This window comes from Labrenzia sp. CP4, assembly GCF_001579905.1.
Taxonomy (GTDB): Bacteria; Pseudomonadota; Alphaproteobacteria; order Rhizobiales; family Stappiaceae; genus Roseibium; species Roseibium algicola.
In genome coordinates this window covers 4,436,897-4,494,567 of record NZ_CP011927.1, presented here as the reverse complement: position 1 = coordinate 4,494,567, position 57,671 = coordinate 4,436,897, and the positions used below count along the sequence as shown (strand labels likewise).

The following is a 57,671-nucleotide window of genomic DNA, read 5'->3' as shown; positions in this document are numbered from 1 at the left end:
AATTGCCTCCACTCTCAGAAATACCTCTGTTCCGAGCATTGGACAAACCCTGATGTTTCTCGAGATGGTAGCTCCACTTGCTCCGCTGAGCAGAAGGGAGCGTCAATAAAAAATCTTTCACTGTTTGCTGCGTCGAGTCGTTGGAATTATTATCAATAATAAGTATTTCGTAGTGAAATTTTGGGTTGTTTTTTATTTTTGAAATGCTGTTCAAGCAAAATCTAAGAATATCGCTTCTGTTGTACGTGCATATGATAATGGAGAACATCGTCGTCATATGGTCTTTGTCGCTTTGGGTTTTTGAACCTGATTTATCAGATGTTTTCATTAGGATGAGTTTCGTCCAAACAGCAACTTGTCCAACGTGGGGGCCCTAGCAAGTTCCAGGATAACCGGACGCAAAACAGCGTGAATTAAGCGCTTAAGCGGTGTCCTGTTTAGATTTCTCTTTACGTCAAAGTCCAAATTAAGAAAAAAGTTAACTAAGATCCGTTTTCTTTCAACTTTACACATGAGTTTCGTTGCGCCATTGAAACCCGCTCGTTTCCGGTCAGTCGATGAAGAAATTCTATTGAGTCCTGTCCGATTATAGACAAGCCAAATTCTTGGCTCATAAATTAATACACTGTCTTTTTGCAACGCCTCCCAATACATATGCCAATCTTGGCAAGATGCCAGCGAAGGAAAACTCATTTTTTCCACGGCGCGTCTCGAAAATGTGACGGCACCTAATGGGCCGACGCAATTTTCGTAGGACAAATAATTCTTTAACGAAAGCGGTAGTGACAACAGTGACTGAAGAGCTTTGGGTTCTTCGAGTTTGCCAATTACATCGTTTGCCGTTCGAGCCACGCGTGGAGTGAACAGGTAGTCGAATTGTGTTGTTGCGATGCTGTTGAGAATGCCTTCTAACCAATTGTCGGAAATGTCGTCGTCGGAATCGTGAAAGTGAACGTAGTTTCCCGTAGAGTGCTGAAATCCAATTTTTCTAGATGCCGGGGCACCTAAACAGGTCGCGTTCCGCAATAGAATTACCTCTTCGAAGGTTTCATTGAAGAAACGTTCGGTACTACCGTCATCGATTACGACCAACTCTACCTTGTTGATCGCGTCCAGTTCCGACATCATTTTTCGAAAGCGACCTACGAGAGAACGTAGTTGCTCGATCCTATTGTGGGTAGGGATGACGATGCTCAATGTCGGTTGCATATATTGAACTTTGAAATTTTGTATTGGCTTTCGAAAGTGCCACAGACCAATATCAAACTGTCACTCGAAGTAAAGGCGTACCGTTCTGCGTTTTCGATTTAAGCTGACCTGCACACCACAGGCAGTATTGCCGCCTAAAAAATTATGACTTTCCGATTTTTCCAATTGGCTGTGATATGCGGTTAGCGTGCATCTAGTAACCAAAGGGTGGATCTTAACTAATTCCCATCCACTGGACATATTTGCGCGTAATTTAAGTGACTCTCTGCAACTGATGCCCGGGTAGGTTTTGTTGAATTCGCTGTTACAAGACTACGCCATGGACGAAGTGCGAAGGCTTGCGTTCAAAGAAGTCCATCCAATTTCGGATACCGACCCTTGCCGTCCATCGAGTTGCGTACGTCCCTCTGCCTCAGTCAGCCTTGCCATGCAAACGAGGTGGCCGGACGCGAACTTTGGGGACGGGCGACCGTTGGTGGTGGCTGCTAGGATATGCGAGCGTCGGTGCCTGAACTTCGTCTCAGTTCATATTGCTAATACCGCCGAAGACTGCCGAATAAAAATTGGTCCCTAATCTATGGCAAGCTTGCCGCTCGTATTGCGGATCTTTTGAATGTTAGAGCTGAATGGCACACGGCGTCCGAAGAGCGGTTGGAATGTAATATTCAGAGTTGAATGGCTTGTTGAGGCGCGACAGCGGAGCATTTAATTAAATAGATCTTTGAATTGTAAGGATCGATTTCTAGCAGATATTACTTAATTCGTAATTTTTGCAATGATAAGATCCGCAAGATGGATAATTTCGCAGTTATATGACGTTTTTGGGTTGTTTATCAGCTAAATGCCATTAGTTCCCTTAAGTAAGAATTCACGAAAAACGAAATAGGCTTTGGCAATGTTGGCTGGCTCAATGCTTGGGGGCCGGATTGCGGGTGCGATGTTGTCTATCGCCATAGAGAGCCGAACTTATGACCATACGTCTCTGGTTGATCGTTCTTTCGTTGATTTCAAACGTTCTTGCCCTTGCCTTGCCACTCGCGCTTATTCAGGTTTACGACCGAATTCTCGCAAATCAGGCGGTTGGAACTGCCTTTGTGATTTTTTCCGCCGTTGCACTGGCCATCTTGCTGGATGGTTTGGTGAAATATGCGCGCGCTTCAATCCTGGGGCGGCTTGCGGCGCAGGCGGAATATGAGCTGTCGTTCAAGACGGCCGAGAAGCTGCTCTCCATTGACGCAAACAGGCTCGGGCAGTTCAGCCCCGGGCGCATTCGCGAGCTGTTTACCGCCATCAACAGGTCCAACGATATCCTGATCGGGCAATCGACGCTTGCCGTCTTCGATGCGCCCTTCGCGATCACCTTTCTCGTCCTGGTTTGGTTCCTGGGCGGGCCCACCGTGTTCGGGCCGTTGGCAGTGGTCGTTGTCTTTGGCGCTTTGGCACTGTTTTCCGCCTACAGGCAGGCAAAGGCAGGCAAGGCCTTGTTCGAGGCCTCGGCCGATGAAACTTCACTTATCATGAATTGCCGCGAACACATTGACCGGCTCATTGCACGCGGGAAGCTGGGTGAGTTTGCCGGCAAGTTGCGCCTGCACGAGAAACGAAAGGCGGCAGCCCAGGAGACTTCGGAAAGCAGCCTTGCAGCCTCGCTCAACCTTAGTCAGACCGGCGGTCTGGCGACGACAGTTCTGGTGCTGGGTGTCGGTGCAATGGTCGTGCTTGCCGGTGACATGACGACCGGAGGGCTGGCAGCCTGTCTCATCCTCGGGCAAAGGGGTCTTGCCGGTCTTCTTGGTCTTGTGAATGCCTTTGCTCGGCACCGGGTTTCCGCATCCGCGTTCAAGACCATCCAGGACCTTCTTGCGTTGCCTTCTGCTCACTCTCTTCGGGGCAAAGCAGTGGAAAGTGAAGGGAATTGTGGTCTGCGATTTGAAGTCGAGGGGTGCCGGGTTGTCTGCGAACCCGGACAGTGCCTTGTCGTTCGCCCTTCGAATGGGCAGCATGCTGCGGCAGTCTTTGCCCAACTGGTACATGCGCTGTCGGAAAATGACGCAGAGGGCACCGGCCCGGTAAAGAAGGCCGAGATTTTCGCGGCAGACGGGAAGTCTGTCTCTGCACTTAAGTGCCGCGTGTCCGTTTGCGATGAAGGTCTCACCGTCTTCAACGGAACGCTGCTGGAAAACATGACGGCCTTTGACAGCGAGGCGACCGGGCGTGCCGTGTGGTTGTCCGAGCAGCTCGGTCTTGCCGACGCGATCGGGCGACTGCGCGACGGGCTGGAAACGCGTTTGTCTCCCGGTCTTGGTGTACCGCTGTCAGATGGGCACCTGAAGCGTCTCATGCTGGTTCGAGCTCTGGCAGGTGAACCTCAAGTCCTGTTGCTGAAATCTCCCACTCTTTTTCTCGACGCGCGCGGCATTGATCAGCTGACCGGACTTTTGAGGGCCTTCGAAGGCAAGGTCACGACCATTGTGTTCGATAACGCCGGAGGGTTGGCCGAGCAGTTCGAAAACTGCGTGGATCTTCCCGCCCCACAAGTGCCGATGACGGAAGCCGCCGCATGAATGTTCAGTCCAAAGTGTCGGGGAGTTCCACAATGACTGCCGGATGGTCGAGCGATGATCCGGTTCACCGTACGGATCTTGAAAACGTCCTGCTGGCCGTTCTGACCGAGCTGGGCTGGCGCCGTTCCAGCGAAGTTCTGGGCGCGGCGATGTCACATGAAACCGGGCTGCAGTCGCTCGATGACGCGGCGATGGTGCTTGATCTTATCGATATCGGCGCGAGCGTTGAAGCGAAGCTGCCCGCCGCATGGCTGAGCGGACTGGACGGTGCCCTGGTCGTAAAGGACAGGGAAGGAGTACATGCGCTCGTCCGGGAGGACACACGCGAAATCTCGACATCTTCCGCGGGCCTCGACCGCGATCAGGTTCGCCGCCGCATAAGGAACGCCGGCAAGCTGCTTTTTGTTCACAACCCGGAACACTCCGTCGCGACGATCCATGCCATTTCGGTGCGCGCGCGGATGCGCAGGGTCGCCATGACAGCGCTGCTTCTGTCGCTCGTGCTCAATGTGCTTGCGCTGTTCATCCCATTCTTTTCGATGGCAATTTTCGACCGGGTTCTGGGGGCACAAGCCTCGGAGAGCCTGGTCCCGCTGCTTTCTGGCGCAAGTGTCGTACTTCTTGCCATTGTGATTTTGCGGAGTATGCGGGCGAGAATACTTGCGGCTGAATATGCGCGTCTGGTCGCGGTAATCCGCCTGATGTCGTTGTCGCGCATTTTGCGCCTGCCTCACGCAATCCGGCACAAGTTGGGTTTCGATCGGCTGCAAGGCAGGTTGCAAACGACTTCGATGGGAGCAGAGGCCTTTGCATCTCAGAATACGCCCGCGATCTTTGATGCCCCGTTTGTGCCGCTGTCGATTTTCGCGATTGCTTTTGTCGGCGGCTGGATGGCCATTGTGCCGGCAATTTATCTGACGCTGTTTTTCGCCTTGAGCTGGATACTGAGCGAAACCAGGCAGAGCCTGGACCCGCAGCTTGAAAATGCAAATCAGAAGCGCGTTGAGGCCCTGACAGAACTGAGTGCGAAGGCCGCGGTAATCCGGAACATCGATCATGGAAGGTCCTGGTTCACCAAGTTTGTATCCCTTGCCCGGCAGGCGGCTTTCGTGAAGCACAGACAGGCGCGACGCTCTGCTGCCCTGCAGTCTCTTGCTTATGTTCTTGGAACGGGCGCAGCCCTGACAACGCTTTGCGTCGGTATAGCCCTTGCCATGAACGGCACCATCACGGCAGGCGCGCTCATCGGAACAATGTTGCTGACCTGGCGCGTCACAGGGCCTTCCCAGGCCTTTTTCCTGGCCATTCCACGGTTAAAGGCGATCCGTCAGGCAATTCTGGGGCTCGAGCAGTCATTTTCCTGGGGAACGCCGCAGGCACAGCCTGCGTCGCTTGAAAGGCTGGAGCAAGGCCCGCCGGAAGTCAGCGGGAAGGGCCTTTACCTGAAGTTCGACCAGAGTTCGGAGCCGGCCCTGACAGGCGTTTCGTTCAATTGTGCTCCTGGAACTCTCACGATTGTCATGGGGCCGAACGGCGCTGGAAAGTCGACACTTCTCAAAGTGATCTCCGGGCTTGTTCCTGCCCAGTCAGGGCGCTTGTCAATCAATGGTCGCTCGGTAAGCCAGTATGATCCAGACGACCTGGCGCGATCCACCTGCCTTCTTCGGATTGGCGATTATCAAGACGAAACAGACGAACAGGCCTTTGTGCAGCTGAGGGAAGAATGGCACTCGACTGCAGACGATGATGCAGCGGCAAATTGCCGGTTCATATTGCTGGACGACAGCACCGGCGCAGCAACTGCGGAAAGCCGGAAGCAACTTCAAGAATTCCTGAAAGCAGCCAGGGGCAAGGCAACGATCTTCCTTGCGACGCACGACACAGCCCTGGCCGAACTCGCGGACAACGCACTTATTCTGGACGATGGCGGCATGGCCTATTTCGGTCCTGTGAAGCCCGCCAGTCAACCAATCGATCCGCCGGAGGATGTCAGCCGATGAAAGCGACCCATCTCGATAGTCAGTTTGAACTGAATGACGGCAAGGCGGTCAGGCTGACCAACATGGCTGCAGCCGTGATCGGCATCTGCCTGGTGCTGTTCATTGCGTGGGCCGTTGCGACGCCTGTTGATGAAGTTGCCAAGGCGCGGGGCGTAATCGAACCGGTCAGCGAAGTGCAGCGCCTGCAGAGCGAGCACGGTGGAGCGTTGGCAACGCTGGTTGTGCGCAAGGGCGGGACGGTCGCAAAGGGCGACGTCATCGCGATATTCGATAATAGCGAGTTGAAGTCGGAGCTCCGTGAAGCGCAGACAAAATCACTCGCGCTGACGCTAGAGCGTGAGCGGCTGCTGGCGATCGTGGAAACAAGAACCCCTGAGTTCCAGAAAGCTGCCGGTCCCTTCACGGCACCGCCGGATCTTATTGCGGTCAAGAACGGGACGGCCACGGCCCCTTCAACAAACCAGCGAACTGTTGAGGAACTCATCAACCGGGAAATGGCCGCCTTTGAGGCGAGGGTTGCCTTCCTGTCCAATGAAAGAGACGTCATCAACCGCCAGATAGCCGAAAAGGCGGCAGATGTCTGGGCAATCGATTCCGAACAACCGGCGATCGAGCGGCAACTCACCGTTGCCCGGGAGGAAACAGAAAGCCTGCGAGACCTGGTAGAGCGAGGGCTTGCCGCACGTCCTCAGCTGGTTGCTGCCGTGCAGGAAGAGGCGAGATATGAGTATGAGCTTTCGACCCTTTCCGGGCGGCGCGCCGTTGCTGAAGCGCAGATTTCGGAGCTGCAGGAAAACCTCGAACGCGTCGGGTTGAACGAGGCCTCCGAAGCGCGCCAGCGGATTGCTGAAATCCACACGGAACGCAGTGCGCTGGACGAACAAATGCAGCGGATCCAGAGGCGCTTGTGGTCGACAGAACTGCGCAGCCCGGTGGACGGATTTGTGCAATCGGTTCCCGAGACCATTGTCGGCCGGGTGATCGAACCTGGCGGGCTTGTGGCTGAAATCGTTCCACGGGACGTGGACTTGCGCTTCACGGCACAGTTGCCCCCTCGGGATGTCGGTTTTGTTTCCATAGGTCAGCCTGCCAAACTCAAGGTCGATTCCTTCGATTTCAGTCGCTACGGCTCTCTGACCGGGAAGGTGGTCGAGGTTTCGCCCACAACGATCGTTGATGAGCGTGGAACCGCCTACTACGAAGTTCTGGTCTCCGTCCCCGTTACCCATTTTGGTGATGATCCGGGTCGCTATTCGCTTCTGCCGGGCATGACCGGTGAGGCGGATATCCTGACAGGCAAGAAGACAGTCTTCGAATACATCTGGAAGCCGATCTATACGAACCTGGATCTGGCGCTGAGTGAGCGGTAGGAGCACCGTGATGGCCGATCAACCGGACAAAAAAGCCACTTCACAGGATCAGGGTAGCACGCCGGAGGAGATCAAGGACTCCAGGAAGATCCAGCCAGAAGAAGTTTTTGGATGGACGCCAACATCGGAAGGAGAGGACACGCCCCCCGCCGAAACGCAGTCGCTGGAGAATGAGGAGGAAGGTCGTCCAACGTTAAGCGATGACACGATGAACAGTCCGTCGCCGCGTGATGCTCCGGCCGGTGCATCAGGTCAGGCTCACAGCGTTGCGCCTGCCACGCCAGCCGCCGAGCAACAGGCTGCACCAAGGGGTACCTACCAGGGTGAACATGCGGCGCCCGCGTCAGGTCATCAAACCGATCTCCATCAGTCGCCGGGCGTGGCCCAACCCGGCTTTTCGGTGGGGGCGCCAGACGCCCCTCAAACGCTGCCAGACTCTCATCCTTCGGTGGATGTTTCAGCTCTGCCGGACGCTCCTGTAAGGCCTCTTCCGCCAGTCGGAACACAACCTCCTGCGGGCACACAACCACCTGGCGGAACACAGCCGCCGGCAGGAACTCAACCTCCCGGCGGAACGCAGCAGCCCTCCGTGTTGCTCACGGGGGTGCATACGTTCACTGGCGGCGCACATCCGCCAGCGGCTACCCAGCAAACTCCTGCCCAGATCGTGGCTCAGACACCATCTCAAACTTCTGCACAGATCGGTGGCGTTGATACGACGACCGTTACAGAAGACAGGAACGTTGTTGCGGGGGAGCTCTCAGCAGGTGGCAAGTTACAGATCACCGACCCGGATCCCGGGCAGGATCATTTCATTGCGGTATCCGGTATCGCAGGGACAGGTAGCTACGGTCGCTTCGAGTTTCACCCAGATGGCCAATGGACCTACATTGCGGACAACAGTCAGGCAGTGGTCCAGGGGCTTAAGCCCGGTGACAGTCTGACAGACAGATTCACGGTTCACAGTGCGGATGGCACAACGCACGAATTGCGTGTGGTGATCGGTGGCACAAACGATCGGCCTGCCCTGAGCGCCGCGACGGCTGCTGTGACCGAGGATGGGCGTGTCGCCACAGGGCAGATGTCGGCCACGGACGTGGACAAAGGGGACACGAGGGCCTTTAGCATCGGCCAGCCGGTCGATGGCTTGACGATGAACAAAGATGGTTCATGGAGCTTTGATCCAGGCCATACAGCCTATCAGCATTTGGCGGCAGGCCAGACCGAGCAGATCACCGTTCCAGTTACTGTCACCGATAGTAGCGGTGCCACCGACACGCAAAATCTCGTCATAACGGTGACGGGCACCAATGACGGCGCGCGGATCGGTGGAACAGCGGTTGGCACGGTCACGGAAGATACGCAGCTCACCACGGGCGGCAAGCTGGACGTGACAGACCCGGATGCCGGGCAGGCTCAGTTCGTGCCGCAGCCGAATGCCGCGGGTGCCCATGGGACGTTCTCGGTGCAGCCGGACGGGACCTGGAGCTATCATCTCGACAATAGCCAACCCGCAGTGCAGGCGCTGACGTCGGGCGGTGGACAGCTCACCGATACGCTCACCGTATCGACGCTCGACGGAACAACCTCGACAATCACGGTGCACATAGGTGGTACGAATGATGCCCCGGTTCTGACAGCAGCGACAGCCTCAGCCACCGAGGATGGCAGCGCGGTGACCGGCCACATGTCGGCGACGGACGTGGACACAGGTGATACCAAGGCGTTTTCCATTGGCCAGCCGGTCGACGGCTTCACCATGAATGGAGATGGTTCCTGGAGTTTTGACCCCAGCCATGCTGCCTACCAGCACCTTGCTGCCGGCCAGACCGAGCAGGTCACCATCCCGGTGACTGTCACCGACAGTGCCGGGGCCACGGATACGAAAGACCTTGTCATCACAGTCACTGGGACCGGCGACGCAGCGATCATCAGTGGTGTCGACACGGGCAGTGTGACCGAGAATATGGGCGGGCGAGACATGTCGCCGGACTACGCCCAGCCGGGAATTGCAAAGCTCTGGCACCAGACGATCCAGGCAACGGGCACTCTCACGATCACCGATCCGGACAGCGGCGAGTCGTCTTTTGATACGCATGGTCTCGGCTGGACCTATCACGGCCAATACGGTGACCTCATGCTGAGGGACAATGGCGAGTGGTTCTACAACGCTGATGTCGGCAGCGTGCGCTCCGTTGGCGGTTATACAACGACGCGCGGGACGGCCATTGACCAGTTGGGTGAAGGTCAAAGCCTGACGGACACCGTCACCGTCTATTCCAAAGATGGTACGGCGCATGACATCGTGATCACCATCCATGGGAGCAACGACCGGCCCTATTGCTCCTCCGAAGTACAACTGCCGGGCGGCACGGAAGATGTCACCCAGACCTTCACCCTGAATCAGCTCCTGGCCAACACGGTGGATGTCGATGCCAATGATGCGGGCAAGCTGACAATCGCAGCTTTGCGGGTCGATCACGGTTCGATCCGGGACAACCAGGACGGAACCTACACCTATACGCCGGAGGCCAATTACAACGGACAGGTCCACTTTACCTATGATGTTCAGGATGCCCATGGCGGCGTCACACATACCGGGGCAATCACGACACTCGCGGCCGTGAATGACGCTGCGGTGATCACCGGCACGGATAGGGGCGCTGCCACCGAAGACACTCATATCGACGCTTCTGGTCACCTTACAGCGACAGGCAAGCTTGACGTGACCGATCCGGATGCAGGCGAGGCGCGGTTCGTCAGTCCGCCTATGACCGGCCCGCACGGCGGCTCACTGACTATCGATCCGGACGGCACCTGGCACTATTCCGTCGACAACGCGCAGGCAGCGGTCCAAAGCCTTGGTGCTGGCGCGCATCTCACCGAGACTTTCACAGTCGCGACAGCGGACGGGACGACGCACGACATTTCAGTCACCCTAACGGGCACCAACGACGCGCCTTTCCTGACGGCTGCGACGGCTTCGGCCACGGAGGACGGCAGTGCGGTGACGGGCCAGATGTCGGCGACGGATGTCGACACGGGCGACACCAAGGCGTTCTCCATCGGTCAGCCTGTTGCCGGCTTCACGATGAACACGGATGGTTCGTGGAATTTCGATCCGTCCCATACGGCCTACCAGCACCTTGCCGCAGGCCAGACCGAGCAGGTGACCATTCCGGTGACCGTTACCGACAGTGCCGGGGCAACGGACACGCAAAACCTGGTCGTCACGGTGACGGGCACCAACGATGCACCAGTGGTTTCGGGTCCGGTCGATCTTGGCAGTGGCAAGGAAGACCAGGCGGTCTCGATCACGCTGCCGCAGCTCCTGGCCCATGTGACAGACGTGGACAGCACCGATACGCTGTCGGTAACTGGCTTGACTGCCACACACGGGACGATCACCGGCGACGCGGCGCATGGGTTCATCTTCACGCCCGACCCGAACTACAACGGTCCGGTGGGTCTGAAGTATCAGGTGACCGATGGTCATGGCGGTTCGGCGCTTCAGTCGGCCTCCCTGACCCTCGTGCCGGTCGGCGACCCGGCTGTCATCGGCGGGCAGGACAAGGGCGATGTCACGGAAGACAACACCACTGGCCTCTACGCATTGTCTGCCAACGGCAAGCTGACGATTTCCGACCCGGACGCGGGCGAGGCGAAGTTTGTCTCCTATACGTCCTACCAGATGGCCTACCCGACATCGCTGGGTGGAAATTCACGTCTGACGATCTATCCCTGGGGCACCTGGCATTATGACGGTGACAACAATCTGCCGCAGGTCCAGGCCCTGAAAGCCGGCGATACGCTTGTCGACACCGTCACGGTGCGGTCCGTTGATGGTACGACGCATACGATCCACATCACGATCCACGGCACAAATGACAGGCCAGTCCTGAGTGCCGCGACAGCATCGGCGACAGAAGACGGCAACACGGTCACCGGCCAGATGTCGGCAACGGATGTCGACACGGGTGACACGAAGGCCTTCTCGATTGGGCAGCCGGTTGCCGGCTTCACGATGCATACCGACGGTTCCTGGAGCTTTGATCCGTCCCACGCTGCCTATCAGCACCTGGCGGACGGACAAACCCAGCAGGTGACCATCCCGGTGACGGTTACCGACAGTGCCGGGGCGACGGACACGCAAAACCTGGTCGTCTCGGTGACGGGCACCAACGATGCACCCGTGGTCTCGGGTCCGGTCGATCTTGGCAGTGGCAAGGAAGACCAGGCGGTCTCGATCACCGCAGCTCAGCTTCTGGCACATGCCACGGACATCGACACGGGCGATGTACTTTCTGTCACCGGGCTGAGTGCCAGCCACGGGATCATCACCGGCGATGCCGCGCATGGCTTCACCTTCACACCTGATGCCAACTACAATGGTCCGGTGAGCCTGAGCTATCAGGTCACCGACGGACATGGGGGCAGTGTCCCGCAGACCGCGAGCCTGGTCCTGGGGGCGACACCGGACGCAGCAGTCATCACGGGAACCGACACGGGCTCGGTGACGGAAGACAAGCACGTCACTGGAGGCTTGCTGACGGCGGGCGGCACCCTGATGGTTGTTGACCCGGATGCGGGCGAGGCGGCGTTTACACCGGTCACGGGAGCAGCAGGTGCGGGGACATACGGCACATTCACGCTGGATGCCCAGGGCCACTGGACGTATACGGCCGACAACAGTCAGGCAGCCGTTCAGGCGCTCCAGGTGGGTGGTACGCCGCTCACGGACACGCTCACAGTCACCAGTCTCGACGGGACCACCCATGACATCACCGTCACCATTACGGGGACCAACGATGCCCCGGTCCTGATGGCGGCGACAGCCTCGGCCACCGAAGACGGCGGCACTGTCACAGGACAGATGGTGGCAACGGATGTGGACACCGGAGATACCAGGGCCTTCTCCATCGGTCAGCCCATCGACGGCTTCACCATGAACACGGACGGTTCGTGGAATTTCGACCCAAGCCATGCAGCTTACCAGCATCTGGCAGCCGGTCAGACCCAACAGGTCACCATCCCGGTCGCTGTCACCGACAGCGCCGGCGCCACTGACGCGCAAAGCCTTGTCATCACCGTAACCGGCACCAACGATGGTCCGGTTCTGACTGCTGCCACCGCATCGGCGGTGGAAGACGGCAAGGTCGTCACGGGACAGATGATCGCCACGGACGTGGATACGGGCGACACGAAGAGTTTCTCGATCAGCCATCCCGTCGATGGTTTCGCGATGAACTCCGACGGCTCGTGGACCTTTGATCCGTCTCACGCCGCCTACCAGCACCTGGCGCAAGGCCAGGTCGAACAGCTCACTATCCCGGTGACCGTGACCGACAGAGCCGGTGCCACCGATACGGAAAACCTCGTCATTACCGTGACCGGTACCTACGACGCACCCGCCGTGACGCCATCCGTTGCAGCAGTGCAGGGCGTGGGCTCACAACATCTTACCGGAACGTTCAGCGGCGGTGGCCAAGGTGGATGGGGCATCGACAACGGGCATGGCGGTGTCGTCCTTTCGCTTCAAGGCCTCTACGGGACTTTGGTCATTGATCAGCAAACCGGGCACTTCGAGTATCACTATCAACAGAACTCGGGTGTCATAAAGCAGGGTGGAACTTCCACAGCGTCTGGTCAGCACATCGACACCTTCCACATCGTTCAGCAGGGCGCCTCTGCCGGGACTGCGGATGTTCAGGTCCAGATCGATGTTCAAAGCGTTCACGGCAGCAGTGGCCACCATGTCGATCACACGGTACTGCAAGGCATTACCTTCTCTCCTGTGCCAACCGTTCAGCATGATGCGCCCGATGAGCCAGATATTGACGACATCACCATCGATCTGATGAGTGCCGATCCAGCTCCGCCGCCAGACCACGACACGTCTTCCCAAGACGTTGCGGATGCTACAACCGGGCTTGGTCACGTCGAGAGCCAGACCGGTGACACCAATCCGGATGCGCCGCAGCAGCCGCCAATTGAACCTGCTGACGCCGGAGCCGGAAGACTGGCTTCCTATTTCGAGGCAATCGGACAGGATCCGGAGGCGCCTCAAGCTCCGCCGGTACACGCAGACCAATTGGGTGCCTATCTTGATGCAGTTGGTGTCGATCCTGCCAGCGCCACGGCTTTGAGCGATCTGCCAGACCCTGCGACGCTGCCGGGAGATGATGTGTCAGGCCTGGATGATGACGGACAACAGGGCGCGAATACCGCCGCTTCGGATGACGTTTCTGTTGCCGATTTGCCAGATCCTCTTTTGCCCAACCCGAATGACGATACGAACCAGCACGGGTAGGCCTGTCAGGCCGCCGATAAACCAATCGGGACTAAGACATATGTTCAAATTCGGCATTTGCTTCGCTGTCGCACTCACCTTTGCAGCGATTCCCGCTACCGCCGGACAGTGGCGAGCTGTCTTTCCTGCCGGCGAAAGGATGCACAGCAGCTCATGGGAGCACGAAAGGGGATGCGGCCCGAACCAGTTGGCGGGTGTCTCGTGTTCCATCTTCAGCGGGCGGTTCGTCCGGGTGTCGGCGCAGCCGTCCAAAGGTGTCGCCTATTGTGGCGAGGCGGCAGGAAAACAGAGAATTGAATACAACACACCGGAACAACCCGACGGTGAATGGGATGCTGTCGTGACGGTGAACGGGACAGATATCAGGGCCATGACGGCCTATAGCTACTTCGGCAAAACACAACCGCCGCACGGCTTTGTGGTCGCCCTCTTGGGGGAAGACCACTCCGAATACTTGGTGTTCGAAGACGCCGGTCAGCGTTGGCTGGAATTCGGCGACAGCCGCTACGACGAGTGCGACTGACCAACAGCCTTGTTGAAGACGTTGCGGCCAACGTGAACGAGGTCACGCAAATGGTCTCCCTGACCGAGTGACCGCCTCCTCCTCACGCAGCTTTGACGAAATGGAACAAGGCGGCCTGCCATGTATCCCTGAATACGCGACCTGTCAGTGGCTGATCATCCAGGGGCGTTTTGAGGGGAACGTCTTGCTGCCGTCGGCCTTGTAGACCGCACTTGAGCGAAAATTGCCTTTTGAGCCGGAACAGCACGAGCAGCCTGACGGGTGACGTTTTCGGTTTTCCCTCGCACTGTCGTCACGATCCGACTTGGTCGAGAATTTCGGATTGTGCCGGGACGTTTCATTGCGCTGATGGGCAGCCCGGTCGCTGGGAGACAGGCCCGACATATGCGGCGCCTGAAGGATCGCGCGCGGGGTTTCCGCCTTGCAGATCGGACATTCGATCGGATCCGCATGGGCGGACATCGGCCGGTTGGCGGAGATGGGACCGCAGGAAGCGCACAGATAATCGTAGGTTGGCATGATTGATCCTGAAAGACGGAAAGCCGGCTGGCCGGCGAAATGGGTTCGAGACGGGCAGGGCCCGTCTCGTCGTCACGTCCGGATCAGAGATCCGGGGAAAGCGGAACGTCGACCGATCCGTCAATGAAGGTCTTCGGTCCGTCCGCACCCGGCATCATGTCGAAGTCGAAGATGTCGGTGGGCAACCACAAGGTGGCACAGGCATTTGGAATATCGACCACGCCCGAAATATGTCCTTGTACAGGCGCCGTTCCCAGGATGGCGTAGGCCTGCGCGCCGGAATAGCCGAACTTCTTCATGTACTCGATGGCGTTGAGGCAGGCCATGCGATAGGCGATGTGCACGTCAAGGTAATGCTGTGTGCCAGCCTCATCGACCGAGATGCCTTCGAAGATCAGGTAGTCGTCATATTTCGGCGTGATCGGCGACGGTTTGAAGATCGGGTTCTTGATCCCGTATTTCGCGACCCCGCCCTTGATCAGGTTGACCCGGATGTGCAGCCAGCCGGCCATTTCGATCGCGCCGCAGAAGGTGATTTCACCGTCGCCCTGGCTGAAATGCAGGTCACCCATGGAGAGACCGGCACCGTCCACATAGACCGGGAAATAGATCTTTGACCCGCGCGAAAGATCCTTGATGTCGCAGTTGCCGCCATGTTCACGCGGGGGAACCGTCCGCGCGCCTTCGGCAGCGGCCTTGTCGCGCGCTTCGCCCTTGAGCTGTCCCATATGCGCAGACTGTGTGTTCGGCAGGGCGGCAAGTGCCGGAACGCGGTCGGGATCCGTATCGAACAACGATTTTTCGCGACTGTTCCACATGTCCAGCATCTTGCGGTCCGGCAGGCAGCCGATCAGACCCGGGTGGATCAGGCCGGCATAGCTGACGCCCGGCACATGGCGCGAGCGCGTGAACATGCCTTCGAAATCCCAGATGGATTTCTGGGCTTCCGGGAAATGCTCCGTCAGGAACCCGCCGCCATTCTGCTTGGAGAAGAAGCCGTTGAAGCCCCAGAGCATTTCTTCCTTGGCGCCGATGTCGAGGATATCGACGACCAGTAGGTCGCCCGGCTCGGCCCCTTTGACGCCGATCGGACCGGAGAGGTAGTGCACCTGTTCCAGTTCGACATCGCGCACATCCGCCGCGTTGTCGTCGTTCTTGATCTGCCCGCCGGTCCAGTCATAGGTCTCGATCTTGAAGTCGTCGCCCGGCTCCACCCAGACCGCCATCGGAATATCCGGGTGCCAGCGGTTATGGACCTTTTCATTGGTATGCGGGGACTCGCTCAAATCTACCGAAATCAGTGTATCTGCCATGGGGTTCTCCTCTGGATTTGCGCCTGAAAAGCGTGCGCTGTTGAACTGGATGAGCTGGTTAGACGGACAGGAACGCGGAGACTTTTTCCTCGTCGACGCTTGCCCGCGGTTCGTCGTGGACAAGGCGGCCGTTCTCCAGGACGAGCACCCGGTCGGCGACGTCGAGGGCGAAGGACAGAACCTGTTCCGACACAACGATGGAAAGTCCGCGCTCGTCGCGGATACGTTTCAGGACGCGGCCCATCTCGCGGATGATCGACGGCTGGATGCCTTCGGTCGGTTCGTCCAGCAGCAGGACCTTCGGGTTCGTCGCCAGCGCGCGGGCAATCGCCAGCTGCTGTTGCTGGCCGCCCGAGAGATTGCCGCCGCGACGGCCCTTCATGTCGAGCAGCACCGGAAACAGCTCGTAGATGTCGCCGGGAACCCTGCTCTGACCGCTGATGGTCAGGCCGGTTTCGATGTTTTCCTGGACCGTCATGGTCGGAAAGATCATCCGCCCCTGAGGCACATAGGCGATGCCTCTGGCGACGCGCTCGTAGCTCTTCATGGTGGTGATGTCGACGCCGTCGACCGCGGCAGCGCCGTTGCTGGTGGGCACGATCCCCATCAGGGATTTCATCAGCGTGGTCTTGCCCATGCCGTTGCGGCCCATGATGGCGATGATTTCTCCCGGCGCGACCGTGAAGTCGAGGCCGTGCAGGACTTCGCTCTGGCCGTAGGCAACGTGATACTGTGCAACATTGAGCATGATCGCCTCCTAGTGGCCGAGATAAACGTCAATGACCTTGGGATCGGCCTGCACCTTTGCCATGGAGCCCTCGGAGAGGATCTTGCCCTGGTGCAGGACGGTGACGCGGTGGGCGATGTCCTCGACAAATTTCATGTCGTGTTCGACGACCATCACCGAACGTCCCTTGGTGATTTCGTTGAGAAGCTTCGCGGTCTGCTTGCGCTCCGAGACGCTCATGCCGGCAACAGGTTCGTCGAGCATCAGGAGTTCCGGGTCCTGGATCAGCAACATGCCGATCTCCAGCCATTGTTTCTGGCCGTGGCTGAGCAGGGCTGCCTGCATGTCCAGGAGCGTGTCGAGGAACACCATTTCGGCAATCTCGCGCACGCGTGTCGTCACCTCCGCATCGCGCTTGAAGGTGAGGGCACCGAAGACACTTCGGCCACGGGGAAAGGAAAGCTCCAGGTTCTCGAAGACCGTCAGGTCCTCATAGATGGACGGGTTCTGGAACTTGCGTCCGACCCCCTCAAGCACGATCTCGTGTTCGCGCAGCTGGGTCAGTTCTTTTTGGCGGAATTTGATCGAACCGGCGGTCGCCTTGGTGCGGCCGCAGATCAGATCGAGAACCGTTGTCTTGCCCGCGCCGTTCGGTCCGATGATGACGTGGATCTCATTTTCGTCGACGTAAAGGTTCAGGTCGTTCACTGCCTTGAAGCCATCAAAGGAAACAGACAGGTTTTCGATGGACAGCAGGAAGTCGGTGTTGTTGCTGATGGTGTTCATGTGTCTCTCCTACTCGGCTGGCTTTGCGGTTGCGTCGCCGTCAAGGTCGGGGGGAGGGCTGACTGGTTCTAACCTGTTGCCGCTATTGCCCCGTGAAATCAGCCGGTCGACATGCGGTGCCAGGTAGGTGCGATAGAGGCCGGACAATCCGTTCGGGAACACCAGGACAACGGCGATGAAGAGCCCGCCCAGGCCAAAGAGCCACAACTCGGGGAAGGTTTCGGAAAAGGTGGTCTTGGCCCAGTTCACCAGCAGCGTTCCGTAGACCGCGCCGAAGATGGAAAGCCTGCCGCCGACCGCACAGAAGATGACCATCTCGATGGAAGGAACGATGCCCACGAACGAGGGGGACATGAAGCCGACCTGCAAGGTGAACATGGCGCCGCCGATGGCTGAAAGGACCGCGGCAAAACAGAAGACGAAGATCTTGATGTTGGAAACGTCGTAACCGGAAAACCGGACCCGGTCCTCCTTGTCCCTGACGGCGACCAAGAGACGGCCGAGCTTGCTTTTGAGAACGAACTGGCTCAGCAGCAGGACGGCGATCAGAAGACCTCCGTTGACGTAGTAGAGAACGTATTTGGCTTCGTCGGTGCGGATGTCCCAGCCCTTCAGGGTCCTGAGATCCGTGATGCCGTTGACGCCGCCAGTATAGCCCTGCTGCCCGATGATCAGGATCGTCAGGATGGCTGCAATTGCCTGGGTAATGATGGCGAAATAGACACCGCCAACCCTTCGCTTGAACATCGCCGCACCAATTACGAAGGCAAACAGCGCGGGAAGGACGATGATGGCCAGCAGCGTGAAGGTCAGGCTGTTGAAGGGTTCCCAGAACCAGGGCAGGGACGTGATCTGGTTCCAGTCCATGAAGTCGGGAATGCCCGGGGTGGACTGGATCGCGGTCGCTTCCGGCGTGGAGGCCTCCAGCTTCAGGTACATGGCCATGCAATAGCCGCCCAGGCCGAAGAAGACGCCTTGCCCAAGGCTCAGGATACCGCCCTTGCCCCAGCACAGCACCAGCCCGATAGCGACGAAGGCATAGGTCAGGTATTTGCCGAACAGGTTGAGACGGAAGATGTCCATCGACAGGGGCATCAAGACGAAGATCAGCGCGGCCACGACCAGCAGTCCGATCAGTTCCTGTCGAGACAGCAGGGATTTCACATGTGTCATCGGAACCTCCTCAGCGACGGATTTTCAGGGAGAAGAGACCTTCGGGGCGCAGCATCAGGATCCCGACGACGGTCAGCAGGGTGAGGACCTTCGCCATGGAGCCGGACAGGAAGAACTCCATGGTGGACTGGGCCTGACTGATGGCGAAGGAAGACGCGATCGTTCCGAGCAGGCTTGCTGCGCCACCGAAAACGACGATCAGGAAGGTATCGACGATATAAAGCTGCCCGGCGGTCGGCCCGGTCGAGCCGATCATGGTGAAGGCGCTGCCTGCAATGCCCGCAATGCCGCAGCCAAGAGCAAAGGTGTGCCGGTCGACCCTTTCGGTGTTGATGCCGACGGCCCCGGCCATGACGCGGTTCTGGACCACAGCGCGGGTCTGCATGCCCATGCGGGAGCGGAACAGGATGAAATAGACGCCGATGGCGATGACCAGGGTCAGCACCATGACGAAGATGCCGTTGATCGGGATTTCAATGATGTCCGTCAGCGGCACGGACCCGAGCAGCCAGTTCGGCAGGCTGACGCCGACTTCACGCGCGCCGAAGATCGACCGGTAGGCCTGCTGAAGGATGAGGCTCAGGCCCCAGGTCGCCAGCAGGGTATCCAGCGGACGCTTGTAGAGATGCCTTATGAGCGACCATTCGACGAGTGCCCCGAGTGCACCCGCAGCGACGAAGGCCAATGCCATGGCGAAGAAGAAGTAGATGCCGAAAAGGGACGGGACATAGGTCTCGACGAAATTGGAGCAAAGATAGGTGACATAGGCGCCAAGGATCATGAACTCGCCATGAGCCATGTTGATGACGCCCATCTGGCCGAAGATGATTGCAAGACCCAGGGCCATGAGGACGAAAACGGAAAACAGGATCAGTCCGGCAAAACCCTGCATGGCGAATATGGACCCGAGTTCCGTCCATGAATAATCGGCGAACATTGCGCGCGTCTCCATGCTGCGGGGTCAAGGCGGAACGCCTGTTCCCCTGCTGCGAATAAGGGTTTGAAACGAAGGGGACGGGCGCTGCGCAGGCTGCCTCCACGCAGCGCCCCGGTTATGCCCGCTTTCTGGAAGGGCGTTTCCATCCCTGGGGGAACTGTCGGAGGCTTATTGGTAGCCTTCCGGGAACGGATCCGGCTCCATCAGGTCGGCCGTCTCGTAAACCAGCTCGTACTGGCCGTCCGGCTTGGCAAGGCCGATGCGGGTCTTGGACCACAGGTGGTGGTTTTCATGGACGCGGACATAGCCTTCCGGCGCGGTGGTGAGCTCGATGCCTGGGGAGGCAAGACGCACCTTGTCGATGTCGAAGCTGCCGGCCTTTTCAACCGCGGCCTTCCAGAGCCAGGGGCCGAGGTAGGCGGCCTGCGTTACGTCGCCGATAACGATGTCGTCACCCCACATTTCCTTGAAGGACTTGACGAATTCGGCGTTGTTCTCATTGTCGAGAGACTGGAAATACTTCATCGCGGCATAAGCGCCTTCGATGTTCTCGCCGCCGATGCCGCGGATTTCATCCTCGGTCACCGAGATAGTCAGAAGAACCGGCTTTTCCTTGGTCATGTCGATGCCGGCAGCCTTCAGCTGCTTGTAGAAGGCAACGTTGGAACCACCCACGACAATGGCGTAGATCACGTCCGGCTTCTTCAGCTTGATCTTGTTGATCACCGAGTTGAACTGGGTGTGGCCGAGCGGATAGTACTCTTCGCCGACAACCTCCAGGCCAAGCTTCTCGATGTGCTTGCGGGCGATCTTGTTGGACGTCCGCGGCCAGATATAGTCGGAACCAAGCAGGTAGAAGCTCTTGGCGCCTTTTTCCTTGGCGACCCAGTCGATGCCGGCGATGATCTGCTGGGTGGCTTCCTGGCCGGTGTAGATCACGTTGGGGGACTGTTCCAGGCCTTCATAGAAGGTCGGATAGTAGAGCATGCCGTTATACTGCTCGAAGACGGGCAGAACAGCCTTGCGCGACGCGGATGTCCAGCATCCGAAAACAGCCGCGACCTTGTCGTTCACCAGCAACTTTTTTGCCTTTTCGGCAAAGGTCGGCCAGTCGGATGCGCCATCTTCCTGGATGTATTCGATCTTGCGTCCAAGCACGCCGCCCATGGCGTTGATCTGGTCGATGGCGAGCTTTTCTGCCTGCACCGACCCGGTCTCGGAAATCGCCATGGTTCCGGTGACGGAGTGCAGGATGCCGACCTTCACGGTGTCTTCTGTGACCGCGAGGCCAGTCGTGTTGGCGTCGTCGGCGATGGCAGGTGCAAATGTGCTGGCGGTGGCCAGCATTGCCGCGGCTGCCGTGCCTGACAGCACGGACCGGCGAGACAGCCGGTGGTCAATCAAGTCTTTCAGACGTTTCATTCTCTGGACCCCTCTGAGGTTGAGGTTGAAGCAGAGCGCCGTGAAGCTCCTCCGCATGCATCCAAGGCTCGTCTGGAATTGTGCAGTGCCGCAATGCGTCAGTTGCTGTGGGTTATTTGACTTATTTCTCCGCACTACCGCATGTGAAAGACTTCCATGTTTGGAATAAATTCATAGTCCAAAAATCTGAAATTCGATCGTAAGATAAGTTGTCATTCGTATTTTTTGAATTCGAACGAATTGTATTGATGGGAATATTGAAATTTTTTAATATTTTTTGAATGAGGCATAGAAATTGCTTGGAAGTTCGTCGATTGGCGGTTGTTGATCAATTCGAGGGGGAGGCCGCAAATCTTGAACAAAAATGTGCATGAAAAATAGATGCAATGCACAATGAGTGGGCTGGCGCGCCGGTTCCGGCGGGCGGGATGGTGATGGGCAATGGGTAGTCATCAGCGGGTTGTGCGCCTGCGGAGAACATACAATCAATGGGTCGCAAATCAGACCCTGGAGGACTTTGCGCTCCGTTTCACCGCCAAAAGCGCCCGCCGCTGGTCTCCGGTCTGGGTTGCCAACACCGCGCTGGGCGCAATTTCCTTCCTGGCCCTTGAGGCGATCGGGGCTGCCGTCACTTACAACTACGGTTTCACGAATGCCGTCTCGTCGATTGGCGTCGTCTGCCTGCTCATATTCATTACCGGCCTTCCGATTGCCTACCATGCCGTGAAATACGGCGTGGATATCGACCTGCTCACCCGCGGAGCCGGGTTCGGTTATATCGGCTCGACAGTAACCTCGCTGATCTACGCAAGTTTCACCTTCATCTTCTTCGCCCTCGAGGCGGCCATCATGGCAACGGCGCTGGAGCTGTTCCTCGGTGTGCCGCTCAACATCGGCTACCTTCTGTGCACGCTTGTGGTCATTCCGCTGGTGATCTACGGCATCACCCTGATCAGCCGGCTGCAGATCTACACCCAGCCGCTCTGGATCGTGTTGCAGATCCTGCCGTTTGCTTTCCTGGCCTGGCAGGGCGTGGCTCCGCTGGACGACTGGCAGAACTTCTCTGGCCGGCTGGGCGACGAGGGCGGCCAGTTCAGCCTCCTGCTTTTCGGTGCTTCAAGCGCCGTTCTGTTCTCGCTGATCGCGCAGATCGGCGAACAGGTTGATTTCCTGCGCTTTCTGCCGCGCCAACGGCGCGGGCACAGGCTGAAATGGTGGTTCGCCCTTCTGGCGGCAGGTCCAGGCTGGATCCTGATCGGCGCGGTGAAACTGCTGCTGGGGTCGTTCCTGGTGGTTCTGGCCCTGCAGAGCGGCCTCAGTCCGGACAAGGCAATCGAACCGACGCACATGTATCTGGTCGCCTTCACCAAGGCCACGACGCCGGAGGTGGCAGTCGCCCTGACGGGGCTCTTCGTGATTGTCTGCCAGGTCAAGATCAACGTGACCAACTCCTACGCCGGCTCCATTGCCTGGTCGAACTTCTTCTCCCGTCTCACCCACAGCCACCCGGGCCGGGTGGTGTGGCTGGTCTTCAATGTGTCAATTGCACTCGCGCTCATGGAGCTTGGTGTCTACAAGGCGCTGGAACGAACGCTCGGTCTTTATTCCGTGGTTGCCGTTGCCTGGATCGGCGCGATCTTTGCCGATCTTGTCATCAACAAGCCGCTTGGGCTCAGCCCGAAACATATCGAGTTCAAGCGTGCCCATCTGTACGACATCAATCCGGTCGGCCTTGGCTCTATGGGCGCGGCAAGCCTGATCGCCCTCATTGCCTATTCTGGGGTGTTCGGCCAGACCGCTCATGCGCTGGCAAGCTACATTGCTCTGTTTACCGCCATTCTCCTTGCCCCGCTGATCGCCTACGCGACCGGCGGCAAATATTATATCGCCCGTGAACCGGTACGGGCTGTAACCCCCGACGGCGAACGTCCCCCCGACATTCAATGCTGTATTTGCGAGCATACGTTCGAGCATGAGGACATGGCGCATTGCCCGGTCTATTCGGGGCCGATCTGCTCGCTGTGCTGCTCACTCGATGCGCGCTGCGAGGATGACTGCAAACAGGAAGCACGCATCGGCGACCAGGTCACTGTTCTGCTTCATTCGATCCTTCCGGACCGGATCGCCGGCTGGATGAGCTCCCGGATCGGGCTTTATTTCAGTGTCATGATCCTGATCACCGCTTCACTCGGGGCGATCCTGTCGCTTGTCTATGTCGAGGCGGAATCCATTTCGCCGGGGGCGGGCAGCGAAGGGGTCGGCAGGGCGCTGACCCAGGTCTTCTTCATTCTGCTGGTCACCTCGGGTGTCATGGCCTGGCTGTTCGTTCTTGTCCACGAAAGCCGGAAGTTCGCCAATGAGGAAACAAGGCGCCAGACCAGCCTTTTGATGAAGGAAATCCGCGCGCACAAACGCACCGACGCCAAGTTGCAGAAAGCCAAGGAAGCCGCGGAGGCCGCCAACGAAGCCAAGAGCCGTTATGTGGTCGGCATCAGCCACGAACTGCGCTCGCCGCTAAATGCGATCTCCGGCTACGCTCAGTTGATGCGCAAGGACCCGGCAATCCCCGCCCACAGACGAGACGCCGTGAAGGTGATCCAGCATTCGGCCGATCACCTAGCCGGGCTGATCGAGGGCCTGCTGGACATCTCCAAGATCGAGGCCGGGCATCTCACCATCTACCGGGAACGGTTCAACCTGCATGAATTCCTGGCACAGACAGTCGACATGTTCCGCCTCCAGACCGACGCCAAGGAATTGCGCTTTCTGTTCGAACCTGCCGAAAACCTTCCGGTGTTCGTGTTCGGTGACGAGAAGCGCTTGCGGCAGGTGCTGATCAACCTGTTGTCGAACGCCATCAAATGGACAGACACAGGCAGCGTCAAACTGAAGGTGTCCTATCACAGCCAAGTTGCCGAATTTGCAGTGGTCGATACCGGCATCGGCATCGCTCCGGAAAATCTCGAGCGGATCTTCAATCCGTTCGAACGCATAGAGGAAGACGGCAAGGAGGCCGTTCCCGGGACGGGGCTCGGTCTGACGATCACCAAACTCCTGAGCGAAGTGATGGGCGGTGACATCCAGGTTTCAAGCACGGTTGGTGCCGGCAGCACGTTCAAGGTCCGCATGCTTTTGAGCGCCGCGGAAGCGCCGATCCAGGCGGGGCGGGCGGAAAAACGCATTCGCGGGTATCACGGTCCGATCCAGACGATCATGGTGGTGGATGACGACCCCGCCCAAAGGGAGCTGATCAGGGATTTCCTGTCGCCTCTCGGTTTCAAGGTTCTTGCCGCGGCAAGCGGCCGCTCGTGTCTGGCGATGGTACAGGACGAACATCCCGATGCCTTTCTGCTCGACATAAGCATGCCGGGCATGAGTGGCTGGGACCTTGCCCGCAAGCTGCGGGAAAGCGGATTTGGCGATGCGGTCATCATCATGATTTCGGCCAATGCGGATGACAGTGGTCGGGACCCGGTGCACCGTATCTATCATGACGATTACCTGGTGAAGCCCGTGAGACTGCAGGAATTGCAGGACAAGCTTCAGCTGGCATTGAAACTCGTCTGGCGCACGGACGACCCCGCGGCAGCGCCGCCGGCAGAGGGGCTGCGATCGTCGGGCAGGGCGATATTCGAGAAGGCCTGCCTGCCGTCGGAAGAGAGCCTCGGGATTTTGAAACAGCTGAGCGACATCGGCTATGTGCGTGGAATCAAGGCAAAACTCGACGACATCGAGGCGCATGAGCCGCATGCGGCGGACTTTGTCCATCACATGCGGCGTCTCATCAGGGAATTCGATCTCACCCAATACGACAAGCTTCTGGAAAGGCTCGGACATGATCATGAATGCTCCTAGTCAGGCCGAGACGGTGCTGCTGGTCGATGACACACCTTCTTCCCTGGGCATGCTTTCGGACGCCCTAGAGGAAGCCGGTTTCACCGTTCTGGTGGCTCAAAGCGGTCGAAAGGCGATAGAAATCGCAGCCCGCGTGATCCCCAATGCGATCCTCATGGACGCGATCATGCCGGAGCTCGACGGTTTCGAAACCAGCAAGCGCCTGAAGGCGCTGGAAGACCTTCGGGATGTACCGGTTCTCTTCATGACCGGACTGAGCGAGACGGAACATATTGTCAGGGGCCTGGAATCAGGTGGCGTCGACTATGTCACCAAGCCGGTCAACCCGGACGAACTGATCGCCCGCCTGCGCGTGCATATTTCCAACGCCCGGAATTCGCGCAGCGCCCATGTCGCACTTGATGCATCCGGACGTTACTTGATGTCGGTCGACCTGTCGGGCGCCGTATGCTGGGCGACACCGCAGGCCTCCGCGCTGCTTGGTACGGGCACGGCCGAGGACGCAGCGGCTGCCGGGCAGTTGCCGGAAGCTGCCGTCGACTGGCTACGCCATTACCTGCTGCCACAGGGAAAGGCTGCCCAGAAGGAAGAGGACATTGTTGCCCGTATCAAGGGACGGGAGTTGCGGTTCACTTATGCCGGCAACATCAGCGCGGGTGAGCATCTGCTGCGCGTGTCGGATGTCTCGGACAGCGTGCCTTCCGAAATCCTGAAGGATGCCTTCGACCTGACGGAACGCGAAGCCGAAGTCCTGATCTGGATTGCCAACGGAAAGTCCAACAAGGAAATCGCCTCCATTCTGGACATGAGCCCGCGCACGGTGAACAAGCATTTGGACCGGATCTTCGGCAAGCTGGGCGTTGAAAACCGGACCTCGGCCGCGGTTGTTTCACTGAGACGTATCCTGGAAGGCTGATCTCGACGCGCAAGAAAGTCTTGCTGGAAGAAGCGCCGCGTCGCTTGTTACCTGGTCTCTGGCGGTGGAACTCACTTGCGTTTCACAACAGATCGACGCTCGAGACCCTCATCCGGACAAAGGCTGGATGACGTTCAATAGGCACGGGGGAGCGACCCTCGATATCGTCGCTCCAGATCGTTCTGAAATCCCTGCGGCATGAGAAATAGACTTACACTATCCCGAAGCTTTTTCCTGTTCTCCGGGGCTCGTTTCCGTATGGAAACGGTTCAGCTCAATCGCGCTCTCGCGGCATCCTGACCGACCTGGGCGATGGTATGAGCCTGGCCATAGCCGATAAGGGGGAAGCGACCCACCGGGGGTTCAATCAAGAGGTCTGCCATCGCCTTGGTTTGGTCCCGGTGGGCGATGCCGCCGACAATGCCGGCACGCACCAGGATTTCAGGCAGGGTTGGCAGCTTCTCCGTCCGGCGTGAAAACAGGCGGGTCAACACATCAAGCGGGCCGAACCGTTCCAGGGCGGCATCGACGACCAGATCTTCGCGGGGATTGACGTCGACCGCGATCACCTGGCCCGACCCGACGCGGTCCCGCATCGCGTCGACCGGGACGTTGTTCAAAATCGCTCCATCCACCAGCAAATGCCCCCGTTTCAAGGTCGGTGGAAAAATGCCGGCCGGAGAGTTGCTCGCGCGCACGGCGAAATGGAGAGGACCACTGTCCAGCACCTCGGTGGTTGCCAGGGTAAGGTCGCAGGCGACAGTGAAGAAGGGTGTCCAGAGGTCCTCGAAGGTCAAGCCTTCGAACATGTTCTCCAGGGAGCGTGCAAACCGTCGACCTCCGACAAGAGACACCAGGGGAAGGGTTGGGCGTTCTCCCTTTCGGGTCAGGGCGAGGGTGTTTTCAAGGATCTCGTCCGGGCTGTCCCCCTTGGCGAATTGGGCGCCGATAAGGGCTCCCATGCTGTTGCCCCCCACCATGTCCACGTCAATCCCCCTGGATTTCAACTCGCGGATAACCCCCACATGAGCGAACCCGCGTGCGCCGCCCCCTCCCAGGACCAGACCGCGTGCCTTTCCAACCAATGTCCGCGCCACCCGTCCGGCATCCGCGGGGGTCGAGAGGCGCAGGTGGTGTTGGGGAGCATTCTCCCGCTCGGCGCGCCATTCCCTGGCTCTCTGCGGGCGGGGGGCCTGGGCGGGATGGAGCACCAGGAGGGAATACCTCTTCATGGAATGGGTCTTGTTCTCGGCAAATTGAACTTCAACCGGGCGAAGCGCCGTTTCGGCATCCCAAGAGGTGACGAAGAGGACATGGTCGGCATGACGCAGGCAACAATCGCGCCAGGCTCCCTCGACCTCGTCGGCTACATAAAGGAGCAGGTCGACGGACTTCTCAAGAGCGTTCAAATGCGCGGTTTCTATGCCATGGCCAAACTCGGACATGGCAAGGCCATCTTCCCTGGTCAAGGCGCTGACGCGCCCCAGTGCGGTGAAAGCGGGAAGCAGTTCATGCGCCGCCATGACCGCGTTTTCAGGCGCATCGAGGGGCACAATGGCGATGGCCGAGGGATGGCCGTGCGGTTGTCGTTCAGTCGCGGCAACAAGGTGGCCTCGGATCACTCCACCAAGGATCCTGCTTATTTCCATCGGATGGCTGACGAGCAAGGATCGGTAGATCTCTTGATCCATCACCAGGCATTCGCAATCCCGAACAGCGGTCAAATCCGCGGCCCGGGTGTCCCCGAGCACGACGCCCATTTCTCCGACCACGGCCCCGGAACCGAGGGGGGAAAAGATCTTGACGTTGCCGTCGGGCTGATGCTGGGAGGGGCGAACCATACCTGAAACGACGATCAACAGATATTCCGAGATTGCGCCTTGGGAAAAGATACGCTCGCCTCCTGCATGGACACGAACGGGGAGGCGGGTTTCTAGGTCCGATAGCAGTTCAGGCGAGGCGTTCCGAAACGCCGTTTCATGGCGAAGGGTTTTGGAAACCCGGCTTTGCAGGGATTGCGCCGCGGCATGGGAGGGGTGGGTGCGGAAGAGGTCCGGAGCATCCAGGTAGGCGCGGCGCAGGGTCCGACTGTCGAGTGCGAGGATCGATCCCGCCTGGAATGGTCTCTCCCCGTCAGAAGGCGGTGAGACAGGAACGAAAGTGTGGGGTGCGCCCGGTTCGCCCTCAAAGAGCGTGGTCGCGGAGTCATGTGGCCTGGCGGGCCATCGAGGCGCGCTCGACGAGGCAAGGAAGGTCGCGGTATCCGCCAACTGGTCCAGAACCTCCTCGGGCAGATCCCGGAAAGGGTCCATCTCGCGTAGCAGGGCAGCGGGAGTGAGGGAGGGGGGCATGGGCATTGGGGGTCACCAAAACGGCTGAAGCCGGGACAGTATGGCACGGGGCGGGAACAAAGCCCGCACCCTGGTGGCGCCTCAAGAGATCGGTTTGTGGGCAGTCAGGTAGAACAACTTCCAGAACAGGAGGAAGCGGCCCGGTTCCTCGTGGTAGCCCAGGTCCAGGCGTGCACGGTCCAGGCACTCCTGCGGTGTGCAGGTGGCGTCATGGATCAGGTGGAGGAAGCGCGCTGCGTCGGATGGGGAATCGAAAATCCATGGAACGGGACGAATTTCCCAGGACACGAGGGTCAGTCCCGATTCCGCACACATGAACTCGGCGTCCCAAGGGTCCAGAAAACGGTGTTTGTGTCCGGTGGAGGACATTTCGTCCACTGCGCCGTCGAAGTAACGTTGAATATTGGTGTTGTCGGGCACGTCACCGATGACGAGACGCCCACCGGGGCGCAGAATCCGGGCGAATTCACGGGCTTGCCGAATCTTGTCAGGCACATGGTGGAAATTGGCCAGAGACGTCACGAGATCGACGGAGCCATCGGCGAGCGGCAGGTCCGGTCCGGTCAGATGTACTGCGTCTACAGCGAGATCACCTATCCGCCGGGTCAGTCCGCGCAACATCCCGTCTGAAGCGTCCAGCGCGGTGACGTGTCCGTCTGGTCCCACAGCCTCAGCCAGGGGAAGGGTGATGGCCCCATCGCCACACCCAAAATCGGCGACTTTCTCGCCCTCCCGCGCCGATGCCCGTTCGAGCATCTCGTCGATTTCGATCTTGCGGGCCACCGGGAAGTCCGTACCGGCCTTAATATAGTTTCCCCATCTGCTGTCCAGATCGAAGTCTTTCTTTGAGTTTTTGTCTTCGATCATGACATCGTCATCATATTTCATAAATTTGTACCTTTTTTGGATACATTTACTTGAAATTATATTCATCTTGCGAAAGCAAAGTCCGCGGTGCGGTGTCCCGCGAAATTTTGTGATGAGCCCTGCGTAATTCGCAGGGTATGTGCTAAGTATCATTTTTGGAAGGCAAATATTTTTCTATTGTCTCTCGAGGGGAAGCTGGCGCCCGGTCTAAAATGATGAGGGCGAACTTGGGGCTAGAAATAAATTGGACACACGGCCAAGTAATAATTCCGGCTTGCATGGTGAAAATTGTCAAACCTGCCTTGATTTGCTGAAGAGCTGGGCTCTTCTTCAAGGTGCGCGTCCAGCACTGACGTTCCCCGCAGCCCCGGTACAAACGGCGCGGGAAGTTGATTTTCATACTCTTTGGCGGGCCGTGGAAGGTTTGGCTGGTCGATTGGCACCGCTCGTTCGCGCAGGAGATCGGGTTCTGCTTGCCCAGGAAAATACCCTGGGGTTTTGCCTGGCTTTTCTGGCCTGCCTTCGCCTGAAGGTCGTCGCGGTCCCCGTTCCCCGACGGCTCACCGGGGAGCGGCTTATGAGGATCGCTGCGGACTGTCATCCCGCCTTGGGTCTGGTGGAGGGCGAGGATGCTCCGCTGCTTGGGTCCGAGGTGCCTGGGGAACTGACGGACTTTCTCACCGAGACGGCCTGGAGAACCATGCCGGCCTGGCCCGATTTGGAAGCCCTGACAACCGACGGTCTGGGCGAGACCTTGGCCGGCTTTTCCGGCGATCCTTGGCCGGACAAGGAAGACCTGGCACTTCTGCAGTATACCTCGGGATCAACCTCGACGCCCAAAGGCGTGACGGTTACTCATGGCGCGATCATGGCGAACTTCGAGGCGACAGGCCAGGCCATGGCACTCAATGCCGAGTCGATCTGTGTGTCCTGGTTGCCGGTCTTTCACGACTTGGGCCTGTTCGGCGGGTTTCTTCAAACCATCCTCAACGGTGGGCAGTCGATTATTTTGCCGCCCAGCACCATTGTTCGTGATCCCTTGCGCTGGCTTCAAGCCGTCTCCGACCACGGTGCGACGGTCAGTGGCGGACCGAACTTCGCCTTTGATGCCTGTGTCGAAGCCCTCGCTAGGGCCAAGGCGAAAGGACGACCTTTGCCGGAGATGGATCTTTCCACTCTGGAGGTTGTCTTCAATGGCGCCGAGCCCGTACGCGCGACAACCTTGAGCCGCTTCGTTGAAGCCTTCGCTCCCTTTGGCCTGAAGGCGGAGGCACTGTATCCAACCTACGGCATGGCAGAGGCAACCCTGACCATTTCCACTTCCCGTCCCGGGGTCCTGCCTATGGTTCGCCGTTATGTCGGGCTGAACCATGGGGTCGCGCGGCGCGCCGGGATGTCGGAGAAGGAGGACGGAGAGCGATCCATTGCATTGGTATCCTCGGGATGGCCGGTCAAGACCGTGGACCTTCTGGTTGTGGATCCGCAAACGCATGGCGTTCTACCCGATGGACAGGTCGGTGAAATCTGGGTTGCCGGTCCTCAGGTGACGGCCGGCTACTGGAACGATGCCGGTGCCTCGCAGAACGTGAATGTCCGTCCTGACGGTTTTCCCCCGGGGGAGGAGCGGTTTCTGCGCACCCGCGATCTGGGCTTCCTGGACGATGGAGAGCTGTTCGTTACGGGACGCATGGACGACGCCATTCTTCGCCATGGTCGTGTTCTTTATCCCCACGACTTGGAACGACTGGCCCAGGAAGCTCGCCCCCTGCTGGAACCGGGGTGTCAGGCGGCTTTCGCCTGGGGCGACGGGGATCGGGTTGCGATGGTCGCCGGTCTGCGCAAGGAGGTCGGGGAGGACGAGGCCCGGGCCGTCGCCAAAGCCATTCGCACCTCCCTTTGGCGCCAGATGGATCTCACCCTGGATCGCTTGGAATTGGTTCCCCGGCGGGAGGTGATCCGCACTTCCAGTGGGAAGGTTCGGCGCGGGGCCATGCGGGATGCCCTGAAGAATGGGCGGCTGACCTCGTTTTGGACGGACGCCGATGCCGATCCACCGGCGTCCGACGGCACGTCCCTCGCTGGTTCTGTTGAGGATTTGAAGAGTTGGTTGGAAGGCCAACTGGGTCGCGGTGTCTCGTTGGATGTAGACGAACCCCTTTTCGCCCTGGGCCTGGACTCCCTGGGTGTGCTCGCGCTCGCGGGGTGGTTGGAAGTCCGCCATGGTCAGGCACCGCCTCTTGCGTTGATGCGCGAGGGGACACTGGGCGAGGTCGCCGCCTGGATCGCGGGCCACTCACCTTTGAACCCCGGGGCCGAAACGGGTCGCGGTTCTCCTGTCCTGGCCGCCACTGGCGATGGAGGGCGATCCCTGGGCCGGGGTGAGGCGGCGTTGCTGTTTGCCGATATGGGGCAGTGGTCCATGGTGACGCAAACCCCGATCCTTTTACCTGGTATGCCTTCCACTTCGACGGTGAAGATGGCCCTTGCGGACTTGGCCCGGCGGCATCCGGTCCTCGGTTTCCGTGTGGTGTTGGGCAGTGGGGGCGCGCGGTTCCTTCCTCAGGACCAGCCAGAACCATCGCTCGTTGTCCTGGATGCCCAGGCGGATGAGACTATCGCTTCCCTTGAAACGCGCCTTTGGTCCAGCGCCAGGGCTCCTCTGGACCCCACCGATGGTCAGGGCGTTCGGCTGGTACTTGGGCCTGTTGTCGATGGCGTGCGCCCTGCCGTGCTCGCAATTCACCATCTACTGTGTGACGCCCGATCCCTGGATCGTCTCGCCCAGGAACTTGTCGGTCTCCTGAGGGGGGACACCTTCGACCAGTTCGATCCGCCACCCGATCCGCGCGGACGGGAGGAGGCGGCCCTGGTTGGAGCAGGGCGAGAGCAGGCAATGGATGCCTGGCGCACGGAGTTGGACGAGGTTCCGGTCTCGGTGCGTCTCCCTTGGCCCGCCCCTGTCCCCGGGGAAGCGGCTGGGGCCTTTCCGGCGTGCCGTTTCGCGTTGTCCCGGCGTCTGTCTTCGGCAGTCGCGGACCGGGCTGCGCGTCTGGGTGTTGGGCGCGCGTCGCTTCATTTGGCCGCCTGGTGGGCGTCCTTGGTTCGGCTGGGGGCGCCGAGCCCCATGGCAGTGACGTTCATGGCCGATATCCGGCCATTAGGCAAGAACGGGGTGGGGTACGCGGTGAACCCGCTTCCCATGGTCATGCCTTCGCTGATGGAAAGGGAGGCGGAAGACTGGTCTCTTGGCGACTTGGCCAAAAAGCTCAATACCCGGATGGGTGAGCTTCTCGACCGTCGGGCAATTCCTTTTCCCAATGTCATCGAGGCCGTTGATCCGCAACGGGTGGGAGGGCCCGGTCCCTATCTCCAGGTGCAATTCGGCCATGGTGTCTTTACCCAGCCCCTGGCCGCAACCCTGAAAGAAGCCCTCGCGGAAGGCGCGTCGGGCTTCCTCCTTCCCCAGATGGAAGATGGGTCACAGGTGAACCTTCAGGTGTTCGATACACCCGAAGGTACCGTAGGGATGGTGGTCTTCGACCCAGGCCAGATCCGCAAGGAGACCGCGGCGAGCCTGGCGTCCTCCTATCGGGCGATGTTGGAAGCCTTGGTCCGGGGTCCGGATACCCGTCCAGGCGATGTTGACTTGGCCTTCCCTGACCCGTCCTCCATGCGCTGGGAAAAGGGAGACCCCGAGCCGGTGCATCTGCGTGCCCGCCGTCTGGCCGTGGCGCATCCGGAGCGGTTGGCGGTACGCGACGGAGCGGCGAGCCTTGACAACGCCACTCTTTGGGCGCGCGTGGATGCCCAGGCCGCGCGGCTTGTGGCGTTCGGCGGCACCCCCGGCGATTTGGTCGCGACGCTTTTACCCCGCTCGGCGGACCTTCTCGTGGCCCAATTGGCGATCCTGGAGTCCGGACTGGCGGTCATGCCGATGGATGTGGCCGCGCCTCCGGGACGGGTGGCGGAGATCTTGGCCGATGCCCGGCCCCTCGCCGTGATTACGCGAGACAGCCTGCCTGAATTGGAGGGCGTTCCCACCCTGTCCGTGGGAACCGAAACCGCCTCCGGTCCCACCGTCCGCGCGACTTCCATCCGTGCAGTTGCCACGGATGATCCTGCCTTTGTCCTCCATACGTCCGGATCCACGGGCCGGCCGAAGGGTGTTGTTTTCCCCCACGGAGCCCTTTCTTCCCGTCTTCTGGACCTGTGCCGCCGTTTGGATGTCGGTCCGGGTGATCGGGTCCTGAATTACATATCACCAGCTTTCGATCCTTCCGTTCAGGAGGCGTTGATGGCGGTAACCACCGGCGCCACCCTTGTTGTCAGCCCTGAAGGGGAGGGTTTCGATCCGGGGTCTGTCGCCCGGCTGATGGTCCAGGAACAGGTCACCCACGGTGTGGGCGTCCCCTCCATGCTGCGGGAGGTGGTTAGCCATCCCGACTACATGGGATGTCGAAGCTTGCGCGGCGTCACCTGCGGTGGAGAGACATTGACCCCCGCCCTGAGGGACCGTTTGGTGGCCACATCCGGAGCGCGCCTGTTCAACGTCTATGGCGCTACGGAAACAACGATTTGCGCCACCGTCTGGGACGCCACCGACGAGCCGCCCCACCGGGTCGGAGCGGTGGGCTATCCGATGGATGACACCGTGGTCCGCGTCCTTGATGCCCAGGGGCGGCCGCTTCCGCCCGGGGTGATCGGCGAAATCGCCGTCGGGGGACCGGCTCTGGCCCTGGGGTACCGGAACCGACCGGAAGAATCCGCAGTTCGCTATCGGACCGATCCCCTTTCTTCCGATGGGGGGCTTCTGTACTGGACCGGCGATGGTGGTTGGCTGGACGCAGAAGGGCTTCTTTGGTTCTCCGGGCGCCTTGATGGTCAGGTGAAGATCAATGGCCAAAGGGTGGAGCCGGGCGAAGTTGAAGCGCGCCTCCGCACCGTGCCGGGCATCAAGGAGGTTGTCGTCGAGCCTCGCCCAAAGGAAACGGGCGAGGGGCTGGAACTGGTCGCGTATGTCGTGGCAGCTCCGCAGGCGAGGCCGTCCGTGGGACGCTTGCATGGCGTCCTGGTGGAGACCATGCCTCCGGCCCAGCGTCCGATCGCCTATTGCTGGCTGGAGGCGCTTCCGCTCACCCGGAACGGCAAGGTGGACCGGGCAAGATTACCGGCTCCGCGGAGCTCCGATCGCATCGACGCGGGGGCTGTTGGTTCTTCCTGCGTGGAAGCTGGTGATGAGGGGGATCCCTTGGAGCGGGCCGTTTCCTCCATCTGGTCTGAAGTACTTGGAGGGGCTCCCGTTCCCCTTGATGCGAATTTTTTCAACATCGGTGGACACTCTCTTCTGGCCCTTCGGATCATGACGCGGATCGAAGCGGAATTGGGGCGGAAGGTCCCTGCCACCAGTCTGTATGCCGCACCCACGGTTCGCGAGTTTGTGATGCTGTTACGCCGGGAGGCCGCTGATGGTGAGGGCGCTCTGGACGCCGGGGAGGGGCCTCTTCACCGGCAACTGCGATCCGGCGGCGAGGCTCCCCCGCTGTTCCTCGTCGCACCAGGGATACGGGGGGAGATGGCCTTTGAGAGACTGGCCCAGGTTCTGCCCCCAGGCAGATCCGTCCATTGCCTGGCTCCACCGGCCTTGTTCGACCAGCCCGCCATCACGCACATGGCCGACCTGGTCGCGTCCTACGCCGACCAGGTGGCGCGTCTCGCGGAAAGTGCGCCCGTTCATCTGCTTGGATATTCCATCGGCGGATTGCCTGCCCACGACCTGGCTCGCGTTCTGGAAGAGCGGGGCGTAACGGTGCTGAGCTTGACCCTGGTGGACAGTCTGGGACCGCGTTGAACCTGGCTGGGGCGCCTGGTGCTGGAGATCATGCACACGCTGCCGGGGGTGTTCGATCGTTTGGGCCGTTGGACCGGCGATGGTCGATTTGGCGAGTTGGCGGACGACCGCCGCTTGCTGAACATGCTTCGCCTCGCCCGGTCTCATTCGGTCTCGCGCTGGTCGGGGCGAATGATCTTCGTCGGGCGAAGCCGGGGCGCATGGATGGTCCGCCTGGGGGCCAGGGAATGGCTGTCGGGGACGGACGCAGTGGATTGGGTCACCTTGCCAGGGGACCATTCGTCCCTTTTTCAGGAGCCCGGGGTTGGCGATTTGGCCACCTTGTTGAATGAGGTCATGGGCAGCGCGGAAGAGCGTTGGCTGGAACAGAGAACTGAGGATCGGACGGACCATGAAGGAAAATGAAGCGAGCGCCACGGCCTATGCCGTGCTTCAAGGGCTCCTGTATGTGGGGAGAAAGCCCCGCTACAAGGGATTGGTCGCCGACGATGTTCTGACGGCGGGGCAGACTATTCTGGCCGCCACCGAGGAAGGACGCAAACGCTTGCGTCAGCTCGACAGCGCCCTGTTCCGGACGATTGTTCCCTTGATGGAAACCCTGTTGGTTCCGGGGCTGACCCTGCATTACGCCCTGCGCAAACGGTTCATCGAGGACGCCGTGCTGTCCGCGATCGAGGCAGAAGGGGTGACGCAGGTTGTCAATCTGGGGGCTGGTTTCGACACCTTGGCCTGGCGCCTTCATGAACGTTTTCCCGAAGTCAATTTCATCGAGATCGACCATCCGGCGACAGGGGAGGCCAAGGCCCAGGCCCTCGGGGAGCGAATGGCTGCCGCGGAGAATCTCCATCAACTGTCCGTGGACTTCACGCGGCAGACCCTGGCCGCGCGTCTCGGAGGGTTCTCGGGCTTCCAGCCCGAACGGACCACGCTCTATATCTGCGAGGGAGTGATGGCTTATTTGACAGAAGAACAGGTCACCGAGATGCTCGAGACTTTGGTCACGCTCTCCCAGGGGGTCGCGCCGTGGTTGGTTTGCACCTGCGTGGAGCCCTTGGAAGCGCCGGAAAATAACACCGGGCCCCTGCTTGGCACCTATTTACGCATGAAAGGCGAAAGCATCCATTGGCGGATCGCCCATGGGACGATCAAGAGCTTCCTGGCCGACCGGGGCTATGAAATGACGGATCTGGGAACGGTGACTGAATTCAAGACCCGGTATCTGTCGGGTATCGATCACGGTGTCACGCATGGGGGCGAATATGGTGTCCTTGCTCGGGCGAAGCAGTGAGCTGATGGGGTTTGACCCGCTATACCCGAGCAACGTTGTTTCTGAGCTGGCAGCGTATCTCTTACAACGAATTCGGCCCGTGATTGCGGTGTCAGCCTTCGCGGTTTGACCCCGGTGCGAGGCTCAGGAAAACCAATGCAGCGTCCCTAAAGAATACCGCAAACCAAAGACGGACCGACAAGGCTGCAGATGCCCGTTTTTCCGGCCGTTTCGGATCGTCGTCATGGGGGGATTTAGGCCGCCAAAAGGATATTTGCGAGCTCGATCAGATTGCCTACGCTGAAATCCCAATCTTCGTTCGACCCGGGCTCGCCAGTTTTAGACGGATCTCGTGCGTTCTCGCGGACGACGAGGGCTGTTTTGAAACCGCATTCACGTGCGGCACGTAGATCGTCGTCGTGCGCGGCAATCAGCATCGCATTGTGAGGTTTTACCCCCAACACCTCGCAGGCGCGGAGATAGGCTTGCGGCATTGGTTTGTAAGTTCGCGAGATATCCGCACCGACGACTGTATCCCATGGCAAGCCGCCGTGTTTTGCCATGTTCACCAGAAGTCTCGTGTGCCCATCCGACAGCGGTGCAACGACAAATCGTTCCTTCATGTTGGATATTCCTTTCACGGAATCGGGCCACGGCTTGAGGCGATGCCATGCCTGGTTAAGGTGGACCAATTCTGCGTGAGGCAACTCGGAGATTTTCAACCCGAATTCCTCCAGTGTGCCTTCCAGATTAGACAAGTTGACCACGTCCGAAGTGGCGAAGGATTGCAGACCCCGGCGAATAGGTTCGACAGAACTGTCATATCGTCCGACCCAGGCATCGGCCAACGCGCCGGCGTCAATGTGCGCTGCGTTGTTGCGCGCCAGAAAGGAGGATACCTCTGCGGCAATGCTGCCGCGCCAGTCGACGACCGTTCCCAGAACGTCGAAGAACAGAACCTCAGGTTTCGTCATTCAAGCTCTCCATTTTCAAGAAGGTTGTTTCCTGTCAGTCGCGATAGGACGGGTCTGTTTTGTCGAGTTGCCGTTTCAGATAGTCGAAATGCGCAAATGCCTGGTCTTTGTAGGGGAGCCAGCCGTCGGCTGTCTTCTGCGCCAGGTCGTCGGACATGATACTGAGCGAACGTCTCGTTGAATAAGCGAGAACGAGGGTCTTGGCCGCGCGTTCCAGGAAATACAGTTCTTCGAATGCTTCCGCGACTGTAGGGCCGGTAACGCTGACGCCGTGATTTCCCATGAGGAGAGCGCATTTGTTTTGGAATGCGGCAGCCAGTCGCTCACCTTCTTCCTCATCGTTGGCGATCCCGCCGAAATCCAGGTCGACACCGAGTTTTCCGAAGAAACGCGCTGTGTTCTGGTCAATGGGCAGCATTTCCGGATTATACAAGCTTGCAAGTGCAGTGGCATAGGGCGGGTGGCAATGCAGCAGGACACGGGCGTCAGGGCACTGACGGTGCACTGCTCCATGGATAGTCCAGCCGGAAGGGTCGGGCGCATTCGGTCGGGACATCACGCTCGCGTCGTCCGCATCGAGAAGAATAAGGTCGCTCGCTCGCATTTCGCCAAAGTGATGCCAGCGCGGGTTCATCAGAAAGCGTGTCCCATTCGCGGAAACCGCGGCACTGAAGTGGTTGCCAACGGACTCATGCCAATCAAACAGAACGGTCAGTCGAAAAGCTGCTGCCAGATCTATCCGCAAGGACTGAACCTGGGCAGCGCTCAATTCCATGGTTGGGGTAGGGGAAACCATCTCGCTCATCAACATCTCTCTGCTTATGCAAGTTTGAATTTCGAAAGCAATTTTTTGTTCGGTGCTTTAATTTTTTCAAAAAAATCATATAGTTGGAAGGTGGTAAATTCTAATCCAGCATAACCATGAGGTTATATAGATGAGGCGCGAGATTCCGCCACTTCGTCTTCTCACGACCTTCGAAGCGGTTCTGCGCACTGGAGGAGTGCAGAACGCCGCTGCGGAGTTGAACGTGACCCAACCCGCGGTCAGCCAGGCGCTGCGAAATCTTGAGGACCACGTCGGAACAAAGTTACTGGATCGCCGGGTCCGGCCGGCCGCGTTAACGGAAGCCGGACGGATCTTGCTTCAGGGAGTTTCGAGCGGATTCGATCAGATCGGGCGGGCGGTGGATCATATAAAGGCGTTGGAAAGTGCCGACCAAAATATAGTGACAGTGGCATGTACCATCTGTACCGGCACCTATTGGCTGATGCCGCGTCTCGCCGAGTTCTATAACCAGCATCCCGAAATTACCGTGAAAGTCTCGACCACGAACTTGATCCCGCAGTTTGCCTCCGAAACGGATCTACTCATTCGCTATGGTTCCGGAGACTGGGCCGATGGCGAAAGCGAACTTCTGTTTCGCGAGCGCCTGATACCAGTCTGCAGTCCGGACGCCCTGATGCGTCTCGGCAACGGCGATTTGGCAAAGGCGACTTTATTGCATGTCGAGGCTGAGGATGAATGCTGGCCGAGGTGGGATCAATATTTCGAAGCTATGGGCCTTTCCGGAAGCGGGCAGGGCAACCGGACGTTCAGCAACTATGTTCAGGCCACCCAGGCTGCGATTGCCGGGATGGGAGTGATGCTGGGATGGGTTTCAAATTCAAGCGACCTGTTGCGGCAGGGGCAGCTCGCGGTGTTCCGGGACCTGCCGCTGTTTCCAGATGGCGCATTCCATCTGGTTCGACCGAAACACAAGGAGGCGAAAGCAGCAGCGACGACGCTGGCTCGACATCTCCACCGCTGCGTCGCTGACGTCTCTTCCGGCAAATAACGCTTGTTGCTCTGGCCAAGGCCAGCTCAAAGTGCCCATCGGAAAACTGACGGCAGTCCCTGGGCAGTCTCTGTCAGCCGACGCGTTTTTTTCCGATGCAAGTATCAGTCAGCAAAGTGGACATTCTTGTCATTGCCTCTCCGAACAGTGGTCTTGCAACATGGAGCTCGTCATGACCGCATTCGGAAACGTGTCCTGCGCATATTCGCTGATCGGCACTGCTCATTGAGATCAGCGACATTTTTGGTTTGTCGAAATGCCCACTGCCTCAAACAGCCGCTGCGCAGGTTTGTTGCAACCAGGCGCGAAATTTCCTGACTTGAGGCCGGCGCCATCTCGATGCTGTCGATACAGCCCAGTATCCGAGATTTGCATCCCAACTCGGAATGTCTGGTCTCACCAGAATGCCGGAGGCAACGGCGTCACGCGTCAGAACTGGCCATGCCAGCCACAAGCCCTGGCCGGAAACGGCGGCCTCGTACGATAGTGACGCGTCAGGCACACGGACCACCGGGTGTCGCGAAGGATCGAAATGCTTGCCGCCTACACTGGAAGACCATTGGGCCCAGGAAACAAGGCTTTGCTCATCAACTATGAGCGGAACCTTGGAGGCTGTTGCCTGGGCAAGGAGTGCTTTGCTGAGGCCAGGGGCGCAGACGAGTTCGATCGACTGGTCCACGATCTTTTCGGTTTTCACATCCGGCCACTCGCCTTTGCCAAATCTGATGGCTATGTCGATGTCTTCCCGATCGAAATCGACCAGTCGGCTGGTGGTGACGAGCCGAATCTCTGTATCCGGATGTTCCGCGTTCCAGTTCACCAGACGCGGCACCAGAAAACGCGCGGCAAAAGCGAGACCGCACGAAACGGTAAGCAAGGGTCGAGGCTTGGCGCTTATCTCGGCCAACCCGTCCGAAATCACCTGAAACCCTTCCGTGAGTTTTGGCAAAAGCAACCTGCCCTTCGCGGTGGGAACCAAGCCCGTATCCGTCCTGTCGAACAGCGTTACCTCGAGTTGCGCCTCAAGCAGACGTAGTTGGTGGCTCACCGCACTTGGCGTCACGTTGAGGCTCGATGCCGCCCGCGACAAACTGCCCAAACGGCCTACTGCTTCCGCTGCCTGTAGTGACTTTAGAGACGGTTGTGGCATCTCGTTTGCAATTTTTCTCAATACTGTTGAAATAGATTAGATTGTAAAATCCTACGTATTCAAGTGAATTCGTCGCGAAACAGCGAGGAATGAAAATGAATATCACGAATAAAATTCAACAGTATGCGATCGTCGATGTGTTTGCCGAGAGGCCGCTGCGCGGCAATCCTCTTGCTGTGGTTCCAGACGCGGATGACCTGGACGAGCACACGATGCGCGCGATTGCCGTTGAATTCAATTTATCGGAGACATCATTTGTCCTGGCGCCTACAGAGGCTTCTGCGGACTTTCGAATTAGATCGTTTACGCCGACCGGAGACGAAGTGTTTGGTGTCGGCCATAACGCACTAGGTGTCTGGTGGTGGTTGGCAGAAACGGGTCAACTAGGTGAACGCACCTCGTTTGTTCAGCAATTGGGGGACGAGCTTCTTCCAGTTTCGATCGGACGGGAAAATGGACGGGTCACTGTCTCCCTGTCTCAGGCCATGCCGCGCCGTATTGGCGACGTCGGGGACTTGCAGGCGCTTGCCGAAGCACTGGGGCTCGACAAGACTGAACCGGCCCTTGGGCCGCAGGAAGCGGTTGTGGTCTCCACGGGTGCGGCGCATATGCTCGTCAGGCTCGTTTCCCGCGACGAAGTTGACCGGGCGGAGCCTGACGCCTCCATGCTTCTTCCGTTGTTGGAGCATGCCGGTGCGCAAGGATGTTATGTTTTCACGACATCTGGTGAACAGAGAGGGGAAGCCTATGCTCGCTTCTTCAATCCAACGGTAGGCATTCGGGAAGACCCGGCAACAGGAAGCGCCGCAGGCCCACTGGGGTGGCTATTGGCCAACCGCAGCGGTGCTGGAGGACAAGAAACGTTCACGGTCGTACAGGGAGTTTCTATGGGTAGGGAAAGCCATATTCGGCTTCTCGTGCGCCCCGACGCTGTTGAGCTGACCGGTTCCGCTGTGCTCACTGCCACGGGCCAATTGCATCTGTAGCTTTTGGAGCGGGCTCAGACCCGACCTCTGCTGATCGCCGCTCAGTCCAGGATTTCCGTCGCGAGCCGGGTGCCGAGAAGCTCATCTTCAACCAGGATGTAGATTTCCTTGGGGGGCGTATTGAGAGAATGGACCATCAGGCCTGGATCGATACCCATCTCGATCAGGTATTCCATCGTTTTCCCCTGGCCGTACTGAATCTCTTCCACCGCCAGGAAAACAGGCATGTAGCCGGGGGTGTCATAGTAGTGCTGATGCATGCCGACGGCAGCATCCTTGGAGGCTGAACGATTGACACCGGCTGCAAAAATGTAAGGACACGACGAAAGGCACACCAGACCAGGCAGCATGGCGGTATCCAGCTCAGCTGCACGCAGGCTACGACCAATTTCAAATGCCTCACTCACATTGCCACCGGGGCTATGGAGTGAAACCACTTTGGGGGCTTCTTCCAGGCCGGCCAGGAAGCTCGTAAAGCGTTCGGCGTCTCCAGATGAGATCCGGCCCTTCAGGAAAATCGCTTCACCCAATTCGCCCCTGTCGATCACTTCAAACTGAAGCCTGGGAGGCATGTCACCCGGAATTTTGAAAGTCGACGGGGCGGGTGTCCGCATGAAGTCGGGAAAGCTACGAGATGGATCGTAGTGTCTCACCTGATCGCCGGGTGTCGTGGGTCCGGACGGCAATGCATCGTTGCCGCCACCCCCCGGGGTCCATTGAGCCTGCAGATGCGAGAGCACCAACAAGGCTGCCAGGATCGCCTGGGCGACCAAAACCCACTTCAGGCTGCGCTGGATGGTTATTCGCGACGTATCAAGGCGCTCGGGAAACACGTCGTGCTACTCCGCGGCATTCAGGTTTGCGGGCTCGGAAGTTTCCGAATTTGCGACACGGCGCAAGACTTCCTTGTCTGCCGCACCCATCGAAGCCTCGACATCCTTCATCGCATTGATTGCTGCCTTGAGGTCTGCGAGCGTCAGGGTTTCCTCGATGCTCAGCCCATCCCGGCCGCTACGGATCGATGCCTGGGTGATTGCGACCACAAAGACCAGAACGGCGGGCAGGAGGTCGATCGCGATAGCACCAGCCCATGAGGGGACAAAGTTGCCTGCGTACCTGATCACAGCGTCGGCGCTTGAGATCGGATTATAGGCCGTCTCCTGTGGTGGCTCCAACGCCAGCACTTCATCGGCTGCGCGCCGCAGGGTCTGGCTGCGTTGGTCGAGGGCGTTCAACACGGATGCGATGGTGCTTGATTGAGCGTCCCGAACGCTGCTGTTTCGGCCATCAAGTTCGGGAAGAACAACAGATGCAGGCAGGTCCTCGGCGGCTCGAGCGACGAGCGGTGCAACGGAGTACTGGTTCAGGTTTGCAATAACGCCGGCAAGACGCACGCTTTCCTCCGAAAACGCGACCGACCTTTGTTCAACCGGCCCGGGGGCAACCGTCAGGGCTCGCATGCGCCCAAGGATTTCGTTGCCCCGGGCAAAGGCGGAGTCGATCAGTGGCTTTTGTTCTGAAATCTGCTCCTCAAGGTTCTGGAGCTCTTCTGTTTTTTGCGTCAGAACTCGAAAGACTGCGCCTTCACCCGCTGTGCCTGAGAGCTCGCCGGAGCGTTCCTGTTGGGCGAGTGCTTCGAATGCTTCCTTTGCACGTTGAACCTCGCGACCGAGAGCCTGGCCCGAAAGGGCGATCTCATGTGCCTGCTCCAAAGCCGCCTGGTAGTCGCGGACTGTCGTATCCAGGTGCTGTTCGACAGCAGCTGAGCCTGCAAGCGCGGCCGCGTTGAGCCAGCTCGACATGGCAATGATTGCAGCCGACCCCACAAGCATTGAAACCGAAAGCCCGATGAAACCCGCCGCACTGCGCATCGCGGGCATGAGCCGAAGCATGTAGCTCCAGAATACGAAAATCCCGACTGACACGGCGACGGAATAGGCCACCGCCGCGAAGAAACTCATCGCACCCGTATCCTCCAGCAGAGAGGACACACCCAGGTAGGTGTAGATACCGGAAGCGATTGCCAGAACGCCGAGCGCTGCAGGTGTGAAGGTTTCCAGCCAAGCAAGATGAGCTTCAAGCTCCTTGGCAGTGCGAAGGCCTTTTGCTTCCGCAGCAGTCAATTTCGTCTGGCTCTCATTCATCGCATTTCCTCACAAGCTCGCAAGCAGCTTAGCTAGGGCTTTACCCCATAAAACCAAGCATTGCGGCGTTATTCCGGCAATGGAACGTAAGGAAGAACCTTGAAGGCCCATGCGCCGTCGAGTTACTGAAAACAGTCTTCAGATTGGTTTTTGATGAGCGCTTGGAATACACCCAAAACGAGGACTGTAGAACGCCAGAAATTGCCTTACCATTCAGGGTGTTAGCGTCTTTTGCGGGAAGAAATGTGAAATGGTGCTGCCGGAGAGATTTGAACTCTCGACCTCTCCCTTACCAAAAGCGTGGCCTGATTACAGAAATCCAAATGGGTTCAATTGCTTCCTAGTTGTAGGTCGTTGCAGCTGTTTTGGTTTTGTAGATCAGCGGAAATTCAGCGTCAGTCAGCAGCCTGAACAAACCATGAAAATTTTGTCTCGCCGTATCAAACTAAGCGCTGACGGGGCTTTTGGTACTTCGTGCAGAGGTGCTCTGCGAAGAGGCGAGGCGGTCAGTCATAGCCAATCCCTTGAAGATTTCCCGTCCGTAAAGAAAGCTTCGTCCATTGTGGCGCTAAACTGATTTGTGCTGAGTGCAATCGCAAGGCGTCAACAAGTCCATTAGCAGCTGGTCAATCTTGTTCCATTCATCACCGCATAGCAGTCCGCAGAATGCGTGTGAGGACATCGGTGCTTGTTGGTTGTTCTGCCAGGCAACGATCGCCGCTCTACGCATAACCATTGCAGCGTTTTGAACACGTTGCGTGGTTTGGACCGGTGAACATCTCCATCATCGCAACCACACGGTCGAATGAGTACCGAACCCCTTCAATAGGCGCGTGGAGAGATTATGACGTACAGAGTGGATGCTTCAGTTTTTCAGCGGAAGGACCGGATTACTTGCTTTTGATGGTTCTGACTGACCTGACAGGTTCGGAAAACGCCTCTGGCTTGCCACGCCGAAAAGCCTCATGAACGGATGCTGTGCTCTTGGCTGAATGGGTATAAGTGTCCAGCAGGATCTTTGGACTGGACCATCTACCCATGTCAGCAGCAGTACGCGGGTCCACGCCCTGGCGGACGACAAGCTCGGTTCCGAACCCGTGACGTCCTGCAGCATGGGGTGGGATATACTCGATCCCAGCATTTTGGCAGGCAGTTTTCCAAGCCTTGTATACGCCCCAACGCTGCTGGTAGCCGAAAACACGGTCATTGCGAGGCGGCAGATTTGCCAGTTCCACGACAAGCTCGGTCATGAGGCTGACCCATTGCTCTTGGTGCCCCTTTGCCGCCGGCATGAGCAATCGATGGTTTTGCAGATCAAGATGTCTAGGTTCAATCTCGATTGCCTGGGATATGCGGGCGCCCGTCGTGAACATGAAAAAGGCAAGGGCTCCCTGGTATCGGTTGGCGTGTGCACGGAAGGCCGTCAGCCATTCCCAGGACCCGGGAGTTTTTTCGCCACGGCTTTGCTTTCCACGCTTCTCGCCCTGTGTTTGCCGCTCCAGGGCGTTATACGCCTTGACCCGGATAAGAGCTGTCCCTTTTTCCTGGTGGGCGTTGTTGATGACGGCGCAAACGGGTGTCACAACCTGACGACGCCACGTATCGCAAGCAGCGAGGGGATAGAGTTTTCTGCCCAAATCGCGCACCAGCTTAGGTGTGATGTCCGTGACACGCATTGGTCCAAGAAACGGAATGATTTTCAGCAGGTAGCCGGCATCCGCCGGCTTTGCGTCATAGAGTATCACGGCGTTTGCAAAGGTCAGCTCGTCTGCTTCCGAAGGCGCATCTGATCCAAGGAGCGCACGTTGTTGCGCTTTCCTCTCAATTTCCCTGAGCTTTGTTTTTGCGACCGCCGGGTCAAATGTTCCAAGGCTTCTGTTGATGTAGCCGTCAATGCCATCGGTGCGGCCTCTGACCCACCATTTTCGGCCACGCTTATAGAGTTCGAGCGGCATGTGGTTTCCTCAAATATCCGGTCAATATGTTCTGGTTTAAGCAAAAGAGCCTTGCCAAGGCTGCAGAAGGCACCAATTTGCCGTGCTCTTTCCTTCAGCGAGCGTTCGGAAATCTCGATCCCGAATTCAGAGAAAGTTTGCACCCACTGACCCGGCGTCTTTCCAGTTTCAAGGATCTTGGGAATTGTCGTCATGAATGTCCGATCTCGATGCCATTTTGAAATCTCAATTTCCATTAATCAGATAATTCCAGAAATAGGAATTAAAATCCAATTTTAGGTTGACCGCAATCCACAATCCCGATAGCCGTCGATTATCGCGGCGACGGGGTGCAACTCCCTGCTGGATGAAAGCTGCGGGCGCGGGGGTCGTAAGTCCTAAGGTGCCGCCAGAAACAGAGGACGGGTTAACCGAGAGGTTCCCTGGTAATTGTGTCCCATCCCGGCTCGGGCCAGCAGACACGCCAGAGGCTCCCCTGCCTTCTATGGTTTTCCATAGGGGGTAGGGGGGCCTTTGGCTTTTTGGAACCCTCCCTCTCAAACCTGCAGAGAATTATTGGAATTTAATTCAAGGCAAGAGACGTAGGATAGAGAGAGCCTTGGCAACGATCCTCACTTGAGTAACTTCTTCATCCCCCTCGTTGAAGACGATCGGGTCCTGAAATCGTGGGTCGTTGGATTCCGGGTGAAGTTGCAATCCGTCGGCTGATTGAACGAGACGTTTCGCTGTTCGCTCAATTGTCTGTCCACCGTCACGTGTGCGTTCAACGACAACAAGGTCGCCTGACTGCAATTCGATGCCTGCCTGCGCGTAATTGAGGCAAAGGATCAGGTCGCCATCACGCGCGACACGGTTCAAACTTTCGCCCTTGATGGTAAGAAGGTACTGCAATTCCGTCGGGTATCTGCTATCGCCCAGAACAGTCGATCGTGCGCCCCGCTCCCCTTCAAACAAGTCAGCTTCCATCCACAGACCAGCTGCGACTTCGCCGCAGATAGGGACTGTCGTGCCGTTGCGCTTTATCGCGGCCATTTCGATCAAATCGCCGAACAAAAGAGCGCCTTCAGTAGTGCCGAGAGCATTCGCGATTTTTGCAAGCGTGTCACCGCGCGGGTGATCAACCTCGCCACGCTCATATTTGTTCAGATTGTCGTAGCTGACACCGGCAGCGCGTGCGAGTGCAGCTCTAGAGTACCCGAGCAGTTTGCGTCTTTTGATGATCCGTTCGTGCCAAGACATGTCGGGTTGTTAGGTCGTTTGTTCTCGAATTGATTAGGCCGAAACACCCAATTCGATCAGACTAGCCGAGTCGGTGGGCGGACCCATAAATAGATTGTCCTTTTGCCGCTGCAAAGCAGTGGGTGAAATTGAGCGTTTCGTAGGTTGGGGGTATCTGGCTAGCGGAAATGCTAAAATACGAACTGAGCCATCGCCTTTGCGGTATTGAGAAACTATGTTTTGACAGATGCCTATCTGATCTGGTCGAGAGACTCTGGTCTCACTGAGCGTTTATGTTGATCGGCGTAAACATCGATGTCTGCTTCGCGTCCCCAAATCAGACGTTCACCGGTTCGCAGCGCAACCGGTAAGTGGTCATTCGTCCAGGTCACACAAAATCCGTCGCGGTTCCAGAGGTGGCGTATGTCCAACCCAAGTGCTTTTCGCTTCCGAAGAAAATAGCCTGAAGCTTGCTTATTTCGGGAACTCCATCGAAACACAGAGACCCGGCGTGTTGTCATCAAGTGACAGCCTTGCGGAATGGAGATGTGCGATTGCTGCCACGAGACTGAGTCCAAGTCCGGAACCGGCGACGGTCCGCGCGCTGTCGAGGCGAACGAAGCGTTCCAGCACTCTGTCACGATCTTTCAATGGAATTCCGGGGCCATCGTCAGAGACGACGAGCCTGCTTCCTCCATTGGATTTTTCGAGTGAGACAATGATCTTCACAGGTGACGGACAGTGCCGTTGCGCATTGTCGACGAGATTGGTCAGGGCTTGCACGATCAGATCAGCATCGCCAAGGATTTCAACGTCTGCGTCCGGCAATTCAAGCTGAAGCCTGTGCCCGGCATCCTGAATTGTCGGTTCAAGGATATCGCAAGTGTCTCTGACGAGTGCCTTCAGGTCGACCGGTTGCGGATTGAAATCGACGGTCTTCGACTGAAGCCGTGCGAGGCGCAAGATAGCGTCAAACGTGTTTGATATGGCATCGATATCGATGAGAGCGGAGCCGATTTCAAAACGGATCTCTTCGGGCACTTTCTCCGAGAGTGCCTGTGGTTCGAGGCGCATTCTCAGTCTCGCTAAAGGCGCGCGAAGATCGTGGGCGACGTCAGTTGAGACTTGCCGGATCGCGTCCACTCCGGTTTCGAGCCTCGCGAGCATTTGATCGACACGCATGGCGAGCACGGCGAGGTCGTCGTCACCGCGGTCGTCAATCCGGATGTCCAGCCGCCCGGCGCCGGCCGCCTCCAGCACGGTTTCCATTTTTCGGACGCGTCTTTCATTCCGTCTTGCGATGACAACGGCCAGAATGAAAGACAACAGCAGCGCTGCTCCCAGAGCCCAGGCTGCGGTCTGGACAAGTATCTCGCCGCTTTCCGTCACCCAGGCTTCGTCACGCGCGGCAAAAAGCCAGCCGAGGTCTGTTTGCAAGCCGTATGCGAGGTAGGCTTCCGGTGGCTCGGCGATTTCCGCAAGGTTGTTTGGAATATCACGACCGACGAGGAGCCGGCGCGGACCGACAAATACACTCTCTATCCTGAGCTTGCCGTAAGCTGCGCCCGTTTCGGCGTCGACAAAGCCGACCAGCGCAGACCCGTCCCTAATTACCGAATTGTGCGCCTCCACCTGTTCCAGCAAATCAATCCGGTCGCCTTGGCCGGCGATCAGCGCAAGCGCTTCGGCTGTCGCCTTCACATCTGCGGCAAGCCTCTGTTCCAGCTCGTGTGACAGCAGAAGGTATGAAAGACCTCCGGCCGACAGGCTGCCAATTGCGAAGACTGCAAGCAATGCCAAGGCAAAGCGCATTGACCAGGAGAGAGACTGTTTCATGGCTGGAGCGTGTAGCCGACGCCGTGCAAGGTCACGAGCATTGGTTTGTCGAAGGGTTTATCGATCTTGTTTCTCAGCCTGCTCAAGTGGGTTTCGACAACGCTAGTCTTGGGATCGAATTTCAATCCCCAGACGCTTTCAAGCAGGACGGTCCGGGTCTGTACGCGCCCCGGTCGTTCCATGAAATGCTTCAGCAGCAAAAATTCTCTGGGCTGGAGTTCGATGACTTGTCCGCATCTCATCGCCTCCCGCTTCAGCAAGTCCAGCTTTAGTTCACCCACAACAAGTTCCGTCACCTCGTCGCGCAATGTGGGGCGACGCATGATCGTGTCGATACGGGCCAGAAGCTCCACAAATGCGAAAGGCTTGACCATATAGTCGTCAGCGCCGCCGCGCAGTCCGGAGACCCTGTCATCCACACTTCCCATCGCCGTCAGCAGGATTGCGGGTGTCTCAATCTTTGCTGTACGCAACGCTTTCAACAACAAGAGCCCATCGAGGCCAGGCAGCATGCGATCCAGGATCAGCAGGTCATAGTCGCTGTTCATCGCCTGCACGAGCGCCTCTTTGCCGTCGCTCAAATGGTCGACCACGTGTCCCTCCGCCGTGAGCCCTTTGGAGACATAGGTCGCTGTTTCCGTATCGTCTTCAACAAAGAGTATCATCATGACTGTACGCGCGTTTCCTCAAAGTTGCCGACCCGGCCCTTTTGCAAGGCCGGGTCGAATAGCTGTCAGCTTACTGAAGCCGGTCAGCCGTCGTTGGTTTCCCCATCCGCCTGACCGTCGTCATCATCTTCCTCCGCAGCGCCGCCGTCCTGATGATCCTTGATATCCGAAGACTTCGCTGACGCGAAGACCTCGCCGTTGTTGGCATCGACCAGAACAGTCCAGGGCTCCTTGTCATTACCGATCACGATCGCCTCATAAGCTGCCCGGCCGTCTTCGTCGCCGAAGGTAACGGCTGCAAGCTGCCCGTCATGGGCTTTCACCGCAAGCTCTGCGGCCTGCTGCAGGCTTACGGAAGCTCCATGGAGCATTCCCAGTTCCGAAGCATCGATGCTTTCCGCCGACGCGGCAAAGGGAAGCGCGCCGAGCAGCGCGACCGGCAGGGCAATCATGGACTTGGTAATCATTGGTCAGTTCCTTTCTATAGAGCAGGACCGTTTGCCTGCCTCCTACAGTTAAGGATCAGCGTCCCGTAGTACTTTTCCGGCTTTTTACAAATCTGTAAGAACCGCACTTTGATCTCGAAGCCTATCTTTGATGGTGCTACCAACCTGTCCGCAAGCGAAGTTGGATGAAATCGGGGCATCACAAGTGATACAGGACAGATTGCAAGCTATTCGCAATTTTCTTCCGTTGGTGTTCGGCGGCCTTTTGTTTGTTTTGGGCGTTCTGGCCCTGTTTCATTTGTTGCAGCACGTCAATCCGGCAGAGGTCAGGGCAAGTTTGCGCGTAATGCCAGTAAGCATTCTTGCAGCAGCATTCACCGCGACGTTCGTCGGATATGCGGCACTGATCGCATATGATTGGTTTGCTCTCCGTTATATCGAAAAGCCTGTTCAGCCCGGTATTGTCGCGCTCGGTGGTTTTTTAGGGTATGCCTTCGGCAACACCATCGGCGTTAGTGTCATTTCAGGCGGAGCCGTCAGATACCGTATCTATTCAGCGGTTGGGTTAAACGCCTTCGAAGTTGGTACCGTTTCCGCCTACATTGCGATCGCACTTGGAACCGGGTTGACCTTGATCGGGCTGGCTGCACTTGCTCTGCACCCTGGCGCCGCTGCTGCCTATCTCCCTTACTCCGGCAACGCCGTACGCTTTGCTTCAGGGGGAATTGTGATCGGGTCGGTCGCCATCATCCTCTGGAGTTCGCTCGGGCAACACCATCTCAAGATCCGCGGGTTCGAATTGCGTATGCCGCCGCCGGCTGACCTGGCTGGCCAGTTGTTGGCAACGCTTATTGACGTTGCTGCCGCATCATTTGCGCTGTGGGTGTTGCTTCCGGCCGGCAAACCCGACTTCTCAACATTTGTGGCGATCTACGCGGCCGCGACCATGATCGGTGTGATTAGCCACGTGCCAGGTGGAATAGGTGTCTTTGAAACCGTCGTGCTCGGTTCCCTGCCTTCCTCGGTGCCTGCGAGCGAAGCAGCCGCGGCGCTGCTGTTGTTCCGGCTTATCTACTATATCGTTCCCTTTGCTCTCGGATTTCTGCTCGTTGCCTTGAACGAGCTGCGGACTGTTTCCGGCCTCGGCAGCCGCTTTTTCGAGCGTGCTTCAGAGCCGATGCAAGTTGCCTTGAGAACGATGCACGGCATGTCTCCCGGCCTGGTAGCAACGGTGGTGTTCTGCTTTGGAGCCTACCTGCTTCTCGTAACGATGATACCGTCAGTGCGTCTGGACGCCATCGCGGAGCAGGACCTGACGGCAGCGCTCCTTTTGGAAGGCGGAACCCTTTTGACTGCTGCAGCAGGTATTACGCTGCTCATTCTATCGCACGGTCTCGCCAGGCGCGTCTCCGCGGCGTACTGGTTCACCTTGCTGACCTTATGGGTCGCGGCGTTCGCGGCGCTTTTGAACGATTTCGATCTCGAGAATGCGAGTGTGCTTGCACTGGGCGCGCTCACCCTCTTACCGTTTCGGAAGGCATTCGATCGACACGGACATTTGACGCAAGGGGTTTTTGAACCGAAGTGGCTGACGATGATGGCAGGCGTCGCCTTCGTCACTGCGACATTCTTTTTCTACATCCATAAATCGGTGCCTTACTCTCACGATCTTTGGACCGAATTCTCACAGGCTTCCAACACGCCACGCGCTTTGCGCGCAGGTCTTGCGATATCAGCTGCGCTTTTTTTCTTCGTCCTCTTCTTGTTGACGCGGCCTGCCAGCCTGAAATCCACGCCGCTCCAGGACGCAGTCTCCCGGGAACGGGCTGCTAGCCTTGTCGCCAAGTCGAACGATCCACAGGCCTGGCTAAGTCAGAGTGGAGACAAGCAATTCATTTTCTCTGATTCCGGCAACTCCTTCATAATGTACGGAATGTACCGCAAGTCCTGGATTGCATTGGGAGATCCCGTCGGAGTTGAAGCGGAGTTTCGAGATCTCTGTCATGCCTTCATGGAAGGCGCGAGGCGCGCAAACTGCACTCCATTTTTTTATGAGGTGGGGTCAAAGCACCTCACCCTCTGGATCGAGCTGGGGTTGTCGCTCCACAAGATCGGGGAAGAAGCTGTCGTCAAGCTTCCGGATTTCTCTGTTTCGGGAAGTCGTTTCAAATCAATGCGTGCTGCTCTTCACAAGAGAGAACGAGAGGGCTACACGCTCGAAATCATTCAGCCTCCTCACGATGACCGGCTCTTGGCGCGACTGCACACGATCTCCGATGCCTGGCTTTCCGGAAAAGCAGGCCGTGAAAAGGGATTTTCACTCGGACGGTTCGACAAGCACTATCTGGACCAGTTTGACATCGCCGTGGTGCGAAAAGAAGATCATGAGATCTGCTTTGCTAACATTCTCTCCGTTTCCGACGGGAAATATCTGACCATCGATCTCATGCGCTATCTGCCTGATGAGGCTTCCGGCATCATGGAATATATGTTTTTGCGTCTGCTTGAGACCTACAGGGATCGAGGTGCGCTTGAATTCAACCTCGGGCTCGCGCCACTCGCAGGCCTGTCGGACAATCTCTATTCCGGTGCATGGAACCGCGTCGGACGCATGATCTACCGCAATGGCGGCGCTTTCTACAATTTTGAAGGCTTGCGGGCATTCAAGCAGAAATTCCATCCGAACTGGCGTCCGCGCTACCTTGCTCTTCCACCCAACGCCTTTGCGCTCGTTGCGATGGGCGATGTTGCGCTGCTCACGTCTGCGATACCCCGTAACCCGCATTCCAAGTGATCTCATGTTTCTGACCGTCGATCAATTTCTGCCTTCCCTGCAATCTCTGGGCATATTCGGTTATTGGCTGATAGGCTTGGCGGCAGCGCTTGAAGCGTTTTTCCTGACTGGCGTCATTGTTCCCGGAACGCTAATCGTCGACGCAGGCGGAATTCTGGTCCAACGCGGCCTGCTGGACTTCTTCGATCTCGTGTGGTTCGTCGCCATCGGATCTGTGCTCGGATCAGAAGTCAGCTTCTGGGTTGGGCGTGTCGCCCTGGATCGCGTGCCGGGTAAAGACAAGCTTAGCCGTTCTAAAGCCTTTGTACGGGCGCAAAACCTGTTTCTTCGTCGCGGTGGTCTGGCTCTGGTTCTCGGACGGTTTCTCGGCCCCGTTGCGGGCCTGGTTCCGCTTGCTGCGGCAATGGCAGGAATGGACCGGCGCAAATTCGCGATCTGGAATATTCTGGGTAGCTTTCCTTACGCCTTAGCCCATGTCGGCTTCGGTTTCGTCGTCGCCAATGTTCTGGGATCGCTTGGCAATACGTTCGGCCGGCAGGCCGTTCTCGTCGCCGTCTGCCTGCTGCTGTTGCTGGTCCTTTGGGGGATCCTTTTCAGCCTCGTACGCCTGGCACCGCTGGCGTTGACTTTCCTGTCGCTTGTCACGCGCAGGGTTATTGAACAACCTGCCGTTCGGCAATTTCTGTCGAAACATCCGGCGGCGATGGATTGGCTGGCAAAGCGTCTTTCCAGAGACACCTTCACAGGGCTTCCCCTGACGATCCTTGTCACGATCTTCATTTATGTCGGAGTGGTATGGCTGGATTCGGTGCTGGATTTCTTGCACGACAGCCAGATTGTGCAACTCGACAAGCGCCTTGCCGAACTCATTCATCACTTCCAGTCGCCTGCGCTAATAAATCTGTCTACCTGGGTCACGGCTGCGGGCAGTTGGACAGCGGTCTTGCCGTTGACCGTCGCTGGTCTGATCTGGTTGCTCTTGCAACGGTGTCACACTCTTGCAGCCGGATTGCTGATATCCGTTCTCGGCAGCACTGTCTCGGTGGCTTTGCTCAAATTGATCTTCCAGCGCCCGCGTTCACCGCTTGGCTTCTTTCTTGAGACATCCAACAGTTTCCCGTCCGGTCATGCTGCGACTTCCATCGGCTTTTATGGAATGCTCATGTATGTGATCTGGCGCGCAGGAAAGCTGCGCGCAGAGACAGCCATTCTTGCCGCCGGCTTGATCGCATTTCTAATCGGAGGGAGCCGGATCTATCTGATCGAACACTATCTGAGCGACGTGCTGAACGGTTGGCTGGTCGGCATTCTTTGGGTGGTGTTCGCGGTGGCTGTCTGCGAATGGCTCACTTCAAGAAAGCTGGGTCAAAATTTGCCCTCTGTCGAAGGATGGCGCTGGAAGTTGGGATACGGGCTGATTGTCCTGCTGGGGTGCGTTGCCGGTGGTAATGTCTGGCTGTATGACCACCCGCGGAATGCTCCACTTCCGTCTGTAACGGACCAAGTCCTGTCGTCACCAAAAGATCTAGAAAAGCTGAGTGGCCTTTCGGAGATGACCGAGTCTCTCCTCGGCACGCCTTTGAGACTTGCGTCGATTGTGGTGCTGGCGCGCGATGCATCTGCACTGGAACATGCTTTTGAGGGAGCAGGATGGAAAGCCTCACCGTCACCTTCCCTGGGAAGAGTGTTCGACGCTTTCACGACGGTCGTTGACGGCCAGGAAGACCCGACAATCGAAACCGTTCCGCACTTCTGGCGCGGACAGCCAAATGACCTGGGCTTTGTTGAAGCAGCTTCCCAACGAACAAAGCTTGCAGACAAAGGCGTCCATGTCCGGATCTGGCGCACAAATTACGTAACCGAAGCAGGACTGCGCGCCTATCTTACGACAGCCGGAAGGGATGAAGACGAAACCCCACCGTTGAATTGCAGCACTCGGAGTGACGCTGCCGCACAGGACATGGTTGTCAAAAGTCTGGTTCAAAAGGGAGCACGGATCGAGACCTCACTCGCGGTGAAACGATCGGGGGCTCCTTGCCCGTCACTACAACCGGCGGGCCGGCATGTCGTCGTTCTTTCCCTGTCCTGATCCGACAAGGCCGATACATCCATGACACTACTTGGTCGGTTTCGAGCCGCAGGAAGAAAATCCGCTGACGGAACAGATTTTGGGCGCAAAGCTTCAGAACGCAGAAGCTTCCTGGCGTTGAAGCGTCAAACAAAAACGAATGAGGGCGCGGTCGTCGAAGGCCCGTTTCCTCTTCAAAGACTTTTTCTGGTCTTCATTCTTCCTGCGATAAGCTCCGTTCTGATAGGTCTTCTCATCGCCTTTGGATTTGTGATTTCATCGAGCGTTGAACAAGCTTTCATCTCCGAAGCGGCTCTTCGCCACAAGCTTCTGGTTTCGGTTGCCGAAACGCATGCGCTGACGGCAATGCAAGACGCTTTCAATGGACGGGTCTCAAGCGACGCGAGCAGGCAAAAAATCAGCGACGCTGTCGTTCCGGAAATAAACGAGCTTGGTATCGCGTGTGCTGCGATCCTTACACTCAGCGGCAAATTGATCGCCGAAGGCGGCACAACTCCTTGCGCCGCTTTGACACCCTCGGAAATTGAGGATTTGTCTGTCGCAGGCACTGTGCTGATGCGCGAGGAAAATGACAATCCGGTATTTTGGATCGTAGCTAGCTCCGTTGAAGGAGCTGCCGGACTAGATCCGATTATCGTCGTGACGCGCAACCTGGCCTCCGCGGCGGAGAATCTTGCTCAATTTTACGCAGTCATGTGGGTTGGTGGGTTGGCTGCGCTTTTTGTGATGGTCGTTGCTGCCGCGCTGCTGCTTGTGAGGCGGGCTCAGCAGGAAATTGACCGGCGCACAAACGCTCTCAACGAAGCAAGATCCGCGATAGCGCGTTTCGTGTCGGAACAGACAAGGCAGAAGGTGGCGCACGGAACCCTCGAGGCCCGGAGGATCCACACCACCGTGATGTTCATGGACATACGAGATTTTTCGAGCTTTGCTGACCGCGTCTCTCCGGAAGACGCCGCAGATCTCGTTGGAAAGCTCGCCGCAGTAGGGTTCGCCGCTGTGCGGGAGCATCAGGGCGACGTAGACCGGCTCCTCGGAGACGGGTTGCTGGCCCGTTTCGACGGCGAAAGCAGGCACGAGCGTGCTTGGAGAGCCGCGGAGGCTATACTGTCGCAGATTGAGGCACTGCAACCCGCTCGTGGTGTAGGAATTTCACTTCACGATGGCGAAGTCGTTGAAGCTGTCATAGAGGCAGGCGATCGGGCCGATTCAACAATTCTTGGGCGAACGACGAACATCGCTGCTCGAATTTGTAGCGCTGCGCGGGAAGGGGAAGTGCTGGCCTCAGCAACGATGCCTTCGCCGCCGGCTAATCTTCGATTGTCTGAATTTGGATGCGAAAACCTCCAGATGAAGGGGCACAGCATCTGTCTCGCTATTCGACGATTTCGTTTGGTGTTGTTGAGCTAATTTCCCCAAAGCGTAACTCCCTAAAAAAGATGAAACTGTTTCCCTGGAAGCGCCAAGACCAAGTTTGAAGTTCAGGATTATGACAAAAAATGGAGACGGCCAGCCGTTTTATTAGTTGTCCTCTCCCTCATTCCGCCAGGACCAGGTCGCATTGTTCGGCTTTGAGGTCGATGCTGGCGGGTTCACGGTCGGTGACGAGGACGTCAATCTGGCGCCAGTCGCAGACGTGGATGAGGCCGGAGCGGTCATATTTGCTAGAATCCAGCAGCATGATCACTTCCTCCGCCCGGCTGATCATGGCGCGCTTGAAATCCGCTTCGAAGAGGTCGAAGTCCTGACATCCGCTTGGTGAGCCGGAAACGGTGGAGCAGACGAAATAGCTGGGGGTGAACTGGCGCAGATAATCGATCGTGCCCGCGCCGCACAGGGTGCGGTCATGGGCCCTGACTTCGCCTGGTGGCAGGATCACCCGGTGCCGGCCGCTTTCGCTAGCAAATATGCCGGCAATTTCCAGCGAGATCGTCAGGATAGTCATGGGCTCTCGCCGCGCCAGTTCCTTGGCCAGGAAACAGGCGGTGCTGCTGTTGTCCAGCATTACCGTTGCCCCCTCGCGGATATGGGCGCTGGCGCGGCGACCAATGGCTTCCTTTTCCGAAATAGCCTGGCGCAGGCGTCGCTCGAACGGCGGTTCCGACTTCGGCGAGGAGAGGCGCACGCCGCCGTAGAATTTCTCAACGAGGCCGTCGGCGGACAGGCCCTTGAGATCGCGGCGGACCGTCTCGTCAGAGACTTGAAGCTGCTCGGCTAGTTCGGTGATGCCGGTTTTGCCCTGCGCCTCAAGCACGGCGAGGATCTGTTGCTGGCGAAAGCTGGGAGCCATGATGTGTCTGCCTGGTCCGTCCGTTCTTGTCTCGTTCAACCGATAGCCTGTCCACTGCCGGCGTGGAAGACCCGCAGGCGGGAAAGGTCAAAGGTCAGCTGCACCTCCTGGCCATCTTCGGGCACATCCGTCACCGGCGCGCGCACTACCATCCGGTCCGGTCCGACATCGACCGTCACCAGGGCTTCTGCGCCGATATATTCCACCTGAACCACTCGGCCGACCGCCATACCGCCCGAGGAGACGAACCGGGCTTCTTCCGGCCGGATCCCCAGAAGCAGGTCGGGCGTGCTGTCGGAAAGCGGCACCCTAAGGTCGAGGGCGAAGGCGGGATGGGCCGCCCGCCGCTCATTCAGCCGTCGGGCGGGTAGAAGGGCCATTTCCGGCGAGCCGATGAAGCGGGCAACAAAGCTATTGGCCGGGTTCTGATAGATCTCCATCGGAGCACCCACCTGCTGCAGCTGCCCCCTGGACATGGTGGCAACCCTGGTGCCCAGGGTCATGGCCTCGATCTGGTCATGGGTCACATAGATGACTGTGAGCCCCAGCTCCCGGTGCAGGCGCTTGAGCTCGCCGCGCATGTGGTTGCGCAACTTGGCATCCAGGTTGGACAGGGGCTCGTCGAACAGGAACACCTTTGGCTGACGCACCAGCGCCCGGCCAATCGCCACCCGCTGGCGCTCGCCGCCGGATAGCTCCTTCGGCCGCCGGTCAAGAAGATCGGTGATATTGAGGATCTCGGCGGCGTCCCGCACCCGGCGGTCGATCTCGCTCTTGCCAAGGCGGGTGGTCTTCATCAGGCCGAAGGCCATGTTCCGGTAGGCGGTCATATGCGGATATAGCGCATAGGACTGGAACACCATGGCGATGTCGCGCTTTTGCGGCGCCACATCCGTCACGTCCCGGCCGTCGATGAAGAGATGACCGGAGGAAATTTCCTCCAGACCGGCAATCATGCGCAGTGTGGTGGACTTGCCGCAGCCGGAGGGGCCGACCAGCACCATGAATTCCTTGTCCTCGACCGTGAGATCGATGGCAGAGACGGTTTCGCGGGCGCCGTAGGACTTGGAAACCCTGGAGAGTGTTACGGTTGCCATGAAGATGTTCTCTCGTTCGGGCTCACTTGACACCCGTATGCATGAAGCTGTCGATGAAGCGGCGCTGGAAGATGACAAAGAAGATCAGCAGCGGCGAGATGACGATGGTCGTGCCCGCCATCAGGCGGGTCCAGTCGGCGCCGCTGTCCGCCTTGGCCAGCAGGCCCAGACCGATCGGCAGGGTGCGCACGCTGTCCGAATTGGTCACCAGCAGCGGCCACATGTAGTCATT

General features: G+C 58.3%; 39 protein-coding genes (2 of these 39 running past the window's edge). 15 read left to right on the top strand and 24 right to left on the bottom strand.

Annotated elements, in window-relative coordinates; all coding sequences use genetic code 11:
* Together ACP90_RS20625 and ACP90_RS20620 are read right to left on the bottom strand one after the other, a co-directional pair.
* Positions 1-328: the start of a glycosyltransferase family 2 protein gene (locus ACP90_RS20625; protein WP_062489757.1), read on the bottom strand. 725 nt of this gene lie to the left of the window's left edge; only the first 328 of its 1,053 coding nucleotides appear in the window; it begins with the start codon at positions 326-328; its stop codon lies beyond the left edge, outside the window.
* Positions 328-1,197 (bottom strand): glycosyltransferase family 2 protein, encoded by an 870-nt coding sequence (locus ACP90_RS20620; RefSeq protein ID WP_158514205.1) that lies wholly within the window; start codon positions 1,195-1,197, stop codon positions 328-330. The genes ACP90_RS20625 and ACP90_RS20620 overlap by 1 nt, the downstream gene beginning before the upstream one ends.
* Before the next feature lie 980 nt (positions 1,198-2,177).
* Between ACP90_RS20620 and ACP90_RS20615 the strand changes: the two genes are divergently transcribed.
* From ACP90_RS20615 to ACP90_RS20595, 5 genes are all read left to right on the top strand, one after another.
* Complete coding sequence (locus ACP90_RS20615; RefSeq protein WP_062489755.1) at positions 2,178-3,773, top strand: hypothetical protein; 1,596 nt, start codon at positions 2,178-2,180, stop codon at positions 3,771-3,773.
* 32 nt (positions 3,774-3,805) lie between these two features.
* On the top strand, positions 3,806-5,773 hold the full coding sequence (locus tag ACP90_RS20610; RefSeq protein ID WP_158514204.1) for an ATP-binding cassette domain-containing protein: 1,968 nt from the start codon (positions 3,806-3,808) through the stop codon (positions 5,771-5,773).
* The gene (locus tag ACP90_RS20605; RefSeq protein WP_062489753.1) at positions 5,770-7,143 is read left to right on the top strand and encodes an HlyD family type I secretion periplasmic adaptor subunit; all 1,374 of its coding nucleotides are present in this window, start codon (positions 5,770-5,772) and stop codon (positions 7,141-7,143) included. The genes ACP90_RS20610 and ACP90_RS20605 overlap by 4 nt, the downstream gene beginning before the upstream one ends.
* 589 nt (positions 7,144-7,732) lie before the next feature.
* Complete coding sequence (locus ACP90_RS20600; protein WP_158514203.1) at positions 7,733-13,453, top strand: VCBS domain-containing protein; 5,721 nt, start codon at positions 7,733-7,735, stop codon at positions 13,451-13,453.
* Positions 13,454-13,493: 40 nt separating this feature from the next.
* A complete protein-coding gene (locus tag ACP90_RS20595) occupies positions 13,494-13,976 on the top strand; it encodes a hypothetical protein (protein ID WP_062489749.1) in 483 nt (160 codons plus the stop codon).
* Positions 13,977-14,120: 144 nt separating this feature from the next.
* Here ACP90_RS20595 and ACP90_RS20590 read toward each other — a convergent pair whose 3' ends face one another.
* The 7 genes from ACP90_RS20590 to urtA all read right to left on the bottom strand — a co-directional run bounded on the left by ACP90_RS20590 (position 14,121) and on the right by urtA (position 20,778).
* Positions 14,121-14,495 carry an FmdB family zinc ribbon protein gene (locus tag ACP90_RS20590; protein WP_062489748.1) on the bottom strand — a complete coding sequence of 125 codons (375 nt, stop codon included), beginning with the start codon at positions 14,493-14,495 and terminating at the stop codon, positions 14,121-14,123.
* 83 nt (positions 14,496-14,578) lie between these two features.
* Positions 14,579-15,808: a formamidase gene (gene fmdA / locus ACP90_RS20585; RefSeq protein WP_062489746.1), complete on the bottom strand. Its 1,230-nt coding sequence runs from the start codon at positions 15,806-15,808 to the stop codon at positions 14,579-14,581.
* 58 nt (positions 15,809-15,866) lie between these two features.
* Complete coding sequence (gene urtE / locus ACP90_RS20580) at positions 15,867-16,556, bottom strand: urea ABC transporter ATP-binding subunit UrtE (RefSeq protein WP_062489743.1); 690 nt, start codon at positions 16,554-16,556, stop codon at positions 15,867-15,869.
* Positions 16,557-16,565: 9 nt separating this feature from the next.
* Positions 16,566-17,321: an urea ABC transporter ATP-binding protein UrtD gene (gene urtD, locus ACP90_RS20575; protein ID WP_022999885.1), complete on the bottom strand. Its 756-nt coding sequence runs from the start codon at positions 17,319-17,321 to the stop codon at positions 16,566-16,568.
* Positions 17,322-17,330: 9 nt separating this feature from the next.
* Positions 17,331-18,494: an urea ABC transporter permease subunit UrtC gene (gene urtC / locus ACP90_RS20570; RefSeq protein WP_062489740.1), complete on the bottom strand. Its 1,164-nt coding sequence runs from the start codon at positions 18,492-18,494 to the stop codon at positions 17,331-17,333.
* A gap of 10 nt (positions 18,495-18,504) precedes the next feature.
* Entirely contained in the window at positions 18,505-19,431 is a 927-nt protein-coding gene (gene urtB / locus ACP90_RS20565) for an urea ABC transporter permease subunit UrtB (RefSeq protein ID WP_062491829.1), read from the bottom strand.
* A 168-nt stretch (positions 19,432-19,599) separates the two neighbouring features.
* The gene (gene urtA, locus ACP90_RS20560) at positions 19,600-20,778 is read right to left on the bottom strand and encodes an urea ABC transporter substrate-binding protein (protein WP_208984573.1); all 1,179 of its coding nucleotides are present in this window, start codon (positions 20,776-20,778) and stop codon (positions 19,600-19,602) included.
* A gap of 516 nt (positions 20,779-21,294) precedes the next feature.
* Here urtA and ACP90_RS20555 point away from each other — a divergent pair.
* Positions 21,295-24,708, top strand: coding sequence for an ATP-binding protein (locus ACP90_RS20555; protein WP_062489738.1), 3,414 nt, complete (start codon positions 21,295-21,297; stop codon positions 24,706-24,708).
* Complete coding sequence (locus ACP90_RS20550; RefSeq protein ID WP_062491827.1) at positions 24,695-25,624, top strand: DNA-binding response regulator; 930 nt, start codon at positions 24,695-24,697, stop codon at positions 25,622-25,624. The genes ACP90_RS20555 and ACP90_RS20550 overlap by 14 nt, the downstream gene beginning before the upstream one ends.
* 269 nt (positions 25,625-25,893) lie before the next feature.
* Here the strand turns inward: ACP90_RS20550 and ACP90_RS20545 are convergent, their stop codons facing one another.
* Both ACP90_RS20545 and ACP90_RS20540 read right to left on the bottom strand, forming a co-directional pair.
* Positions 25,894-27,981, bottom strand: a complete 2,088-nt coding sequence (locus ACP90_RS20545) for a patatin-like phospholipase family protein (RefSeq protein WP_082809807.1) — start codon at positions 27,979-27,981, stop codon at positions 25,894-25,896.
* Positions 27,982-28,056: 75 nt separating this feature from the next.
* The gene (locus tag ACP90_RS20540) at positions 28,057-28,842 is read right to left on the bottom strand and encodes a methyltransferase domain-containing protein (RefSeq protein ID WP_158514202.1); all 786 of its coding nucleotides are present in this window, start codon (positions 28,840-28,842) and stop codon (positions 28,057-28,059) included.
* A gap of 244 nt (positions 28,843-29,086) precedes the next feature.
* Between ACP90_RS20540 and ACP90_RS20535 the strand changes: the two genes are divergently transcribed.
* From ACP90_RS20535 to ACP90_RS20525, 3 genes are read left to right on the top strand one after another with little or no spacing between them, the layout of a single operon-like run.
* Positions 29,087-34,690 (top strand): non-ribosomal peptide synthetase, encoded by a 5,604-nt coding sequence (locus ACP90_RS20535; RefSeq protein ID WP_082809805.1) that lies wholly within the window; start codon positions 29,087-29,089, stop codon positions 34,688-34,690.
* An 18-nt stretch (positions 34,691-34,708) separates the two neighbouring features.
* Positions 34,709-35,095, top strand: coding sequence for a hypothetical protein (locus tag ACP90_RS28455; protein WP_062489728.1), 387 nt, complete (start codon positions 34,709-34,711; stop codon positions 35,093-35,095).
* Positions 35,082-35,978, top strand: a complete 897-nt coding sequence (locus tag ACP90_RS20525) for a class I SAM-dependent methyltransferase (protein WP_062489723.1) — start codon at positions 35,082-35,084, stop codon at positions 35,976-35,978. Before ACP90_RS28455 ends, ACP90_RS20525 begins: the two co-directional genes overlap by 14 nt.
* Before the next feature lie 233 nt (positions 35,979-36,211).
* On the opposite strand, the gene ACP90_RS20520 is transcribed toward ACP90_RS20525, so the two are convergent.
* Positions 36,212-36,931 carry an HAD-IA family hydrolase gene (locus ACP90_RS20520; RefSeq protein WP_062489721.1) on the bottom strand — a complete coding sequence of 240 codons (720 nt, stop codon included), beginning with the start codon at positions 36,929-36,931 and terminating at the stop codon, positions 36,212-36,214.
* A gap of 34 nt (positions 36,932-36,965) precedes the next feature.
* Positions 36,966-37,727: a class II aldolase/adducin family protein gene (locus tag ACP90_RS20515; RefSeq protein ID WP_062491825.1), complete on the bottom strand. Its 762-nt coding sequence runs from the start codon at positions 37,725-37,727 to the stop codon at positions 36,966-36,968.
* 139 nt (positions 37,728-37,866) lie between these two features.
* Here ACP90_RS20515 and ACP90_RS20510 point away from each other — a divergent pair, with 139 nt between their 5' ends.
* On the top strand, positions 37,867-38,766 hold the full coding sequence (locus ACP90_RS20510) for a LysR substrate-binding domain-containing protein (protein WP_062489719.1): 900 nt from the start codon (positions 37,867-37,869) through the stop codon (positions 38,764-38,766).
* Positions 38,767-39,034: 268 nt separating this feature from the next.
* Here ACP90_RS20510 and ACP90_RS20505 read toward each other — a convergent pair whose 3' ends face one another.
* Positions 39,035-39,916, bottom strand: coding sequence for a LysR substrate-binding domain-containing protein (locus tag ACP90_RS20505; protein ID WP_062489717.1), 882 nt, complete (start codon positions 39,914-39,916; stop codon positions 39,035-39,037).
* 95 nt (positions 39,917-40,011) lie between these two features.
* Between ACP90_RS20505 and ACP90_RS20500 the strand changes: the two genes are divergently transcribed.
* Complete coding sequence (locus ACP90_RS20500) at positions 40,012-40,902, top strand: PhzF family phenazine biosynthesis protein (RefSeq protein WP_062491822.1); 891 nt, start codon at positions 40,012-40,014, stop codon at positions 40,900-40,902.
* A gap of 41 nt (positions 40,903-40,943) precedes the next feature.
* Here ACP90_RS20500 and ACP90_RS20495 read toward each other — a convergent pair whose 3' ends face one another.
* The 7 genes from ACP90_RS20495 to ACP90_RS20465 form a co-directional block, all read right to left on the bottom strand.
* Positions 40,944-41,735 (bottom strand): hypothetical protein, encoded by a 792-nt coding sequence (locus tag ACP90_RS20495; protein WP_145915813.1) that lies wholly within the window; start codon positions 41,733-41,735, stop codon positions 40,944-40,946.
* Between the two features lie 6 nt (positions 41,736-41,741).
* Positions 41,742-43,046 carry a hypothetical protein gene (locus ACP90_RS20490; protein ID WP_062489714.1) on the bottom strand — a complete coding sequence of 435 codons (1,305 nt, stop codon included), beginning with the start codon at positions 43,044-43,046 and terminating at the stop codon, positions 41,742-41,744.
* An 890-nt stretch (positions 43,047-43,936) separates the two neighbouring features.
* The gene (locus ACP90_RS20485) at positions 43,937-45,001 is read right to left on the bottom strand and encodes a tyrosine-type recombinase/integrase (protein ID WP_062489712.1); all 1,065 of its coding nucleotides are present in this window, start codon (positions 44,999-45,001) and stop codon (positions 43,937-43,939) included.
* Between the two features lie 567 nt (positions 45,002-45,568).
* The gene (locus tag ACP90_RS20480; protein ID WP_062489710.1) at positions 45,569-46,240 is read right to left on the bottom strand and encodes a LexA family transcriptional regulator; all 672 of its coding nucleotides are present in this window, start codon (positions 46,238-46,240) and stop codon (positions 45,569-45,571) included.
* Between the two features lie 453 nt (positions 46,241-46,693).
* Complete coding sequence (locus ACP90_RS20475; RefSeq protein ID WP_062489709.1) at positions 46,694-48,055, bottom strand: HAMP domain-containing sensor histidine kinase; 1,362 nt, start codon at positions 48,053-48,055, stop codon at positions 46,694-46,696.
* Positions 48,052-48,723 (bottom strand): response regulator transcription factor, encoded by a 672-nt coding sequence (locus ACP90_RS20470; protein WP_062489707.1) that lies wholly within the window; start codon positions 48,721-48,723, stop codon positions 48,052-48,054. The genes ACP90_RS20475 and ACP90_RS20470 overlap by 4 nt, the downstream gene beginning before the upstream one ends.
* An 83-nt stretch (positions 48,724-48,806) precedes the next feature.
* Complete coding sequence (locus ACP90_RS20465) at positions 48,807-49,190, bottom strand: PepSY domain-containing protein (protein ID WP_062489705.1); 384 nt, start codon at positions 49,188-49,190, stop codon at positions 48,807-48,809.
* A 130-nt stretch (positions 49,191-49,320) separates the two neighbouring features.
* Between ACP90_RS20465 and mprF the strand changes: the two genes are divergently transcribed.
* Genes mprF through ACP90_RS20450 form a run of 3 tightly spaced genes read left to right on the top strand, consistent with a single transcriptional unit; the run spans position 49,321 to position 55,462 of the window.
* Positions 49,321-51,963: a bifunctional lysylphosphatidylglycerol flippase/synthetase MprF gene (mprF, locus tag ACP90_RS20460; RefSeq protein ID WP_062489703.1), complete on the top strand. Its 2,643-nt coding sequence runs from the start codon at positions 49,321-49,323 to the stop codon at positions 51,961-51,963.
* A gap of 4 nt (positions 51,964-51,967) precedes the next feature.
* Positions 51,968-54,052, top strand: a complete 2,085-nt coding sequence (locus tag ACP90_RS20455; protein ID WP_062489701.1) for a bifunctional DedA family/phosphatase PAP2 family protein — start codon at positions 51,968-51,970, stop codon at positions 54,050-54,052.
* 21 nt (positions 54,053-54,073) lie between these two features.
* On the top strand, positions 54,074-55,462 hold the full coding sequence (locus ACP90_RS20450) for an adenylate/guanylate cyclase domain-containing protein (RefSeq protein WP_082809802.1): 1,389 nt from the start codon (positions 54,074-54,076) through the stop codon (positions 55,460-55,462).
* A 127-nt stretch (positions 55,463-55,589) separates the two neighbouring features.
* Here the strand turns inward: ACP90_RS20450 and ACP90_RS20445 are convergent, their stop codons facing one another.
* The 3 genes in view from ACP90_RS20445 to ACP90_RS20435 are tightly spaced (at most 35 nt apart) and all read right to left on the bottom strand, a layout consistent with a single transcriptional unit that may run on beyond the window.
* Entirely contained in the window at positions 55,590-56,342 is a 753-nt protein-coding gene (locus ACP90_RS20445) for a DeoR/GlpR family DNA-binding transcription regulator (RefSeq protein WP_145915812.1), read from the bottom strand.
* A gap of 35 nt (positions 56,343-56,377) precedes the next feature.
* Positions 56,378-57,439: an ABC transporter ATP-binding protein gene (locus tag ACP90_RS20440; protein ID WP_062489695.1), complete on the bottom strand. Its 1,062-nt coding sequence runs from the start codon at positions 57,437-57,439 to the stop codon at positions 56,378-56,380.
* A 22-nt stretch (positions 57,440-57,461) separates the two neighbouring features.
* Positions 57,462-57,671: the final stretch of a carbohydrate ABC transporter permease gene (locus ACP90_RS20435; RefSeq protein ID WP_062489693.1), read on the bottom strand. It continues 669 nt past the right edge of the window; the window shows 210 of its 879 coding nt (coding positions 670-879); the start codon falls outside the window, past its right edge; its stop codon occupies positions 57,462-57,464.

Excerpts from the sequence above, each read along its gene's own strand:
- ACP90_RS20615 (WP_062489755.1), top strand. The coding sequence starts at position 2,178 with ATGACCATACGTCTCTGGTTGATCGTTCTTTCGTTGATTTCAAACGTT.
- ACP90_RS20610 (WP_158514204.1), top strand. The coding sequence starts at position 3,806 with ATGACTGCCGGATGGTCGAGCGATGATCCGGTTCACCGTACGGATCTT.
- ACP90_RS20605 (WP_062489753.1), top strand. The coding sequence starts at position 5,770 with ATGAAAGCGACCCATCTCGATAGTCAGTTTGAACTGAATGACGGCAAG.
- ACP90_RS20595 (WP_062489749.1), top strand. The coding sequence starts at position 13,494 with ATGTTCAAATTCGGCATTTGCTTCGCTGTCGCACTCACCTTTGCAGCG.
- ACP90_RS20590 (WP_062489748.1), bottom strand. The coding sequence starts at position 14,495 with ATGCCAACCTACGATTATCTGTGCGCTTCCTGCGGTCCCATCTCCGCC.
- fmdA (WP_062489746.1), bottom strand. The coding sequence starts at position 15,808 with ATGGCAGATACACTGATTTCGGTAGATTTGAGCGAGTCCCCGCATACC.
- urtE (WP_062489743.1), bottom strand. The coding sequence starts at position 16,556 with ATGCTCAATGTTGCACAGTATCACGTTGCCTACGGCCAGAGCGAAGTC.
- urtD (WP_022999885.1), bottom strand. The coding sequence starts at position 17,321 with ATGAACACCATCAGCAACAACACCGACTTCCTGCTGTCCATCGAAAAC.
- urtC (WP_062489740.1), bottom strand. The coding sequence starts at position 18,494 with ATGACACATGTGAAATCCCTGCTGTCTCGACAGGAACTGATCGGACTG.
- urtB (WP_062491829.1), bottom strand. The coding sequence starts at position 19,431 with ATGTTCGCCGATTATTCATGGACGGAACTCGGGTCCATATTCGCCATG.
- urtA (WP_208984573.1), bottom strand. The coding sequence starts at position 20,778 with ATGCTGGCCACCGCCAGCACATTTGCACCTGCCATCGCCGACGACGCC.
- ACP90_RS20555 (WP_062489738.1), top strand. The coding sequence starts at position 21,295 with ATGGGTAGTCATCAGCGGGTTGTGCGCCTGCGGAGAACATACAATCAA.
- ACP90_RS20550 (WP_062491827.1), top strand. The coding sequence starts at position 24,695 with ATGAATGCTCCTAGTCAGGCCGAGACGGTGCTGCTGGTCGATGACACA.
- ACP90_RS20545 (WP_082809807.1), bottom strand. The coding sequence starts at position 27,981 with ATGCCCATGCCCCCCTCCCTCACTCCCGCTGCCCTGCTACGCGAGATG.
- ACP90_RS20540 (WP_158514202.1), bottom strand. The coding sequence starts at position 28,842 with ATGATCGAAGACAAAAACTCAAAGAAAGACTTCGATCTGGACAGCAGA.
- ACP90_RS20525 (WP_062489723.1), top strand. The coding sequence starts at position 35,082 with ATGAAGGAAAATGAAGCGAGCGCCACGGCCTATGCCGTGCTTCAAGGG.
- ACP90_RS20520 (WP_062489721.1), bottom strand. The coding sequence starts at position 36,931 with ATGACGAAACCTGAGGTTCTGTTCTTCGACGTTCTGGGAACGGTCGTC.
- ACP90_RS20515 (WP_062491825.1), bottom strand. The coding sequence starts at position 37,727 with ATGGTTTCCCCTACCCCAACCATGGAATTGAGCGCTGCCCAGGTTCAG.
- ACP90_RS20510 (WP_062489719.1), top strand. The coding sequence starts at position 37,867 with ATGAGGCGCGAGATTCCGCCACTTCGTCTTCTCACGACCTTCGAAGCG.
- ACP90_RS20505 (WP_062489717.1), bottom strand. The coding sequence starts at position 39,916 with ATGCCACAACCGTCTCTAAAGTCACTACAGGCAGCGGAAGCAGTAGGC.
- ACP90_RS20500 (WP_062491822.1), top strand. The coding sequence starts at position 40,012 with ATGAATATCACGAATAAAATTCAACAGTATGCGATCGTCGATGTGTTT.
- ACP90_RS20490 (WP_062489714.1), bottom strand. The coding sequence starts at position 43,046 with ATGAATGAGAGCCAGACGAAATTGACTGCTGCGGAAGCAAAAGGCCTT.
- ACP90_RS20485 (WP_062489712.1), bottom strand. The coding sequence starts at position 45,001 with ATGCCGCTCGAACTCTATAAGCGTGGCCGAAAATGGTGGGTCAGAGGC.
- ACP90_RS20480 (WP_062489710.1), bottom strand. The coding sequence starts at position 46,240 with ATGTCTTGGCACGAACGGATCATCAAAAGACGCAAACTGCTCGGGTAC.
- ACP90_RS20475 (WP_062489709.1), bottom strand. The coding sequence starts at position 48,055 with ATGAAACAGTCTCTCTCCTGGTCAATGCGCTTTGCCTTGGCATTGCTT.
- ACP90_RS20470 (WP_062489707.1), bottom strand. The coding sequence starts at position 48,723 with ATGATGATACTCTTTGTTGAAGACGATACGGAAACAGCGACCTATGTC.
- ACP90_RS20465 (WP_062489705.1), bottom strand. The coding sequence starts at position 49,190 with ATGATTACCAAGTCCATGATTGCCCTGCCGGTCGCGCTGCTCGGCGCG.
- mprF (WP_062489703.1), top strand. The coding sequence starts at position 49,321 with ATGGTGCTACCAACCTGTCCGCAAGCGAAGTTGGATGAAATCGGGGCA.
- ACP90_RS20455 (WP_062489701.1), top strand. The coding sequence starts at position 51,968 with ATGTTTCTGACCGTCGATCAATTTCTGCCTTCCCTGCAATCTCTGGGC.
- ACP90_RS20450 (WP_082809802.1), top strand. The coding sequence starts at position 54,074 with ATGACACTACTTGGTCGGTTTCGAGCCGCAGGAAGAAAATCCGCTGAC.
- ACP90_RS20445 (WP_145915812.1), bottom strand. The coding sequence starts at position 56,342 with ATGGCTCCCAGCTTTCGCCAGCAACAGATCCTCGCCGTGCTTGAGGCG.
- ACP90_RS20440 (WP_062489695.1), bottom strand. The coding sequence starts at position 57,439 with ATGGCAACCGTAACACTCTCCAGGGTTTCCAAGTCCTACGGCGCCCGC.